This window comes from Streptomyces sp. CA-179760 (assembly GCF_050937045.1).
Taxonomy (GTDB): Bacteria; Actinomycetota; Actinomycetes; order Streptomycetales; family Streptomycetaceae; genus Streptomyces.
The window spans coordinates 6022500-6080170 of the sequence record NZ_JBNJLZ010000001.1 but is presented as its reverse complement, the minus strand read 5'-3'; the positions used below and the strand labels follow the sequence as shown (position 1 = coordinate 6080170).

45 protein-coding genes, 5 pseudogenes and 1 riboswitch (2 of these 51 cut by a window edge) are annotated in these 57671 nt (G+C 70.5%); of the genes and pseudogenes, 30 read left to right on the top strand and 20 right to left on the bottom strand.

Annotated elements, in window-relative coordinates; translation table 11 throughout:
* From ACQEV8_RS27735 to ACQEV8_RS27710, 6 genes are all read left to right on the top strand, one after another.
* On the top strand, nucleotides 1-1209 hold the 3' portion of the coding sequence (locus ACQEV8_RS27735; RefSeq protein WP_432965402.1) for a PLP-dependent aminotransferase family protein. It extends 129 nt beyond the left edge of the window; the window shows 1209 of its 1338 coding nt (coding positions 130-1338); the start codon falls outside the window, past its left edge; it ends in the stop codon at nucleotides 1207-1209.
* The gene (locus tag ACQEV8_RS27730; protein WP_432965399.1) at nucleotides 1206-2471 is read left to right on the top strand and encodes an ATP-grasp domain-containing protein; all 1266 of its coding nucleotides are present in this window, start codon (nucleotides 1206-1208) and stop codon (nucleotides 2469-2471) included. The genes ACQEV8_RS27735 and ACQEV8_RS27730 overlap by 4 nt, the downstream gene beginning before the upstream one ends.
* Nucleotides 2472-2554: 83 nt before the next feature.
* The gene (locus ACQEV8_RS27725) at nucleotides 2555-3664 is read left to right on the top strand and encodes an LLM class flavin-dependent oxidoreductase (protein WP_215119158.1); all 1110 of its coding nucleotides are present in this window, start codon (nucleotides 2555-2557) and stop codon (nucleotides 3662-3664) included.
* A 123-nt stretch (nucleotides 3665-3787) separates the two neighbouring features.
* Nucleotides 3788-4264, top strand: coding sequence for a flavin reductase family protein (locus ACQEV8_RS27720; RefSeq protein WP_432965395.1), 477 nt, complete (start codon nucleotides 3788-3790; stop codon nucleotides 4262-4264).
* Between the two features lie 732 nt (nucleotides 4265-4996).
* A complete protein-coding gene (locus tag ACQEV8_RS27715) occupies nucleotides 4997-5650 on the top strand; it encodes an AfsA-related hotdog domain-containing protein (RefSeq protein WP_432965392.1) in 654 nt (217 codons plus the stop codon).
* Nucleotides 5581-5958, top strand: a complete 378-nt coding sequence (locus ACQEV8_RS27710; protein ID WP_432965389.1) for an AfsA-related hotdog domain-containing protein — start codon at nucleotides 5581-5583, stop codon at nucleotides 5956-5958. Before ACQEV8_RS27715 ends, ACQEV8_RS27710 begins: the two co-directional genes overlap by 70 nt.
* Nucleotides 5959-5974: 16 nt before the next feature.
* On the opposite strand, the gene ACQEV8_RS27705 is transcribed toward ACQEV8_RS27710, so the two are convergent.
* Nucleotides 5975-6520, bottom strand: coding sequence for a hypothetical protein (locus tag ACQEV8_RS27705; protein WP_432965386.1), 546 nt, complete (start codon nucleotides 6518-6520; stop codon nucleotides 5975-5977).
* 208 nt (nucleotides 6521-6728) lie between these two features.
* Entirely contained in the window at nucleotides 6729-7340 is a 612-nt protein-coding gene (locus tag ACQEV8_RS27700; RefSeq protein ID WP_432965383.1) for an RNA polymerase sigma factor, read from the bottom strand.
* A gap of 232 nt (nucleotides 7341-7572) precedes the next feature.
* Here ACQEV8_RS27700 and ACQEV8_RS27695 point away from each other — a divergent pair, with 232 nt between their 5' ends.
* Entirely contained in the window at nucleotides 7573-8832 is a 1260-nt protein-coding gene (locus ACQEV8_RS27695; protein WP_432965380.1) for an N-acetylmuramoyl-L-alanine amidase, read from the top strand.
* Between the two features lie 2 nt (nucleotides 8833-8834).
* On the opposite strand, the gene ACQEV8_RS27690 is transcribed toward ACQEV8_RS27695, so the two are convergent.
* The 4 genes from ACQEV8_RS27690 to ACQEV8_RS27675 all read right to left on the bottom strand — a co-directional run bounded on the left by ACQEV8_RS27690 (nucleotide 8835) and on the right by ACQEV8_RS27675 (nucleotide 12209).
* A complete protein-coding gene (locus tag ACQEV8_RS27690) occupies nucleotides 8835-9230 on the bottom strand; it encodes a hypothetical protein (protein WP_432965377.1) in 396 nt (131 codons plus the stop codon).
* A gap of 148 nt (nucleotides 9231-9378) precedes the next feature.
* Nucleotides 9379-9933, bottom strand: coding sequence for a hypothetical protein (locus tag ACQEV8_RS27685; RefSeq protein WP_432965374.1), 555 nt, complete (start codon nucleotides 9931-9933; stop codon nucleotides 9379-9381).
* 107 nt (nucleotides 9934-10040) lie between these two features.
* On the bottom strand, nucleotides 10041-10547 hold the full coding sequence (locus tag ACQEV8_RS27680; RefSeq protein WP_432965371.1) for a hypothetical protein: 507 nt from the start codon (nucleotides 10545-10547) through the stop codon (nucleotides 10041-10043).
* Nucleotides 10548-10643: 96 nt separating this feature from the next.
* A complete protein-coding gene (locus tag ACQEV8_RS27675) occupies nucleotides 10644-12209 on the bottom strand; it encodes a beta-N-acetylhexosaminidase (protein WP_432973038.1) in 1566 nt (521 codons plus the stop codon).
* 328 nt (nucleotides 12210-12537) lie between these two features.
* Here ACQEV8_RS27675 and ACQEV8_RS27670 point away from each other — a divergent pair, with 328 nt between their 5' ends.
* The 11 genes and pseudogenes from ACQEV8_RS27670 (at nucleotide 12538) to ACQEV8_RS27620 (ending at nucleotide 22303) form a co-directional block, all read left to right on the top strand.
* Nucleotides 12538-12996, top strand: a complete 459-nt coding sequence (locus tag ACQEV8_RS27670) for a 2-oxo-4-hydroxy-4-carboxy-5-ureidoimidazoline decarboxylase (RefSeq protein ID WP_432965368.1) — start codon at nucleotides 12538-12540, stop codon at nucleotides 12994-12996.
* A 263-nt stretch (nucleotides 12997-13259) separates the two neighbouring features.
* Nucleotides 13260-13640, top strand: a complete 381-nt coding sequence (gene sdhC, locus ACQEV8_RS27665) for a succinate dehydrogenase, cytochrome b556 subunit (RefSeq protein ID WP_432965365.1) — start codon at nucleotides 13260-13262, stop codon at nucleotides 13638-13640.
* 5 nt (nucleotides 13641-13645) lie between these two features.
* Nucleotides 13646-14128, top strand: a complete 483-nt coding sequence (locus ACQEV8_RS27660) for a succinate dehydrogenase hydrophobic membrane anchor subunit (RefSeq protein ID WP_432965362.1) — start codon at nucleotides 13646-13648, stop codon at nucleotides 14126-14128.
* 19 nt (nucleotides 14129-14147) lie between these two features.
* Nucleotides 14148-15902, top strand: a complete 1755-nt coding sequence (gene sdhA, locus ACQEV8_RS27655; protein ID WP_432965359.1) for a succinate dehydrogenase flavoprotein subunit — start codon at nucleotides 14148-14150, stop codon at nucleotides 15900-15902.
* Nucleotides 15902-16681, top strand: a complete 780-nt coding sequence (locus ACQEV8_RS27650) for a succinate dehydrogenase iron-sulfur subunit (protein ID WP_432965356.1) — start codon at nucleotides 15902-15904, stop codon at nucleotides 16679-16681. The genes sdhA and ACQEV8_RS27650 overlap by 1 nt, the downstream gene beginning before the upstream one ends.
* 153 nt (nucleotides 16682-16834) lie before the next feature.
* Nucleotides 16835-17445: pseudogene (locus tag ACQEV8_RS27645) on the top strand (Uma2 family endonuclease).
* Between the two features lie 86 nt (nucleotides 17446-17531).
* On the top strand, nucleotides 17532-18305 hold the full coding sequence (locus ACQEV8_RS27640) for a hypothetical protein (protein WP_432965353.1): 774 nt from the start codon (nucleotides 17532-17534) through the stop codon (nucleotides 18303-18305).
* A gap of 172 nt (nucleotides 18306-18477) precedes the next feature.
* Nucleotides 18478-18762, top strand: a pseudogene (locus ACQEV8_RS27635) (tyrosine-type recombinase/integrase); the annotation flags it as partial.
* 610 nt (nucleotides 18763-19372) lie between these two features.
* Nucleotides 19373-20800, top strand: a complete 1428-nt coding sequence (locus tag ACQEV8_RS27630) for a replication initiator (protein WP_432965350.1) — start codon at nucleotides 19373-19375, stop codon at nucleotides 20798-20800.
* Nucleotides 20800-21024 carry a helix-turn-helix domain-containing protein gene (locus tag ACQEV8_RS27625; protein ID WP_432965347.1) on the top strand — a complete coding sequence of 75 codons (225 nt, stop codon included), beginning with the start codon at nucleotides 20800-20802 and terminating at the stop codon, nucleotides 21022-21024. Before ACQEV8_RS27630 ends, ACQEV8_RS27625 begins: the two co-directional genes overlap by 1 nt.
* Nucleotides 21024-22303, top strand: a pseudogene (locus ACQEV8_RS27620) (tyrosine-type recombinase/integrase). The gene ACQEV8_RS27625 and the pseudogene ACQEV8_RS27620 overlap by 1 nt, the downstream one beginning before the upstream one ends.
* Nucleotides 22304-22333: 30 nt before the next feature.
* Here the strand turns inward: ACQEV8_RS27620 and ACQEV8_RS27615 are convergent.
* Complete coding sequence (locus ACQEV8_RS27615; RefSeq protein WP_432965344.1) at nucleotides 22334-22726, bottom strand: hypothetical protein; 393 nt, start codon at nucleotides 22724-22726, stop codon at nucleotides 22334-22336.
* Between the two features lie 113 nt (nucleotides 22727-22839).
* A pseudogene (locus tag ACQEV8_RS27610) lies at nucleotides 22840-30041 on the bottom strand (polymorphic toxin-type HINT domain-containing protein).
* Between the two features lie 542 nt (nucleotides 30042-30583).
* On the opposite strand from ACQEV8_RS27610, the pseudogene ACQEV8_RS27605 reads away from it, so the two are divergent.
* The 4 genes and pseudogenes from ACQEV8_RS27605 to ACQEV8_RS27590 all read left to right on the top strand — a co-directional run bounded on the left by ACQEV8_RS27605 (nucleotide 30584) and on the right by ACQEV8_RS27590 (nucleotide 35903).
* A pseudogene (locus ACQEV8_RS27605) lies at nucleotides 30584-34062 on the top strand (DNRLRE domain-containing protein).
* Nucleotides 34063-34212: 150 nt separating this feature from the next.
* Nucleotides 34213-34620 carry a hypothetical protein gene (locus ACQEV8_RS27600; protein WP_432965341.1) on the top strand — a complete coding sequence of 136 codons (408 nt, stop codon included), beginning with the start codon at nucleotides 34213-34215 and terminating at the stop codon, nucleotides 34618-34620.
* 12 nt (nucleotides 34621-34632) lie between these two features.
* Entirely contained in the window at nucleotides 34633-35127 is a 495-nt protein-coding gene (locus ACQEV8_RS27595; protein WP_432965338.1) for a thiol-disulfide oxidoreductase DCC family protein, read from the top strand.
* Nucleotides 35128-35159: 32 nt separating this feature from the next.
* On the top strand, nucleotides 35160-35903 hold the full coding sequence (locus ACQEV8_RS27590; RefSeq protein ID WP_432965335.1) for a TetR/AcrR family transcriptional regulator: 744 nt from the start codon (nucleotides 35160-35162) through the stop codon (nucleotides 35901-35903).
* 36 nt (nucleotides 35904-35939) lie between these two features.
* On the opposite strand, the gene ACQEV8_RS27585 is transcribed toward ACQEV8_RS27590, so the two are convergent.
* The 3 genes from ACQEV8_RS27585 to ACQEV8_RS27575 form a co-directional block, all read right to left on the bottom strand.
* Nucleotides 35940-37481: an ABC transporter substrate-binding protein gene (locus ACQEV8_RS27585; protein WP_432965332.1), complete on the bottom strand. Its 1542-nt coding sequence runs from the start codon at nucleotides 37479-37481 to the stop codon at nucleotides 35940-35942.
* Nucleotides 37482-37673: 192 nt separating this feature from the next.
* Nucleotides 37674-39122, bottom strand: a complete 1449-nt coding sequence (locus tag ACQEV8_RS27580; protein ID WP_432965329.1) for a metallophosphoesterase — start codon at nucleotides 39120-39122, stop codon at nucleotides 37674-37676.
* Between the two features lie 23 nt (nucleotides 39123-39145).
* A complete protein-coding gene (locus ACQEV8_RS27575) occupies nucleotides 39146-39385 on the bottom strand; it encodes an SCO4848 family membrane protein (protein WP_432965326.1) in 240 nt (79 codons plus the stop codon).
* A gap of 90 nt (nucleotides 39386-39475) precedes the next feature.
* Here ACQEV8_RS27575 and ACQEV8_RS27570 point away from each other — a divergent pair, with 90 nt between their 5' ends.
* A complete protein-coding gene (locus ACQEV8_RS27570) occupies nucleotides 39476-40810 on the top strand; it encodes a D-alanyl-D-alanine carboxypeptidase family protein (protein WP_432965323.1) in 1335 nt (444 codons plus the stop codon).
* 329 nt (nucleotides 40811-41139) lie between these two features.
* On the opposite strand, the gene ACQEV8_RS27565 is transcribed toward ACQEV8_RS27570, so the two are convergent.
* The 4 genes from ACQEV8_RS27565 to ACQEV8_RS27550 all read right to left on the bottom strand — a co-directional run bounded on the left by ACQEV8_RS27565 (nucleotide 41140) and on the right by ACQEV8_RS27550 (nucleotide 44042).
* Nucleotides 41140-42060 (bottom strand): YihY/virulence factor BrkB family protein, encoded by a 921-nt coding sequence (locus tag ACQEV8_RS27565; protein WP_432965320.1) that lies wholly within the window; start codon nucleotides 42058-42060, stop codon nucleotides 41140-41142.
* Nucleotides 42048-42515 carry a GtrA family protein gene (locus ACQEV8_RS27560; RefSeq protein ID WP_432965317.1) on the bottom strand — a complete coding sequence of 156 codons (468 nt, stop codon included), beginning with the start codon at nucleotides 42513-42515 and terminating at the stop codon, nucleotides 42048-42050. The genes ACQEV8_RS27565 and ACQEV8_RS27560 overlap by 13 nt, the downstream gene beginning before the upstream one ends.
* Nucleotides 42512-43456, bottom strand: a complete 945-nt coding sequence (locus ACQEV8_RS27555) for a decaprenyl-phosphate phosphoribosyltransferase (RefSeq protein WP_432973035.1) — start codon at nucleotides 43454-43456, stop codon at nucleotides 42512-42514. The genes ACQEV8_RS27560 and ACQEV8_RS27555 overlap by 4 nt, the downstream gene beginning before the upstream one ends.
* 64 nt (nucleotides 43457-43520) lie before the next feature.
* The gene (locus ACQEV8_RS27550; RefSeq protein ID WP_432965314.1) at nucleotides 43521-44042 is read right to left on the bottom strand and encodes a phosphatase PAP2 family protein; all 522 of its coding nucleotides are present in this window, start codon (nucleotides 44040-44042) and stop codon (nucleotides 43521-43523) included.
* 133 nt (nucleotides 44043-44175) lie between these two features.
* On the opposite strand from ACQEV8_RS27550, the gene ACQEV8_RS27545 reads away from it, so the two are divergent.
* Both ACQEV8_RS27545 and ACQEV8_RS27540 read left to right on the top strand, forming a co-directional pair.
* On the top strand, nucleotides 44176-45558 hold the full coding sequence (locus tag ACQEV8_RS27545) for an FAD-binding protein (protein ID WP_432965311.1): 1383 nt from the start codon (nucleotides 44176-44178) through the stop codon (nucleotides 45556-45558).
* A 16-nt stretch (nucleotides 45559-45574) separates the two neighbouring features.
* Nucleotides 45575-46330, top strand: a complete 756-nt coding sequence (locus ACQEV8_RS27540) for a decaprenylphospho-beta-D-erythro-pentofuranosid-2-ulose 2-reductase (protein ID WP_432965308.1) — start codon at nucleotides 45575-45577, stop codon at nucleotides 46328-46330.
* A 23-nt stretch (nucleotides 46331-46353) separates the two neighbouring features.
* On the opposite strand, the gene ACQEV8_RS27535 is transcribed toward ACQEV8_RS27540, so the two are convergent.
* The 5 genes from ACQEV8_RS27535 to ACQEV8_RS27515 form a co-directional block, all read right to left on the bottom strand.
* The gene (locus ACQEV8_RS27535) at nucleotides 46354-46932 is read right to left on the bottom strand and encodes a 2'-5' RNA ligase family protein (RefSeq protein WP_432965305.1); all 579 of its coding nucleotides are present in this window, start codon (nucleotides 46930-46932) and stop codon (nucleotides 46354-46356) included.
* Nucleotides 46933-47073: 141 nt separating this feature from the next.
* A complete protein-coding gene (gene trpS, locus ACQEV8_RS27530) occupies nucleotides 47074-48087 on the bottom strand; it encodes a tryptophan--tRNA ligase (RefSeq protein ID WP_432965302.1) in 1014 nt (337 codons plus the stop codon).
* A gap of 114 nt (nucleotides 48088-48201) precedes the next feature.
* Nucleotides 48202-49698, bottom strand: coding sequence for a glycine hydroxymethyltransferase (locus tag ACQEV8_RS27525; RefSeq protein WP_432965299.1), 1497 nt, complete (start codon nucleotides 49696-49698; stop codon nucleotides 48202-48204).
* Nucleotides 49680-49765: riboswitch (ZMP/ZTP riboswitch) on the bottom strand. Its footprint overlaps the gene before it by 19 nt.
* A gap of 96 nt (nucleotides 49766-49861) precedes the next feature.
* A complete protein-coding gene (locus ACQEV8_RS27520) occupies nucleotides 49862-51043 on the bottom strand; it encodes a glutathionylspermidine synthase family protein (RefSeq protein ID WP_432965296.1) in 1182 nt (393 codons plus the stop codon).
* A 14-nt stretch (nucleotides 51044-51057) separates the two neighbouring features.
* Nucleotides 51058-51426 carry a hypothetical protein gene (locus ACQEV8_RS27515; protein ID WP_432965293.1) on the bottom strand — a complete coding sequence of 123 codons (369 nt, stop codon included), beginning with the start codon at nucleotides 51424-51426 and terminating at the stop codon, nucleotides 51058-51060.
* A 163-nt stretch (nucleotides 51427-51589) separates the two neighbouring features.
* Between ACQEV8_RS27515 and ACQEV8_RS27510 the strand changes: the two genes are divergently transcribed.
* From ACQEV8_RS27510 to ACQEV8_RS27490, 5 genes are all read left to right on the top strand, one after another.
* Nucleotides 51590-52459 (top strand): DMT family transporter, encoded by an 870-nt coding sequence (locus tag ACQEV8_RS27510; RefSeq protein ID WP_432973032.1) that lies wholly within the window; start codon nucleotides 51590-51592, stop codon nucleotides 52457-52459.
* Between the two features lie 134 nt (nucleotides 52460-52593).
* Entirely contained in the window at nucleotides 52594-53172 is a 579-nt protein-coding gene (locus ACQEV8_RS27505) for an antibiotic biosynthesis monooxygenase (protein WP_382835669.1), read from the top strand.
* A 30-nt stretch (nucleotides 53173-53202) separates the two neighbouring features.
* Nucleotides 53203-55722, top strand: a complete 2520-nt coding sequence (pabB, locus tag ACQEV8_RS27500) for an aminodeoxychorismate synthase component I (protein ID WP_432965290.1) — start codon at nucleotides 53203-53205, stop codon at nucleotides 55720-55722.
* Between the two features lie 101 nt (nucleotides 55723-55823).
* Nucleotides 55824-57353 (top strand): AMP-binding protein, encoded by a 1530-nt coding sequence (locus ACQEV8_RS27495; RefSeq protein WP_432973029.1) that lies wholly within the window; start codon nucleotides 55824-55826, stop codon nucleotides 57351-57353.
* Nucleotides 57354-57376: 23 nt separating this feature from the next.
* On the top strand, nucleotides 57377-57671 hold the 5' portion of the coding sequence (locus ACQEV8_RS27490; RefSeq protein ID WP_432965287.1) for a class I adenylate-forming enzyme family protein. It continues 1277 nt past the right edge of the window; only the first 295 of its 1572 coding nucleotides appear in the window; it begins with the start codon at nucleotides 57377-57379; its stop codon lies off the right edge, out of view.

Below are 57671 nucleotides of genomic sequence, written 5' to 3'. Positions count from 1 at the left end.
TTCTCGTCGGGGGCGCCCCACGACGGTACGCACGACCTCACGAAGCTCTCGTACTACGTCGACCGGTACATCGCGCACCTGCGGGAGCAGGGGGTGCCCGAGCAGCGCGTCACCCGGCTGCACTTCCAGTACGGACCCGTCAACGGGTTCATCCGGGAAGAGGTCGCCCGCATGCTCGCCAAGGACGAGGACATCGATGTCGCGCCCGAGGCCATCATGATCACGCACGGCTTCCAGGAGGCGGCGCTCGTCGCCCTGCGGGGGCTGTTCCGCTCGCCCGACGACGTACTGCTGTCCGTGTCCCCGGCGTACGTCGGGATCCGCGGCGCCGCCCGCATGCTGGACATTCCGGTCAAGGGCATCACCGAGGGGCCCAACGGACTGGAACCGGAGGCCGTGGCCGCCGCCGTGCGCGCCGTGCGCGCCGAGGGCAAGCGGCCCGCCGCGCTCTACCTGGTCCCCGACTTCTCCAACCCGTCCGGCACGGTCGTCCCCCTGGAGGCCCGGCGGCGGCTGCTCGCGCTGGCCGCCGAGGAAGGGTTCACCATCCTGGAGGACAACCCGTACGGGCTCTTCGCGAGCGACGAGGAGAGGCTGCCGACGCTCAAGGCGCTGGACACCCGCGGTGACGTCGTCTACCTCGGCTCCTTCGCCAAGTCCGCGTTCCCGGGCGCCCGCCTCGGCTATCTGGTCGGTGACCGGGAGGTCGTCGGCGAGGACGGCACCCGGCGCACCCTCGCCCAGGAACTCTCCAAGGCCAAGGCGATGTTCACGGTCGGCTCGTCCTCGCTCTCCCAGGCCGCGATCGGCGGCATCCTCGTCGACGCCGGCTACGACCTGCGCTCCGCCACCCGCGATCTGGCCGCCGTCTACCAGGAGCGGCTCGCCGCCACCCTCGACGCTCTCGCCGAGCACTTCCCGCCCGAGCGGTACGCCGAGCACGGCGTGCGCTGGAACCGGCCGCGCGGCGGCTTCTTCCTGGTCGTCGAGGTGCCCTTCGAGGCCGACCTCGTCGCCATGGAACGGTCGGCCCGCGACTACGCGGTCAGCTGGGCGCCGATGAGGATGTTCCACCTCGACGGCAGCGGCGAACGCGCCCTGCGCCTCGGCTTCAGCAACCTCACGCCCGCCGCGATCCGCGAGGGCATCGCCCGCCTGGCCCGCTTCGTCGAGGCCGAGTCCACGTCCGAACCGGAGGCAACCTCATGAGCAGCACGCCCAAGCGCCCCGTGGCGGTGATCGTCGACGGCTACTCCGCCGGCAACTTCTACCCCGCCGCCTTCGCCGCGTACGGCACGGACGTCGTCCACGTCCAGTCCACCCCGGAGCTGATCCCGGCGATGGCACCGCCGGACCTCACCGCCTACCGGGAGAACATCGCCGGCCACGGCGACGAGAGCGCCCTCGTCGAGCGGCTGCGCGCCCTCGACCCCGTGTGCGTGATCGCCGGCCAGGAGTCGTCCGTGCCGCTCGCCGACCGGCTGAGCGAGGCGGTCGGCGTCCCCTCCAACGGCTCGGCGCTGTCACCGGCCCGCCGCGACAAGTACGAGATGATCGAGACGCTGCGCCGCGCCGGGGTGCGCTGCGCGCGGCAGCTCAAGACCGACGACCCGGACGCGGCGGTCGGCTGGGCCGAGGAGCACGGCAGCTACCCGGTGGTCGTCAAACCGCTGAGCTCGGCGGCCTCCGACGGCGTCTTCGTCTGCGACGGCCCCGACGCGGTCCGCGCCGCCGCCCGGAGCGTCCTCGACGCCCCGAACATGTTCGGCCTCGCCAACACCGAGATCCTCGTGCAGTCCTATCTCAAGGGCACCGAGTACATCGTCGACACCGTCAGCCGCGGCGGCGAGCGGTACGTCTGCGGGGTCTGGGAGTACGAGAAGACGCTGCTGCCGTCCGGCAAGAACATCTACAACCGCGACCTCCTCGCCGACCCGTACGACAACCCGGTGGTCGCCGAACTCACCGCGTACGTCGACGAGGTCCTCGCCGCCCTCGGCGTCGCCTGGGGGCCGGCCCACGCCGAGGTCATCGTCACCGACGAGGGCCCCGTCCTGGTCGAGATCGGCACCCGCCTCAACGGCAACATCAACGCCCCCTTCCACGACGTGTGCCTCGGCCACAACCAGGCGGCGCTCACCGCGCAGGCGTACACGCGGCCCGACGAGTTCCGCGCCGAGTACGCCGGCCGGACGTACACGAGGCTTCAGCCCGCCGTCGTCTACAACGCCCCGACCGCACTCGACGGTGTCGTCGACAGCGTCGACGAGACGGCCGTGGCGGAGATCCGCGGCCTGGAGAGCGTCTTCCTCGCGGCGGTCAAGTACGCGCCCGGCGCCCGGATCAAGCCGACGGTCGACCTGCTGACCAGCTCGATGCGGGTGTTCCTCACGGCGCCGGACGAGACGGCCCTGACGGCCGGCTACGAGAAGGTGCGCGCGCTCAAGGACGCCGTGTACCGGGTCGCCTGACCCCCACCCGCTCCCCGTCCCTCCCGCTTCCCTCCCCTTTTGTTCTCTTCCTTCTTCCACGACTTGCTTCCCGGAGGTCTGTCATGCACAGCCGTATCGGTCTCTTCCTGTCCCCCGTCCACGAGACCGGGCAGGACCCGCACCTCGCGATCCGCCGCAACCTGGACCTCGTCGAGTACGTCGACGACCTCAACTTCGACGAGGCCTGGTTCGGCGAGCACCACACGCTGGGCTGGGGCCTGGTCGGGGCGCCCGAGACGCTGATAGCCGCCGCCTCGCAGCGCACCACCCAGATCAAGCTGGCCCACGGCGTCGTACCGCTCTCCGGCCACCACCCCTTCCACGTGGCGAGCCGGGCCGTCCACCTCGACCACCTCACCCGCGGCCGGTACATCCTGGGCGTCGGCCCGGGCGTGCCCTTCGACGCGAAGATGTTCGGCCTGGAGCAGCCGGTGCAGCGGCGCCGCCTGGAGGAGGCCCTGCCGACGGTCCTGGAGCTGGTCAACGGCGACGAGCGGATCACCCAGCAGACGGACTGGTTCGACCTGCGCGACGCCAAGCTCCAGCTGCCGCGCTTCAGCCCGCAGGGCATCGAGGTCGCGGTCGCGACGTCCGGTACCTCGCAGTCCAGCCCGCGCCTGATCGGCCAGTACGGGCTGAGCATGACCTCCTTCGCGCTGCCCTTCGCCCTCCTCACCCCGGGCGCCCCCGCGCACATCAACCTGGCCCACCAGTGGAAGTACGCGGAGGAGGCCGCCGCCGAGCACGGGCAGACCCTGGACCGCGACAAGTGGCGTATCGCGCTGCCGGTGCATGTGGCCGAGACGCGTGAGGAGGCGTTCGCGGACGTCCGCGAGGGCTACGACCGCTGGCTGTTCGAGTACTTCGGCAAGGCGGCCGGCCGTGAGGTCCTCAGCCCCGACGTGCCGCGCGAGAAGGCGCTGGAAGCCCGGGTCGAGGCGGGCGGCGCGCTCGTCGGCTCGGTGGACGACGTGGTCGCCGGCATCGAGCGGCTGCACGAGATCACCGGCGGCTTCGGCACGCTGCTCGTCTACGTGGCCGACTGGACGTCCTGGGAGAAGACCAACCGCAGCATGGAGCTGCTGGCCCGTCATGTCGCCCCCCGCATCAACGGCTCGGCGGCCCGGCCGCAGGAGGCGGTGGACTTCGCGATCGCCAGCCGGAAGAAGTAGCGCGCCGCAGCACCTGGTGCGAGGAATCGTCCTCGCCGAGCCCGCCGTATGTCACGTCACGTCACGCCAGGTCGGGCCGTTCCGTCGGCCCGGCCGTGCGTCCCACCCGATCGGAAAGAACTCATGCTGGAGCAACGCTCGTTCCGCGACATACTCGGCCGGTTCACCACGGGAGTGGTACTGGTCACCGCTGACACGGCCGAAGGCCCCAAGGGCATGGCGGTCAACTCCTTCACCTCCGTCTCCCTCGCCCCGCCGCTGGTCGCCCTGTGCGCCGCGGACACCTCCTCGACCTGGCCGGCGATCCGCGAGGCCGGCTCCTTCGCGGTCACGATCCTCGGCGATCGGCACGCCGAGCTGTGCCGCCTGTTCAGCACCAAGGGCGCCGACCGTTTCGCCGCGGGCGCCTGGACCACGACCCGGGCCGGGCACCCCATCCCCGCCGACGGTCTCGGCTGGCTGGACTGCCGTATCAGCACGGTCCACCCGGCGGGCGACCACGAGCTGGTCATCGCCGAGGCCCTGGAAGGCGCCCTGACGGCCGAGGAGGGCCCCCTGGTCTTCCACGCCGGCCGGTTCACGGCCCTGGCAGCGGCCTGACGGGGCTCCCGCCGACACGGGCCGATGAGCCCCCCCGGGTGCGCCACCGCCTCCGACACCGGCCCGGCACGGGATCCGGATCCCGCACGGGTGCCGAGCCCCGCACGGGCGTCAAGTCCCTCACGGGCACTGGGGCCAGCCGCGGGCAAGGCCCGGGCCGTGGCTACGGTCCGGTTCCAGCACCGGATCCAGCTGGGCACACCCCAACACGGGCACTGCGTCCCAGCCACAGGCGCGACCCTGGCCGTGGCTCCGGCTCCAGTTCCCGCACCGGGCCGGGCCGTTGTACGGGCCAGGCCGCCAGGCAAGACATGGCACCCCGCCGCCCACCACCTGCCACAAGCACCCGCCCCCACCGGCACCGGCACCCGCACCCGCACCCGCACCCGCACCCGCCACCTACCCTCCCGCCCGCCACCCGCCGATCCGAGGCCACCGGCGTCCTCGGCCCGGCGTGGGGCCCGGTCCGGCTGGACGGCCCGCTGAGCCCGGGACCCGGCCTCGCCCCCGGACCCGACTCCGAACTCCGCCCGGCCCGGGACCCGACTCCGCCCGTCAGGGCCCGGCCCGGCTTGCGAGGGCCCGGCCCGGGATCCGGCTCCGTCCTCCCCCTGCCCCGGACCTGGCCCCGCCCGCCCGGCGGACCAGCCCCGGCTCGGAGGGGCCGGCCCTGCCCGGGACCCGCCCCGGGACGCGTTCGTCGCGTCGACGCCCATGAGAAAGGCAACCCGCGTGTCCCACACCGATCCGACACCCAAGACGGTCACCCTCCCGCTGGCGCCGGATGCCGGGCCGGAGGCCGACCTCCGCTTCGTCCGGACCGCCCCGCGTCACCTCGTCGACCGCAGCGCCGTGGCCGAGGTGCTGATCACCGACTGGCGGCAGCTGGGCCCCGACACGTTCCGGCTGGGCGCGCAGTGGCCGCGCGGGCACCACTTCTACGCGCCCATCGCGGGTGCCTGGTACGACCCCCTGCTCACCGCGGAGTCGCTACGGCAGGCCTCCGTCCTGGTCGGGCAGACGTACTACGGGGTCCCGGCGGACCATCACTTCACCATCACCGAACTGGAGTTCGAGGTCGTACCGGGTGTCATCCTGCTCGGCACCCGCCCCGCCGAGATGCGCCTGGAGGCCGCGGCCACGGACGTCCGGGGCGCCGGCCCCCCGACCGCGCTGACCCTGGAGGCCGACCTGCTGCGCGGCGACGACTTCGCCGGCGCGGGACGACTGACCCTGCACGCGTCCGCCCCCGAGACCCCGCCGCAGGGGAGGGCGGCGGGTACCCGTCCCTGCCCGACCCCGTGCCTCCCGCGATCGTGGGGCGCCTCGACGAACGCGACGTCGTCCTCGGCGTCCCCCGCTCCGCCGCCGCACGCCGGGGCCTGAACTGGGACCTGCGCATCGACCCCGGCCACCCGGTGCTCTTCGACCATCCCACCCACGAGATCCCCGGCATGGTGCTCCTGGAGGCCGCCCGCCAGGCCGCACAGGCGGCCTGCGCCCCGTACCGCGTACTCCCCGTGGAACTGCGCAGCGCCTTCCACTTCCCCCTGACCCTGGGCCTCCCCTGCCGCATCTCCGCGACCAGGCTCCCCGCGCAGGACGCGAGCGAGGACGCCGCGCTCCGGGTCACCGCGTGGCAGTCCGGCCGACTGGCCTTCGACAGCCTCGTGGTGGCGAGCCTGTGCGACTGAACCCGGCAGGACACTCCTAGGGCGAGAGGTCGCCGTCGTTCCCGCCCGGCTGCGGCTCGGCCAGCTGTGCCGTGCAGTACGCCACGACGTTCCCCTCACCGCCCGCCGCCGCCACGAGACGCTGCCACACCGTCGCGTTCACGCCCTCGCCGTTTCCGCCGACCTCCTGGTAGTCGCGGCAGTCGTCCTCGGTGGCCGGGGCAGGGGCGGGGCGTTCGCGGCCGTCGTCCGCCGGGAGTCCCGCCGCGCCGATCACGCCCAGGGCGACACCGACCAGCACGAGTCCGGCGAGCAGCACGGAGAGCGTCGTCCGCGGGGACGGCACCGCGGACCGCCGCCCCCGGGGCTCCCAGTCGTCCCGGCGGCGGCCGCGGATCCGGTGGTCCCGGGCGGGCCCGGCGTCCCGGGCGGCCCGGAACGCGGCCACGGCCCGCTGCTCGGCCTCGGCGTCGACACCGTCCCGGACGAGGCAGGCGACGATCAGCGCCTCGACTTCCGCGTCGGGCAGGGCGGGACGGGAACCATGGCCGGGAAGCCCGCCGCCGCTCTGCCGTTCACCCATGTCCGATTCCATTCCTGCCGGTTCATGCTCGGTTCCTGCTCGATCCGCGCGCCCGCGCGCCCGCGCGCCCACTCGCCCGCACTGCCGCACGGCCGCACTGCCGCACTGCCGCCGGGCCACCAGTACGTCCCGCTCGTCCGGCCTGTTCAGGACGGAGCGACCGCGCGGTCCCGTCAGCCCCGCCGGAGAAGCTGAGCTTCGTTCACGTCTACTCCCCCAGCGTCCGGGGAGCCTCATCCGTCACATCCTCCGTGCCCAACTGCCGGGCGAGGCGCCGCAGCCCCCGGTGCGCGGCCGTGCGTACCGCGCCCGGCCGCTTGCCCAGGACGCGCGCGGCGGCCGGGCCGTCGAGGCCGACCACGACGCGCAGCAGCACGGCCTCGGCCTGGTCGCGGGGCAGCCCGCGCACCAGCTCCAGGGCGCGCTCGGTGGACAGGGCCTCCAGCGCCTGGTCGTGCGTGCTGTGCGGCCCGGGCAGGTCCAGCACGTCCTGTTCCAGCACGGCCGGCCGGGGCCGTACCCGCTGCCGGCGCAGATGGTCCAGCGCCCGGTGCCGGGCGATGGTCGCCGTCCAGCCGCGAAAGCCGGCCCCGTCGCCCTGGAACCGCCCCAGATCCCGGGCGATCTCCAGCCAGGCTTCGGACGCCACGTCCTCCGCGTCGTCCCCGACCAGGCCGCGCAGATAGCCGAGCAGGCCGGGCTGCACGAACCGGTAGGCGACCGCGAAGGCCGCCTCGTCTCCCTGCTGGGCCCGCGCGACGGCCGCGCCCAGTTCCCCGTCGTACGCCCGCATGCGCCGGGGTGCCGCTCCCTGACCCACGTACCGTCCCCGTCCGTACCGAGTGCGCGCCCTCCCGTACCACGTCCCCACGGTGATCAGCGCCGGTGCGGACGGAAGTGTCACAGCGCGTCAGACGCCCGGGGACCGACCACCGTTCGGGTCAACCGGACCCGCCGTCCTCGGGAGCGCGGGCCCACGGAGGTTTGGGCCAAGTGACGTACCGGGGAGCTCTGTCACGCGATGCAACCGCCCGACGAAAGGCGAGCGCCGTATGCCGTCTCCCCTCCTGCGCACCGCAGTCGCCACCGCTCTGGCCCTCGGTGCCCTCGGTCTGGCCCAGCCCGCCCGGGCCTCGTCCACGGACGGCGTGTACACCGTCCGGGTGCCGGACGGTGATCCGCACAAGCGGTCCCTCGCCCCGCGCACCACCGAGCCGTTCAGCATGGTCGGTGTCACCTGGGCCGACCCGGACGCCGCCCTGGACGGCACCGCGTATGTGCGCACCCGCTCCCGCGAGAGCGGCGAGTGGAGCGCGTGGCGGGCGCTGGACACCGATGTGCGCACGCCCGAGAGCGGCCCCGACCACGACGACGCCGGGGTGCGTGGCGGCACCCAGCCGCTGTGGACCGGGCCCTCGGACGGCGTCCAGGTGCGCGTCTCGGGCGGACGGCTGCCCCAGGGGCTGCGCGTCGAACTGGTCGACCCCGACGGCGGACCGGACGCCGTGCAGACCTCGGTCGTCGAACCCGGCGTCCCCGAACCCGGGGTACCGGGCGTCGCCGAACCGGCCCCCGGAGCGCCGGCCCTGGCCGGCCGCCCCACCGTGACGTCGCGCTCCGCCTGGGGCGCCGACGAGTCCCTGGTGAAGGACCCGCCCACCTACACCACCGGCACCCAGGCGATGTTCGTCCACCACACGGCGGGCACCAACGACTACACCTGCGCCCAGTCGGCGTCGGTCGTGCGCGGCGTGTTCCTCTACCACGTGCAGAGCAACGGCTGGAACGACATCGGCTACCACTTCCTCGTCGACAAGTGCGGGACCGTCTTCGAGGGCCGTGCGGGCGGCATCGACAAGCCCGTCCTCGGCGCGCACACCTACGGTTTCAACACCGCAACCAGCAGCGTGTCGGTGCTCGGCGACTACTCCACGGCGAGCACCAACGCCGCGGTGCGCGCGTCGGTCGCGAAGGTGGCGGCCTGGAAGCTCGGCCTGTACGGCCTCGACCCGGCCGGGACCGTGGTGCTGACCTCCGGCGCCGACAACGGCAAGTACCAGGCGGGCCAGAAGGTCACGCTCAACCGTATCTCCGGGCACCGCGACGGCTCCCCGACGGAGTGTCCCGGCCAGAACCTCTACAACGACCTGCCCGAGATCCGCGCCCTCGCCGCGAAGGCCGGCACGCTCGTCGCGCCGCAGCCGAATCCGGAACCACAGACGGAGCCACACGCGGAACCGCACACGGAACCCGAGCCGGACTGGGAGCAGGAACTCGCCGAGCTGGGGATCGAGGGCGTGCTCGCCCGCTGACGCTACGGCCGGGGCGCCGTGCCCGCCGCGTCCCGGCAGAGCAGCCGCAGCGATCCATGACCGCCGTAGCAGCGGCGGGCCTCGTCGATCGGGTCCCAGAGGCGCCCGTCGGGGGTGCGTATCCAGTGGTCGCCGCCGGTGGCCCACCACTCGGCCCCGGTCTGCCGTGCCATCACCTCACCGGCATAGGCCCCGAACCCGCGCAGCACCTCCTCCACGGCCGCGTACGGTGCTCCTTCCCGCCGTATCCCCTCGATCATGCGGTCGATGCTCCACAGACTCTGTACCGAGTAGTCGAGGCGCAGTCGCGCTCCCTCGCGCATCGTCGCCACTGTGTCCGCCGCCCACCGCAGCGGCTTCGCAGCCGCCGATGGCCTGGTCTCCTGCTGAGTCGTCACATTCCGAAAAGCGCTGCGGCGCGGCGTCGCATTACGCGAAATCGGCGACTTCCCGGAAGTGGCGCAGGACCGCCCCACCGCGGCCTTACGACAGTCACAGGACTCTTTCAGGAACGGGGTTTAGGACGGTCAGGGCGACCCCGCGGCCTCAGCCCCGCTGCCGGGTCCGGCGGGACACCACCGCGCGCAGCACCCGCCGCCCCTCGATCGACACCTCCAGGGCGCGCCGCAGCCCGGCCACCCCGTGTCCGGCCAGGACCTCCAGGACAACGACCTGACGGCGCAGTTCGGCGGCGACGAGCGGCGACATGCCCTCCGTACGGCCCTGGCGGCGGGGGTCGACCGAGGAGGCGTCGTCCGGGGCGGTGTCGAGGAGGCGGTGGATCTGGAGGGAGGCGACGGAGCAGGCGTCGGCCCACACCCGCACCTCGGCGGCGGACCGCTGAGCGGGAGCGGCCTCGAGCATCCGGTGGGCGAGCGCGACCGCCTCGTCCCCGTCGCCCGCGCCGTCCAGCTTCCCGCGCGCCTGCTCAAGACCGTCACCCCAGTCGCCGGCTCCGGCGTCGTCGGTGAGGCTCGCCCACAGCGGCCGCAGGATCTCGTCGTCACCGCCCAGCAGGGGCACACACCGATCCAAACAAGCCAGCCCGCTCGCGGCCAGCCCGCGTTCGTCGGCCTGTGCGATCAACTCCACCAGGCTCATCCACGCCTCCCTCCGCGGGCCTTCTCGGGGCCCTACCAGGCCGCTACCAGCCCTCACCCCTCACGGAACCCGCACTTCCCCTTACTGCGCGCAATGGCCCCGGAGTGTCACAGGGGGACCACGCCCAGTCTGTCGAGGAAGCGGAACAAAAGGTTTTCGGCCAGGGGATCAGGGTCTGAAGTCAGTACGTCCACCAGCGCGTCGGCGTTCACTTCGTGTCCGGCCTCGGCGGCCCAGCGCACCGCGCGCTCGGCGGCGTCGCGGGGTTCGAGGAAGTAGTCCTCCAGCGTGAGGCCCTCCCGGTCCGCGCCCAGGTAGCCGGCCATCGCGGCCCGCGCGAGACAGGTCGTCCACGCCCCGCTCTCCGGCGCCGCGGCCTCCAGCACCACGCACTCGCTGTTCATGACGTACCCGAAGAGCGCGGGCGCCCCGGTCTCCCGGGCCAGGTCGTTCATGTTCCCGATGTCGCCCTCGCCGCTCGGGTACTCCCACAACTGCCATCCGCCGGGTGCCGAGGTGTGCGGCGTCATACCGTCCTCGGCCCCCGGCAGCGCGGTCAGCTCCGCCAGCGGCCGCTCCGCTCTGCCCACGACGAAGTAACCCCAGTAGCCCATGTTCCGGTTCCCCCCGGCATATTCGATTCGACTCGCGCCAGAAGACCACCACAGCCGTACGGGAGTTCGCAGCCGTATGGGCCAATTCGGGCGGAGTCAGCCGAGCCTGTCCGCCAGCGCCCGGAACTCCGCCCAGGACAGCTCGGGCCTGTCCGGGTCCCACAGCTTCTGGACGGTCGCCCGCAGCGGCATCCGGATCCCGGCCGCCACCTGGTCCTGCGTCTGCGAGTTCGCGAGGTCGCACCAGACGGCGAAGTTCCCGCCGAGGATCTGGCCGTCGTAGCGCTCGGGCACGGCCGTGGTGCCGCGCAGCACCCGTGGTGTCCACTGCTCGTAGATCCGCTGCCCCGTCGGATAGACGAAGGTCTGCGGCTCGCCGAGCACGTAGTACAGGAACTCGTCGTTGTAGTTGATCACCTTGCGGCCCGCCTCCAGGTACTCCAGAGGCTCCCGGGCGCCGATCTCCTTGCCGGTCCAGTAGGCGACCTGGATGTCCTTGTCGGGCTCGACGGACGTGCCGCGGAAGAAGCCGTCGTTCCACGCGCGCGGGGTGCGGTCGTGCTCGCGGACGGTGGCGGCGCGGTCGTTGAGCCAGCCGGTGGTGAGGTCGGCGACCGTGGCACCGGCGCCGTACTTCTCCCGCGCCGCGGCGGCCAGCTGCGGGAACGCCGCCTCCGGGTCGGAGCGGACCAGCGCCTGGTACTCGTCGGCCCCGAGGTGCCAGGGCTTGCCGGGGAAGAGCTCCGCGTACTCGTTCAGCAGTTCGTCGACGATCTCGGCGCTCTCGGGCTTGGAGATGTCGATGGCGCCCTGCACCGCCGACCCCTGCGCGGTGCGCAGCTGGAGGTCGGGGTGGGCGCGCAGGACCGCGCCCAGGTGCCCGGGCGAGTCGATCTCGGGCACGACGGTGATGTGCCGGCTCTCCGCGAGGTCGATGATCTTCCGCACCTGCGCCTTGGTCAGATGCGGCTGGGACACGATCTCCGGCTGCGTGTCGGACTCGATCCGGAAGCCCTGGTCGTCGGAGAAGTGCAGGCCCAGCTGGTTGAACTTCAGATCGCCCAGCTCCCGGACCCGGTCCTCGATCCAGCCGGCCGTGAAGTTCTTGCGCGCGATGTCCAGCATGAACCCGCGCTGCGGCTTGGCCGGCTCGTCCCGCACCACGCCCTCGGGCGCCGTTCCGCCGTCACTCGTCTCCTGCTTGAGCGTGCGGGTGCCGTAGAAGACGCCCGCGTCGGCGGGCCCGGTGATCTCCGTGCGCCCGTCGCGCACGGTCATGACGTACGACTCCGGGTTGGCCTTCTTGTCGCCGCCGAGCGCCAGCCGCAGGTCCCCGGCGCGCCGGTCGTCCTTCTCGCCCGCGTACGTCAGCCCCAGCTCGCCCGCGACCAGGCGTCCCTCGTCGGCCAGCGCCGCGTCGTTCACGACCACGCGGTTGCCGCTCTCGGGCTTCCAGCCCGGGCCGCGCGCCGGCTCGTGGTCGCGTACGGCTGGGATCGTCCGCGGCGCCTTGGACAGGGCGTACGAGCGACTCGGACTCGGCGAGGTGCCCCGCGGGGCGGCCGCGGTCCCGCCCTGGGACGGTCTGGCCTCCGCCCCCGTGGACCCGCCGTCGCCGTCCGAGGCCGCCCAGAGCCCCAGACTCACCCCGGCCACGACCATGACCAACGCGACGGCCATGGCCACGACCAGCACTGGCCGCTGTTTCACCCGCTTCGCCGTATCCCGGCGCCTGTGCTGACTCACACGGCCAACCTAAAACCCGACGGCGCCCGGCGCGCGCCCGGACGCCTCCGGGCGCGTCCACCACACGTTTCGAAACTCTCTCCCGCGGGTGAAATTCGGGCATCCGTCGGACACGTCTCGGTCGCACTCGATAGCGTGACGTCACATCTCTCACACCTTGCCCTGCCGACACACGTGACGCCCATGAGGACCCACGCTGCCCGCGCACCGTCTCCCAGACCTCCCCGGCCGAGCCGCCATACCGGTGGAGCACTTCAACGCAGCCTCCGCGCAGGAACTGGAGCGGACCCTCCTCACCTGCCTGCGCAGCCATCGCTGGTCCCGGCGTGTCGCGGAACACCGTCCCTATCCGGACGTGGCCTCCCTGCTCGCCGCCTCCGACGAGGCGGCGTACGACCTGCCCTGGAGCGACCTCACCGAAGCCCTGGCGGCCGAGCCCCTGCCCGCCCTCCCCCCGGGCGCCTACGCCGCGGCCCACACGGCCCTCAGCGCCGCCTACGCCGCTTACGAGGCCCGCTTCGGCCATGTGTTCGTCATCTGCCTGGACGGCCTCACACCGGCCCAGGTCCTGGACCACCTCCTGGAGGCCATCCGGTCACGATTGACCAACGATCCGGAGGAGGAGCGGGCAGTGGTGGCCGACGAACTCCGGCGCCTCGCAACGGAACGGCTGGTGGACGCCCTCAGGGGCGCGGGGCTGTAGTCGATCTGCGGCTACCGCCGCGTGGGCGCGAGCAACCACTGCCGACCCGCACCCGGCGATTCCGGGCAAACCCCCATCTCCCTGGCCGGCACTAGCCCACCCGTACCCCTTTGCGTGCCAGTTTGATCACACCGAGGGACCCCCGCTCAGCTCAGCGGCAGCGCATCGCTACGATGCTGGGGGCCGGTGGACCGTACCCGGCCGGGCCCGACCGACACACCAAGCCGGCGCGGCCCCAATCCCCGCTCCCGGAGGAAACTTCCGTGCCGGCTGGAACGCTGTACCGCGGCCGGGAAGGAATGTGGTCCTGGGTGGCTCATCGAGTCACCGGCGTCCTCATCTTCTTCTTCCTGTTCGTTCACGTGCTGGACACCGCCCTCGTCCGCGTGTCCCCTGAGGCCTACGACAACGTCGTGGCCACGTACAAGACGCCGATCGTCGCGCTGCTGGAGTACGGCCTCGTCGCCGCCATCCTCTTCCACGCGCTCAACGGCCTGCGTGTCATCGCCGTCGACTTCTGGATCAAGGGCGCTCGCTACCAGAAGCAGATGCTCTGGACCGTCGTAGCCCTGTGGGCCGTGCTCATGCTCGGGGCGATCTACCCCGTCCTCGGCCACGCCGCTCGTGAACTGTTCGGGAGCTGACGCCAATGTCCACGTCTGAGAAGACCGCCGTCGGCGTCGGCCCCGTCGAGGGCGGCGCCGTCTACACCGTCGACAACCCCGCGCCCTTCATCGAGGCCCCGCGCCAGCGCACCAAGAAGACCCCGAAGTCCACGCGGGGCAACTTCGAGATGGCCGCCTGGCTGTTCATGCGCCTGTCCGGCGTGGTGCTGGTCGTGCTGGTCCTCGGCCACCTGCTGATCCAGCTCGTGCTGGACGGCGGCGTGTCGAAGATCGGCTTCGCCTTCGTGGCGGGCCGCTGGGCGAGCCCCTTCTGGCAGGTCTGGGACCTGCTGATGCTGTGGCTCGCGATGCTGCACGGCGCCAACGGCCTGCGCACGGTCATCAACGACTACGCGGAGCGCGCGAACACCCGGCTGTGGCTCAAGGGCCTGCTCTACACGGCCACGGTGTTCACCATCCTGCTGGGCACGCTGGTGATCTTCACCTTCGACCCGAACATCCGCTAGGCACGGGGCTGCGAGAATCATGAAGATCCACAAGTACGACACCGTCATCGTCGGCGCCGGTGGCGCGGGCATGCGCGCCGCCATCGAGTCGACGAAGCGCAGCCGCACCGCGGTCCTGACGAAGCTGTACCCCACCCGCTCCCACACGGGCGCCGCGCAGGGCGGCATGGCCGCCGCGCTGGCCAACGTGGAGGAGGACAACTGGGAGTGGCACACCTTCGACACGGTCAAGGGCGGTGACTACCTGGTCGACCAGGACGCCGCCGAGATCCTGGCGAAGGAGGCCATCGACTCCGTCCTCGACCTGGAGAAGATGGGCCTGCCGTTCAACCGCACGCCGAACGGCACCATCGACCAGCGCCGCTTCGGCGGTCACAGCCGTAACCACGGCGAGGCCCCGGTCCGCCGCTCCTGCTACGCGGCCGACCGCACCGGCCACATGATCCTCCAGACGCTGTACCAGAACTGCGTCAAGGAGGGCGTGGAGTTCTACAACGAGTTCTACGTCCTGGACCAGCTGATCACCGAGGTCGACGGCGTCAAGAAGTCGGCCGGTGTGGTGGCGTACGAGCTGGCCACCGGCGAGATCCACGTCTTCCAGGCGAAGTCCGTGGTCTACGCGTCCGGCGGCTGCGGCAAGTTCTTCAAGGTGACGTCCAACGCGCACACCCTGACCGGCGACGGCCAGGCGGCCGTCTACCGCCGCGGTCTGCCGCTGGAGGACATGGAGTTCTTCCAGTTCCACCCGACCGGCATCTGGCGCATGGGCATCCTGCTGACGGAGGGCGCCCGCGGTGAGGGCGGCATCCTCCGCAACAAGGACGGCGAGCGCTTCATGGAGAAGTACGCGCCGGTCATGAAGGACCTCGCGTCCCGTGACGTCGTGTCCCGCTCCATCTACACGGAGATCCGTGAGGGCCGCGGCTGCGGCCCCGAGGGCGACCACGTCTACCTGGACCTGACGCACCTCCCGCCGGAGCAGCTGGACGCGAAGCTCCCGGACATCACGGAGTTCGCCCGCACCTACCTCGGCATCGAGCCCTACACGGACCCGATCCCGATCCAGCCCACGGCCCACTACGTCATGGGTGGCATCCCGACGAACGTCGAGGGTGAGGTCCTCGCGGACAACACCACCGTCGTCCCCGGCCTGTACGCGGCCGGCGAGGTCGCCTGCGTCTCCGTGCACGGCGCCAACCGCCTCGGCACCAACTCGCTGCTGGACATCAACGTGTTCGGCAAGCGCGCGGGCATCGCCGCCGCGGAGTACGCGCAGACGGCGGAGTTCGTGGAGCTGCCGGAGAACCCGGCGGAGCTCGTGGTCGAGCAGGTGGAGCGCCTGCGTGACGCCACCGGCACCGAGCGCGTGACGGCGATCCGCCGCGAGCTGCAGGACACCATGGACGCCAACGTCATGGTGTTCCGCACCGAGCAGACGATCAAGACGGCGGTCGAGAAGATCGCGGAGCTGCGCGAGCGGTTCAGGAACGTGTCGATCCAGGACAAGGGCAAGCGGTTCAACACGGACCTGCTGGAGGCCATCGAGCTGGGCAACCTGCTGGACCTCGCCGAGGTCATGGCGGTCTCCGCGCTCGCCCGCAAGGAGTCCCGTGGCGGTCACTACCGCGAGGACTACCCGAACCGCGACGACGTCAACTTCATGCGGCACACGATGGCGTACCGCGAGGTCGGCGACGACGGTTCCGAAACCGTCCGTCTCGACTACAAGCCGGTCGTCCAGACCCGCTACCAGCCGATGGAGCGTAAGTACTGATGGCTACCCCTGTTGTGGACAAGGCGGAAGCGGCCGGCCAGCCCGAGCCCGGCTTCGCCGACTCCCCCTACATCACCGTCACCTTCCGGGTCCGCCGCTTCAACCCGGAGGTCGCGGCCGAGGCGAGCTGGGAAGACTTCCAGCTGGAGATCGACCCCAAGGAGCGCGTCCTCGACGCCCTCCACAAGATCAAGTGGGACGTCGACGGCACCCTGACGTTCCGCCGCTCCTGCGCGCACGGCATCTGCGGCTCCGACGCCATGCGGATCAACGGCAAGAACCGCCTCGCGTGCAAGACGCTGATCAAGGACATCAACCCCGAGAAGCCGATCACGGTCGAGGCCATAAAGGGCCTCACGGTCCTGAAGGACCTCGTGGTCGACATGGAGCCGTTCTTCCAGGCGTACCGCGATGTCATGCCCTTCCTCATCACGAAGGACACGAACGAGCCGACGCGTGAGCGTCTCCAGACGGCCGAGGACCGCGAGCGCTTCGACGACACCACGAAGTGCATCCTCTGCGCGGCCTGCACGTCCTCGTGCCCGGTCTTCTGGAACGACGGCCAGTACTTCGGCCCGGCGGCCATCGTCAACGCGCACCGCTTCATCTTCGACTCGCGCGACGAGGCCGGAGAGCAGCGCCTGGAGGTCCTCAACGACCGCGACGGCGTCTGGCGCTGCCGCACGACCTTCAACTGCACGGACGCGTGCCCGCGCGGCATCGAGGTCACGAAGGCGATCGCCGAGGTGAAGCGGGCGCTTATTACGCGCCGCTTCTGATCTTCACTCGCGTTTCGTTCGAGGGCCCTGTTTCCACTGGATACGGGGCCCTCGGGCATATGCCACACCATGGAGTGAACGTGGCTGCGACCGACTCACGGAGGCCGTGCGTCCTACGATGATGGCCTCGACACCAGCCACGGGAGGCGCCTGATGTCCGCTGCAGCCGTCGAGCGGCCTTACGGAGACCGTCCGCTGACCGCGGAGGCCAACCGTCTCAAGGAGCACACCCCTGGCTACCGCGTCGAGATCATCGGAGGCCAGATCCTCGTGTCCCCGCCCCCGACGGCCCGCACGGCGATGCCCTGACCGGCCTCATGCTGCCTTTCGCTGCGGCCGGCCTCCACGGGGCGGAGTCACGGTTGATCCAGGGCATCGGCCTCTGGCTGCCTACGGGTACCGAGGACTACGCGATCCCCGATTTCTCCCTGGTGGACGCCGACTACAGGGACCACTACGTCGAGAACAACTCCTACGCCCCGGTCTGCTTCCGCCTGGTCGTGGAGGTCACCTCCAGCAACTACCGGACCGACCTGCGCACCAAGGTCACCGCGTACGCGGAGGCGAAGGTGCCTGTGTATGTCGTCGTCGACCGCAGACACCAGCGCCTTCACGTCCTTACCGACCCCGCCGGAGACAAGTACGAGAAGCACCGCCCCCACGCCCCCGGTGAGATCGTCGCCCTCCCCGACTCCATCGGCGCCAAGGTCACCCTGGATGTCGCGGAGATCCTGAAGGCAGGCCAGCCGAAACAGGCCGAGTGACCTGATCCGGACAGAAACGGAACCTGATCGGCCACTTGGGGCGCAACTACTGTCACGGCCGTAACTACCGTAGCCAGACTGCCCGCATGGCATACCTCAGAAGGGCCGCCGTAGCGCTCCTGGCCGCGGCCTCCGCGCTGCTCCCGGTATCCCCCACGGCCTCCGCAGCCCCCTCCCCACTCCTCGCGCGGGAGAACTTCGACCGTCTCCCCCTCGGCCCGGTCACCGAAGGCCGGGGCTGGACCTCGGACACGGCCGGCGGCACGCTGACCGTCACCCCCTCGACGTCGGGCCACGGCCGTGAGCTCCGCATCCGCACCGAGGGCAACGGGCGCGCCTTCCTCGTGTTCCCCGATCTCGCCCCGTCCGGTAACAGCTTCTGGGTCCGGCTGCGGATGAGAGTGGACGCCTTCCCGACCGCCCCCGACTGGGCGCACTGGACCCTCGCAGAGGCGTCCGGGACGGGCTCGTCAACGCTGGTCCGGCCGCTCGGCGGGCAGTACGCGCCCACCGAGAAGGGCAACTTCTACGGCGTCGGCTCCGACCTCGGCCCGACCGGCGACTGGACGTCCTGGAAGACCTCGGCCCCGGCGAAGGCTGGTACTTGGCAGTGCGTCGAGTTCCATCTGGACGCCACCGACAATCGCGTCACGGTGTACTTCGACGGCGTGCCCCAGCCCGACCTGACCGTGTCCACGGACCAGCACGGCGGTACGTCGGACCCGTTCGTCTTCCCGACGGTCGACAAGCTGAAGTTGGGGTGGCAGCTGTATCAGGCCGACCCGAGCCCGGCCTCGTACGACGTGCGGATGGATGACATCGCGGTGAGCACGCGGAGGGTTGGGGGGTGCGGGGCCTGAAGCGCCGTAGGCGTTCGACCTGTGCGGGTAGCCGGGGATCACCGATGCGAACTGCTCGGTCTCTGCCGCGGCGGTGTCACTCCCGGCGTCTACGTCCACGTCCAATGCCTAGCCATCAATACCCCGGGCAACGTACCCAGCCGGACCGGCGGCCCCGACAGCCAGCCCTCAGCAGCGCATCCGCTTCCACGACCTCCGCCACTCGACCGCCACCCTCCTCCTGGAACAGGGTGTGGAACTCGTCGTGATCAAGGAGCTGTTGGGCCACGCCCACATCGGCGTCACCGCCACCGTCTACGCCCACGTCCGACTCCGCCTCCAACGCGACGCCATCGACACCCTCGGCCACGCCCTCCGCGGAGAACGCCGGCCACCCCGACGACGGCGACGACCCACCGCTCTGCGCAGTCCCCGTCCACTGACGTTGCCGTCAACTACTGCCGTCAGACCACTCTGAAGCCCCGCCAGGACGTACCTGACGGGGCTTCAGAGTTGCACTTTTGAATACCTCAGGGTTCCGCCCCTGAATTCCTAGCGATCGTCGAAGTGCATGGCCCTCGTCAGCTGCACATCGGCCTCCCAGCCATCAGGGCGAGCAGATGGATTCACCCATTGGAATCCAGACTTCTCCCATTTACCCCTAGCTCGAATTACTCCCATGGGGGTTGAGTCTTCGTATCCGAACTCAACCCCGCAACAATCGCAGATCTCGTAGCTGGGCGTCTCCGCTCCGCCGGCCGTCGCCAAGACGGCGCGGCCCGCTTCCAGCCGGGCCCTGCCTGCCGCCCCGCTGAACGCGGCCCGGCATATCGCGGACACCCACCGCACCGAACACGACGCACCCATCACCGCAGCCCAATTGGGCCAGCGCATGGGCGTCGCCCTGCCGGTCGCCACCGCCGCCCTCGCTCAACTCTGAGCCCCGGCCCCACCGACCGCATCACCTCTCACACAACCTCGCCCACCCCTCGGCCCGGTTCGTCATGCCCCGAGCAGCACCAACACGCCTTCCAACCTGGCGGGTTGCTGCTCGGGGCCACCCACCCGACAGAAGGGACACGCCCCGAATGGTCACCCTGGACCTGCACCACGTGGCAAGCCCCGCCGTACGGGACCTGCTCCACCTGATCAACCAGCCCGACTTCGACCACGCACAGCAGCAGATCGAACGACTCGGCGGGTGCACCGAACCCGTCCGCCTGACCGGCCAGACAACCACCGTCGATACCGCGACCGGTGAGGTACTGCGCTCGTATGCCGCGTCCGAGGAGCCCACGGGAAGCCTGCTCACCGGGTGCGGCAACCGCCGCGCCTCCCGCTGCCCGGCCTGCTCCCGCACCTACGCCGCCGACACCTACCACCTCATCCGCGCCGGCCTCTTCGGCGGCAAGACCGTGCCCGACACCGTCCGCACCCACCCCCGCGTCTTCGCCACCCTCACCGCCCCCTCCTTCGGCCCCGTCCACAACCGTCCCGACGCCCGGCCCTGTCGCTGCGGCACCCGCCACGACCCCACAGACCCGCTACTCGGTACGCCGCTCAATCCGGCGACGTACGACTATGCAGGCGCGGTCTTGTTCAACGCCCACGCCGGAGCCTTGTGGGCCCGCTTCACGATCTACCTGCTCCGGGAGATCGCCACCCGGCTCGGTATGACGCAGAAGGCCGCCCGCGCGGTGTTGCGGGTGTCCTTCGCGAAGGTTGCCGAGTACCAGAAGCGTGGCCTGGTCCACTTCCACGCAGCGATCCGCCTCGACGGACCCGACGGCAGCACACAGCCCCCGCCCCCGTATGCCACCGTCGCCGTGCTCACGGACGCCATCCGCGTTGCCGCGCCGCGCGCCCGCATCTCCGTCGACTCCGCCGCAGTCGGGGAACGCGAACTTGGCTGGGGCCAGCAGCTCGACGTGCGCGAGATCGCCGCCTTCGGCACCGACGCCGAATTCAGCGACCAGGCCGTGGCCGCCTACGTGGCCAAGTACGCCACCAAGTCCGCCGACGCCTCCGGCACCCTCGACCGCTCCCTGTTCTGCCGCACCTGCCAGGGACGCGGCGCCACCCTCCTGCCCCACGGGACCGCGCTCCCGTGCAGCGCGTGCGACGGCACCGGGCAGGCCCGGCCGTTGCCCCGACTCGCCGTCGCCCGGCACGTCCGGCAGATGATCCGAACCTGCTGGGAGCTGGGCCGCCTGCCGGAGTTCGCCGAACTCAAGCTCTGGAAGTGGGCGCACATGCTCGGCTTCCGCGGCCATTTCTCCACCAAGTCTCGCCGCTACTCCACCCTCGGCGCGCTGCGCGACGCCCGCCGCACCTGGCGTACCGAACAGGCCCGCGCCCACGCCGGCCTTCCCGAACCCGATCCGACGACCACTCTCGTCATCGGTCACTGGGACTACAACGGCGCGGGCTACAGCCCCGGCGCGAACCTCCTCGCCGCCGCCGTCTGGCACCGCAGGGAACTGGAACGGCAGTTCACCGCCGAAGGGGGCTGCTGATGGCCTCGCCTCCGCTCGCGGGCCTCCACCCGGAAGCGGTCCCGGTCCTGGATCGGCTCACGGTGCCCCAGGTGATGGCTCGTCTCCAGCTCGGCCGCTCCGCCGTCTACGACCTTCTCCGCACCGGCCAGCTCGCCTCGATCACCCTCGGCCGCGCCCGCCGCATCCCCGCACACGCCCTCACCGACTTCATCCGCACCCGCGTGGAACAGGAAACCGCCTGATGACCACGCCCCGCCCCGCTTCGTCCCGCCGCTCCCGTACCCGTGCGAACGGCGACGGAACCGTCTACCAGCGCAAGGACGGACGATGGGAGGCCGCCGGATACGACCTCGCCCCCGGCAACACCAGCAAGCGCGTCCGCGTCTACGGCACCACCCGCAAAGACACACTCGCCAAGCTCACCGAGAAGATCGCCGCGAGCAACCGCGGCCTCCCCGTCGCGGCAGCCGACAGCACCGTGAGCGCCTATCTCGCATACTGGCTGGAGGGCGTCGCCGTCCACTACCTGCGGGAGAACACCCACACTCGCTACGCGGCCTCCATCCGTCTCCACATCAATCCCGGTCTTGGTGCCAAGAAGGTTGCCCGGCTCACCGTCCGCGACATCCGTATTTTCCTCGACGGGCTCCGCACCACCTGCCAGTGCTGCGCCCAGGAACGGGACTCCGTCCGGCGCTCCTGCTGCGCCATCGGCCAGTGCTGCGGAAAGCGACTCTCGCCGCTGACCGTCACGTACGTCCACGCGGTCCTCAAGTCCGCACTGGAACACGCCGTCCGCGAGGACGAACTTCCCCGCAACGTCGCCCGGAACGTCAAGACGACCACGCCCCGCCCCCGGCGCTTCCAGCCCCTCACCGCCACCGAAGCCCGAGGACTCCTCCACGCGGCCCACGGTGATCGGCTTCACGCCCTGTACGAACTCGCCCTGCGCACCGGACTCCGCAAGGGCGAACTCCTCGGCCTCCACTGGGAAGACCTCGACCTTGACTGCGGCACCGCCAGCATCCACCGTTCACTCCAGCGCACCCGCAGCCAGGGTCTGACCGTCCTGAACACCAAGACCCTGGCCTCCGAGCGCCGCATCGCCCTCCCTGCCGAATGTCTCAGCTCCCTCAAGATCCACCAGGAACGAAGGAAGAGCGCCAGGCGGCCGGAACGAGCTGGACGGACAACAGCCTCGTCTTCACCACCCTGAACGGCCAGCCGCTCGACCCCACCAACCTCACCCGCCGCTTCCGCCGCCTCCTCCACAACGCAGGACTCCGGACCATCCGTTTTCACGACCTCCGGCACTCGACCGCGACCCTGCTGTTGGAACAGGGCGTCGACCTTGTCGTCATCAAGGAACTCCTCGGCCACGCCCACATCGGCGTCACCGCCGGCGTCTACGCCCACGTACGACTCCGCCTCCAGCGCCAGGCCATCGACACCCTGGGCGATGTACTGGCTGAGGGCGGCGACTCCGAAGAGCCGCCGCCCTCAGCGGTGGTCGTCCGCTGACGTTGCCGTCAGCGTTGCCGTCAAACGGCGTTACGCAGGACTTTGGCCGTAGGCTTCCACAGGAATACGGGCCACGGTCACTACGCCAGAGAAAGAACTCTCCACCACGATGCGGCCACCGGGTGAATAGATCCAGAGTTCCGGTACGGATTCCATGATGTCCGGCAGGTAAGAGATAGGGGATTCGAGCCCTATCTCTACACTCGGGACCGCCAGGCTCTCCCAGAAGAAGATTAGACTGCTAGCTTTCGGGGCGAACTGTTGGATTACGGTGCTCAGATCGATGGAACCCGATTCCATCGAGCTGAGCACCAAACCATCAGCCACCGCATCCCACGCAATTGCACCATCAGAGCTACGCGGATAATGACTGAGGCTTTCGCGCTCATACTGGAGATGCTGATCCAGGTTCAGCAACTGCACACCCGGCCGCCCAACCCAAGTTAGCCGTCGATCACCCTGTTGATCTGCACGAACCACTCGAACCATAGATCGGGGCAGGAGGTCCGGCCTGGTTCCGTATACACCGTCGAGTGTCACGAATTACCGCCAAGCATTCTCGCAAAATCGTCTTCTGTGCCATTCCATGGCACTGCCCATTTACGTGCAGAGTCACCCTTACCGACTTCCACGTTAATATGGGGACCCTTCACCGGATCGTAATCCATTCTGAACCTCTTGAATTCGCCGTTCACCCGAGTAGTGAATCCCACTACCTTGCCGTAGGTCGTCGGAGCAGATTCGAGACGGCCGATGTACGGCTGCCGAGTAGCTGGATCAACCTCACCCAGCAGATCGAGCGCCTTGTTGCGAGCTTGCTCGAAACTGCCAGAGCTAGGCAGGGTTAGTTCCTTGCACGCCCCTCCGGAATTGTGAACCAGAACCGGAGTCTGCCCCGCCAGCACATAGTACGTATGCAGGTCGTCAACAGTGAGGTTGTACGTCCTTGCGTGCTTCGTGAACGGCCGGTTGCCAGTGACGATGACGGTGTCACCGTCGTCGGTGAGCAGAGTCATGCCCGGCTTGAGATCGCCGGCGTCGATCCAGTCCTGCTCTGACGGAGACCAGAAGGGGTGCTCGTAGGTAGCTGTGAGTTTGTCTACTCCGTCTTCGGTCGCGATGGACAGCTCGTTGAAGTGCTTGTCGGCCTCGGTCCGGATCAGGCGGGTCACCTTACGAGGGCCTGCCTCCCCCGTTTTCGGATCAGTGGCCTGGACCATGTCACCGACTTCGACATCTTCGATGTCCTTGGTGGTGCCGTCCGCCATGAGGACGTCGGTGCCGGCCAGGAAACACCTACAGCCGGCAGCCGCTCCCTTGCCCGCCCTGCCTCCGGGGATGAAGGCATAAGCGAGGGTTTCCCACCGCTTGCCCCGCTCGTAGGATTCGGCGTCGTCCAGACATCTCTCGAAGTTCTGGACACAGTAGTTGGCGGCTATTCGTTTGGCCTCTGCGACATCGTCGCTCTTCAGTAGAAATTTGTAAGCCAGGCGGCAACCTTCTCGCCCGAAGCACACATTGTTTGTGCCGCTGTCCTCGACGATGGGCGTGTGCCAGTAATTGCCGTCCGGGAATCGGCCGTTCGGTCCGTACTCGTAGAAGAGGTCCCGCAGCCGCTGTGCGTTGTTCGTGACCGGAGTCTGTGTTTTCACCCAACCGGGCTTGGACTTACAGCTGTAGTAACAGCCGCCCGGGCCGGCGCCACCTCTGGGCACACCAGGCCCCTTCGGGTTCAACGGCCCCGTGGGACCACCGTCACGACGCGGCTCGCTGTGGCCCGTTCCGTCATCGATCCACAACCCCGTGGGGTCGGAATGCGAAATCGGGCTGTTGTTGGCGTAGGCGTACCCATTCATCTGCAGCGGGTCCGCGAGGTCGATGATCGGGTCTGCCGAGAGGAAGCGGCCGGAGGTGTGGTCGTATTCGCGGGCGCCTATGTGGGTGAGGCCCGTGGTCGTGTCGTCGATGCCCACGCCCAAGTAGCCGCGCTTGTTGGGCCAGGTGGACGGCTTTGTGCCGCGTGTCTCGCCGTACGGCTTGAAGGCGCGGCGGGTGACCGACTGGCCGGTCGTGAGATCGACGGAGGTGTTCGCCGTTCCCAGATGGTCGGTGATCAGCGTGCTGACCTTGTGGCCCGTGGTCGAGCCCTTGGCCGTCGTGCGGACCACCGTGGGGGCGCCCGGCTGGGCGTAGGAGCGGGAGGCGCGCACCATCGCGCCTGCGCCGTCCGTCGTCAGTTCGGTTTCGCCCAGGTAGAGCGTCGAGCCCGACGGCGAGTTCTCCAGCAGGCGGTTGCCGTCGGCGTCGTAGACGTACGTCGTCTTCTTGCCGTCGTCGGTGATGGAGTCGAGCTTGTTGTCCGGCGCCCAGGTCAGGTTCTGCGTGGTGTTGTACAGGTCCCGGACCGTGGTGTTGCCCGAGGCGTCGTAGGTGTAGCCGCTGTCCTTGCCGGACGGCGTGGAGCTGGTCCACGTCATGGTGTGCGGCTGGGACTTGTACGACGTGGTGCCGCTGCCTGCGACCGTCTTGCCGTAGCCGTACGAGTACGTGAGGTCCTTCGTGGTGTCCGCCGGGTCGTGCTCCGTGAGCGTGGCGCGGTTGCCGAGCCAGTCGAAGGTGAACGACTGGTGGTAGGCCGTCGTGCCCGTGGCCACCGTGTCTGGGGACGGTGCCGCCGCGGCGAGCGTCGAAGCGAGGGAGGCGTCGGGGGTCGTCGCGTCCGAGACCGCGTCGGGGGCGTCGGCGACCGGGCCTGAAGAGGACGCGTAGGTGGTCCGGGGGCCCCATGCCGCGCCGTTCGCCGCCTTGCAGCCGGTGCCGGCGCCGGTCGGTTCGGTCTTCGACGTCCAGGCGTGTGCCAGTTCGCCCATCACGTCGTAGGTGAAGCACTGGGTGTCCCAGGTGCTGCCCGTCGCCTCGCTGAGCTTGCGCGCGTGGGAGGTGATGGTGCCGGTCGCGTCGTAGGAGTAGTAGCTGTCCGTGATGCGGTGCGGGCCCGCCGTCTCCCGGTCGGCCACCGTGCGCTGGAGCCGGCCGGTGTGCGGATCCACGAAGTTGGTCGTCCAGACGCGGTTCGGCTGGGCGCCCGAGACCGTGCGCAGCACCTCGCCGTAGGGCGAGTAGGTCGCGTCGGCCGTGTACCAGGTCAGGCCCGAGGTCGAGTCGGGCAGACCGTCACCGTCGTAACGCGTGACGACCTTCTCCTTCGCCAGGCCTCCCGCGGCCGGCAGGGTGACCGACTGGGGCTTTCCGGTCGGGGTGTAGGTGTATGCGTAGGCGTAGGTGCCGGAGAGGCCCGTCGTCGTCGGGTTGGCCGGGATGACGGTCTCGCTGCCGGTGGGGTGGTAGTCGGCGTCGTAGCCGGTGACGCGGTTGATGTAGTCGCCGCTACCGGTGTGCCGCTTGGACGATGTCGGCCGGCCGATGCCTCCGGGTGCCTCGTCGTAGACGTGTTCCTTGACGGGGGTGGCGGTCGCGGAACCCTGCCTGACGTATCTGGGCCGTCCGAGGACGTCGTACTCGGTGAAGGTCTCCTGCCCGCGCGCGTTGCGGACGCGGTTCGGGCGGTCGGCCGCGTCGTACCAGGTGTCCGTGGTTCCCGTGTCGGGGTCGGTGGCCGAGGTCACCCGGCCGCGGGCGTCATAGGTGTACGACCAGACGTTGCCGGCCGGGTCGGTGACCTTGGCGCGGTTGCCGCGGGCGTCATAGCCGTACGTGGTGGTGCGGCCCGCCGTCGCGTCGGAGGCGTCCTGGGTGAAGTGCCTGACGGATGTCGTCCGGCCGAGGGCGTCGAAGTAGGTGCGGGTCCTCGGGCCGTGGAGCCGGGCGGGTTCACCGTCTTGCTGACCGCGTCGTACCAGGTGAAGGTCGCGTACTTGTATCCGCCGCCCTGGTACACGGAGGCCCGGGCCTCGCGCTCCAGACCGTCGTAGCGGAACTGGGTCCAGGACGGAATCAGCGAGAGGGACCGAGGCTTGAAGAGTTCCGTGTCCGGTTCGCCCTTGGCCAGGTACGCGCCGGTCTTCTCGGTGACCAGGCCGTGGTCGTTGTACTTGGTGTCCACGACGATCCGGCCGGGTCCGTGGGCCTCGGTCTGCTTCTGGACCTCGCGCGACAATCCGTCGTAGAGGGTCACGTCGCGGGCGTAGGAACCGTCGTCCTTGAGCGTGTCCACCGATACCGCGGCAGGCTTGTTCGCACTGGTGGTAGCGGTGGCGGGCTGGTAGTCGACGACTACGTTCGGTGACTTGCCGCCGGAGGAACGGGAAGGGGACCAGCCCTTCACGAGACGGCCGAGGGCGTCGTACTCGGTGCGCGTCACGCGGCCGTTGGCGTCGGTGACCGTGAGCGGCAGGCCGCGGCCCGGGTCGTAGGTCGTGGTGACGGTGTGGCCCTTGGCGTTGACCGTCCTAGTGGTGGTGACCGGGCCGCCGGTCTCGGGTGTGTAGCGCGTCTCCGAGGTGCCGGCGCCCGGCTTGGTGACGGTACGGACGCGGCCGAGGTCGTCGTACGTGGTTCCCGTGACGACGGAGTACGAGGTGCCCGTGCCGTCGTTCTCGGCCACCGAGGTGAGCATGCCCTTGGTCGGCATCGCGCCATGGGCCAGCTTGTCGTAGGTGTACTGCCGCGCCGATTTCAGCTCGGTCGCGGGATCGGCCGTCGCGTAGCCGGCGCAGGACGTGCCCGTGATGCGCTGTTCCTTGGGCACGCCGATGAGCCATGCGGTGGTGTTGTGCAGGTAGGACGTCTTGGCGCAGGTCTGGTCCGAGAGGGTCTCGGAGGACCCGCTCGGTTTGACCACGGCTGTCTCCACCTGGAGGGGAAGGCCATAGGTGTCATCGGGGGTCGTGAGGGTGCGGACGGCACGCCAGCTCGTACCGACTTCCTGGACCTCGTCCGATCGCTTGGTGCCCGTGCGATGTGCGAGCAGCGGATCCGCGGCCGTGGCGTCCTCGTTCTCACGGGAGCGGGAGGCGGTCTCCTTGGACCAGGGAAAGTTCAGGGACCGCTTGAGGACTTCGCCGCCCGAGTTGACGTAGGTGATGACCTCGGCGGTCGTACCGGCGTACTGGGGCGCGTCCTCCGCCAGCAGCGTGTAGGTGTTCTTGGAGTCCTTGACCACGCCGCCGGTGCCCCGGAAGTAGCGGGTCACCGACTTGGACTGGGACTGGGGCACGCCCGCCTCGGAGCTGGTCTTGCTGCCCTTGACGACCTCGACCTGCCGGTGCCCCCGCCAGTCGCTGTACGTCCGCAGAGCAGGACGCATGAACTCGTCGTCGCTCTTGGCCCACGCCGCGTCCGAGTACGTGTACATCGTGACGGTCGGCTTGCTGTGCGACGTGACCTTGTCGGACTCGGTCACGGACGCGACGACGTACTTGTTGAACCAGGACTTGGCCGGAGTCTTCTCGTCACCGTCGGGTGACCAGCGCACCGGGTAGCAGGTGCCGTTGTTCTTGCCCTTGTCCTCGGCGGGTTCGCTCGCGCACCCTCCGGTGTACTCGACCTCGATGTCACCACCGGCCTCGGTGGAAACCGTGCCGATGCGGGGGCGGGTGAAGCCGGGGCGCTGGTCGTTCTTGCCGTCGAGGACCAGGTTGGGCAGTTGGCGGTCCTTGAGCCGGGACCGCAGCGGCGACGAGGAGCCCACGGTGTAGTGGGCGAAGCTGATGCCGTCCTTCGACTGCGGGGTGCCGGTGGTGTCGCCCGGGCCGTAGCCGGTGCGGGTGACCGAGTTGAGCCAGAGGCCCGGTGAGGTGTCGTACCAGTCCTCCGGGAAGGACTGGTGCAGGGTGTACGTATCCACCTTGCCGAGGCCCGTCTGCCCCGGGCGAGCGGCCTTCGTGGTCACCGTGTCCAGGCGCAGCTGCGTCCAGAAGGACGGGAAGGGCGTGCACAGTTTGGAGGAGGACTTGCAGTTGAGGTTGCCGGGAGTGTCCCACCAGGGGCGGTAGGCGCCGGGATCGTCGGTCTTCGCGAAGTTGGCCGCATCGCAGGCCGACTCGGATCTCAGGCAGCGCTGCTTCACGCCGAAGGTGACGGTGGCCGACGGTGTGGTCAGGGTGTCCGGGCGCAGGCCGTACTCGATGGAGGCGGGGTAGGCGTAGCGGTCGTACTGCTCGGGTGACTTGAACTTCTTGCGGACGGCGTAGTGATTCGTCTCCTGTTTCCAGTTGACGATCATCGTGTTGCCGTTGACGTCGACGACCTTGTCGAGGCCCCAGCGCCAGGCCTGCTGCTTTCCGGCGCCGCAGCGCGAGTCGGCGAAGGCGTCGGCGTGGCACGGTTCTCCGGGGTGGTTGCCGAAGACCGGCACCGTGGAGACCGAGGCGGTGTCGGTGTGACCGCCGCCGACGCTGTTCAGGCCGTAGTGGTACTTCGTGCCGTCGGTCGTGGTGACGACCCAGTACTCGCCGTTGTTGTCGTCGTTGGTGCCGCCGACGCGGTGCTCGACCCGGGTGCCGTCGTCCTGTTGGAGACGGTAGATCTCCGTGTCCTTCTCCGGATTGCTTCCGGATGCCGCGTCCCGGACCAGTTCGGTGGTCTTGCCGCCGAGCGACATCACCGCGTTGTACGACGCCCAGCACAGGTCGGACGTCTTGTCCTTCTTGGCGGTGTTGTTGGGAGTGCCGGCCTTCAGCGCCTTGCGGTCGTCCTGGCAGGAGCGGTAGCGGCGCTCGATGTGTCCGGGGTCGTAGGACCAGCCCTCACCGATCCAGGAGGCCTGCGGTGAGGAGACCGCCGTACGCCCGTCCACGGTCTGGGAGCTGTAGTTGAAGGAGATCTGAGGCGCGGGACCAGCCGGTGAGCTCGGTACGGCCAGCGGGTAGGACCAGGTGAATGCGCCGGAGGAGCCGCCTGCCTCCCATTTTCCGTCAGAGGCGAGAGGCGTCGCCTTGAAGGTGCCGCCGCCGCTGTTGCCGGAGTCGACGACGCCGACGACCGCCGTGCTTCCCGCGGCGGCCACGGGCGTCGCTGTGGAGGACCGCCGATAGGAAGCCTGCGTCACGCCCGAGGAGCGGGCCTTGGACGCAGAGGTGGCAGCAGGCGTGACCGTGTCGTCGGCCGCCGGGTCCACGGTGGCCTTGAGGGACTCGGCTGCCGTGTCGTTGGCGGTCTCCAGTTCCTCGTACGTCTGGCAGGCCTCGTCGTCCGGCGTCGTCCAGTAGCAGTCGGGGAACATGACGAAGCGCAGACGGGAGGCCCAGTCGGCTCCGTAGAGGTTCTTGAACTTGCCGTAGTCGAGCTCGACCGAGACGGGTACCGAGCCGCTGTCGGGGCCCTGGACCAGCAGCAGCGAACCCTCCACGCCCTGGGCTGCCGAGGAGGACCGGTCCGGGATGGTGACTTGCCAGGTGCCGGTGGGTGTCGGTTGGTCGGGTGCTTGGCCGAGGCTGACGGGCAGCGCTCCGACCGGCTTCGGAGCCGCCGGTGCGGCTGCGGCGGCCACCGTTCGGGCCGAGGCCGTCGTCGCGGTCGAGCCGAAGGTGACCGAGCCGGTCTGGTTGGAGGGAGGATTGATCGTGCCCGTCGGGGCGGCGAGCAGGTCCTCGGGGATTTCGGCCTTCAGCGTGCTGTGGCTCCGGCTGAACGCCTTGCCGGGAACCGGCTCGTCACGGTCGAGTTTCTCCAGCGTCAGCGATTCGCGCCCGACTTCCTCCTTCGCCGGATCCGGGGGCAAGGCCGGCGCCGGCGTGGGCAGCAGCCCCACCAACAGCAGGGCAGCCGTGACCGGCACGGCGGTACGCGCCAGACGAGGTTTGCGGGCATGCGGAAGTCGACCGAACACGGCGAGGTCCCCCCGGACCACTGGAGCGGGACCGGCGACGGACCACGCGTGATGACGTATCAGACAGCGGAGATTCTGTGATCAGCTTGTGAAGGAAAGCCAGTGGTGACGCTGCGCTGTGATCATTATCACGGAACGTAATGGGCCGTTGTGCGGTGAAGGCTGAGGAAGCGCGGAAAGCGCTTCATGGGGACTCCTGCACCCTTTACAGATCTTTGGCATGAACAAGTCATTATCGACCAAAGAACCATGAGGAAACGTCAGCTTGCCGCGCTTTGTGCGGCTTTGCGGACAGCCAACCGCGCCACGCTCATCGCACCGGAGGCCGCCCCTTCCTCCTGTACGGAGCGCTGGGTCACATCTCTCATCCCGTGCCCTCGAAATCTCCACAGGGTGACGACAGATCCCTCATAGGTCATCATCGGCTGGCCCGGTCGCGCCCTGTCACGCGCCGGCTCCGAGGGGAACTAGGGGGAAGGGGAACCCGCCCGATGACGCGCAACTGGCGCCGCAGGCCCGGCCGTCGAGGCGGTGTGGCGCTGCTCGCCACCGCAGTCGCCATCACCGGCATCGTCTACGCCGGACTACGGCTGGACGGCGGTCCTACGCAGGACGGCCGCGACCGCGAGCCGGGCACGAGCACCGTCACCGAAGCCACCGCGTTCAAGCAGGCGGCACGGACCGGAAAGCCCGTCGAAGTGACCGCCGCGCGCACCGCCCGTTCCACGACGTGGGCCCGCCCGGACGGCCAGATGGCGACACGGCTCCACTCCTCGCCCGTCCGCGCCAAGGTGGACGGCGACTGGAAGAAGATCGATCCGAGTCTGCGGCGCACTGGGATCGGGTGGGAGCCGAAGGCCGTCAACACCCGCATGGTGTTCTCGCCGGGCTCGCAAGGCCAGCGAGCCTCCCGCTCCACAGCGCGGCGCGTGTCCCCGGTGCAGCGGACCGCAGCGGATGCCACCGAGAATCCGCTGGTCACCCTGTATGTCGGAGCGGGCAGCGAGTACAAGATCCAGCTCACCTGGCCCGGGCCGGTCCCGGCTCCGATCATCGACGGGAACCGGGCGCTGTACCCGGAGATCTTCCCCGGCGGGGACCTGGTGCTCACCGCCGACGACGACGGCTTCGGCCAGCTCGTGGTCCTGAAAAACCGTCAGGCGGCATCCGATCCTCACGTAAGGCGGTTGGTGTACGGCCTTCACTCCGCCCAGCTGACCTTCCGCCTCGACCCGGTGACCGGAATCGTCAGCGCCGAGAACGCCGACGACGAGGAGGTCGCGATGTCGCCCACCCCTCTGATGTGGGACAGCAGCGGGCAGCCGGCCGTGACCGACGGCGGCGTAGGCGCGACGGCTCAACCGACCGAACCCGAATCACCCGGCCCGACGGATTCCGGCGCCTTTCCCGACGACAGTGCGGCCCCCACCGCCGAAGACGAAGCCGCCGAGTCCGACGAGCAGAGCGACACCGACGTGGAGGTGCTGCCCTCGGCGAGCGACGGCTCCGCCCCGGAACCGCCCGAGTCACCTCTGCCCTCCGCGCCTGCGGAGCCGACCCCGGCGCCATCGCAGTCCGGTCCCGCCGCAACGCTCGGCCTGGCCCCACTGGAAGGCCCTTCTCCCGACTCACGGGGTGAACTCGTCGAGGCCGACCTGTCCACCGGGCAGTGGACGCTCACCCCGGATCAAAACTTCCTCGAGGACCCTGCCACCACGTACCCGGTGTTCATCGACCCATCCGTCAAGAAGCACACCCAGAACTGGACCACCGCCTACGACCGCCACCCCAGGGCCACCTTCTACAACGGCAAGGGTTTCAACAAGGGCGGCACCCACGAGGCCCGTGTCGGCTTCGAGTCCGACACCTGGGGGACGTCCCGGTCGTTCTTCAACATCTCCTTCGACAAGAATCTGAAGGGCACGAAGATCACCCGGGCCAAGCTGCGCCTGCTGGAGACCTACTCCTGGTCGTGCAGCGCCCGTTCGATGAGCGTGCACCTCACCGGCGAGATCGACTCCCACACCAACTGGAAGAACGCCCCCAGGCTCCACGACGGCAACAAACTGGCGACCAAGAGCTTCGCGCACGGCTACAAGTCCGGATGCCGGGACGCCTTCGAGACCTTCGACGTGAAGAAGGGCGCACAGAGGGCTGCGGACAAGGGAGAGGACACCATCACCTTCGGCCTGCGCGCCCGCGACGAAGACTCCCGGTACGCGTGGAAGAAGTTCCGGGCCAACGGCGACTACGCTCCCGTGCTCGAGCTGGTCTACAACCGCAGGCCCTCGATCGTCTCGAACTCGCTGGACCTCGGCCCGGACGGCAAGTGCACCACGACCAAGCCGTACGTCCGCATGGGCTCCGGTGATCTCACTTTCACCGCCAAAGCCACGGACAAGGACAAGAACCTCGACTCCTTCGACTTCGACCTGTGGCCGACCGGGAAGTGGGACTCGGCCGGTGACCTGCTCGACTCGACCGGCAAGGTCTCCGCCGGCGGTGACACCGGCACGGCTCTGAGGACGACAAAGGGCTTCCCCACGAGCAAGCTCAAGAACGGCACCACGTACTCCTGGCGGGTGCGGGCCATCGACGACGCCGGTACGACGTCGCCGTACTACCCGGTCAAGACACCCTGCCGGTTCGTCCTGGACACGTCGGCGCCCCGGCCGCCGGTGGTCAGCTCCACCGACTTCCCCAACGCCGACGGCAACCAGAACGGCTTCGGCAACGACGCCGAAGACGCCAACTGGTCGGCCAAGAAGTTCGGCACGCCCGGGTCTTTCACCGTGCGTGCCCTGAACAGCGACGTCGTGCGCTACGAGTACGGCTTCAACTCGGCCACCTACACCGGCAGTATCGGGCGGGCGAACGGCACGGCGACGAGCGTGAGTGCCTCCCTCTCCGGAGCCAAGCCTCCGACAGCCGGGCCCAACGTGCTCTACGTCCGCGCCGTGGACAGTGCGGGCAACCCCTCGGATCCCACCAAGTACTTCTTCTACGTCACCCCACGGGACCAGGCCGACAGCCCGGGGACTTCACCGGCGACAAGCTGCCCGACCTCATGGTCGTCACCGAGGGCGGCAACCTGGCCATGTACCCCTCCCAGGCCGACAAGGACGACCTGGCCAAGGGCACCGGCGATCTGGACTACTCAATGGCCGGCGCCTACCGGACCAACCCCGACAAGGACCCCAACGGGGACGACCTGCCCCCGTACGTCCCCGCCCCGTCAGGGCACTTCAGGGGAGCCCTGATCACGCACAACGGTGACATCTACGGCGGCGACGGCCTTCAGGACCTCGTCGTCCGCCTCGGCGGCAAGCTCTGGGTCTACCCCGGAGACGGTTACGGCGCCGTCAACATCGACAAGCGCCAGGAGATCCTCCTGCCCGAAGGGGCGCCGAGTCCGGCCGAATTCACTCAGATCCTCAGCGCGGGCGACGCCACCGGAGACGGCCGCGCCGACTTCTTCGCCACGGTGAGGAACTCCGCCGGGACCGACGACGAACTGTGGGCCCTCACCGGCTATCACGGCGCGACGGTCGACCAGGCCGTCCGTCTGAACGCCTCCGCCTGGAAGGAGCGCGACCTCGTCGTCGCCCAGGACGTATCGGGCGACGGTGTGACCGACATGGTCTACCGGTCCGACGTCTCCGGGAAACTCTGGCTGCGCAAGGGCATCGCCGCTTCCGGTGACGGGGTCGACCTCGGCTCACTGGCGACCGCGGCGAACTCCTCGGGCGGGGCGGACAACGAGTACGGCTCCTCGGGCTGGTCGAGCGGCGACATGCCTCATCTGATGGGCACGCCGAGCGCCGACGGCGGTGCGGTCCCTGACATCTGGGCCGTCCGCGCCGATGGATCGGTTCGCTTCCACGCGGGCGGCAAGACCGTCCTCACCGGCTCCGGCACCGAGATCATCGGCCGCGCCGACTACTGGAAGACCCGCATCGCCATCGGGTGACACGCTGACTTGTGGGGCCGGGGCCGTCTTCGTCGAAGACGGCCCCGGCCCTTTTGTCTCTCGCCCCGGGACCACGTCTTGAACGTGTTCAAAAATAGGTCTACAGTCTCCCTCGACAGCGTTTTGAACGTGTTCAAGAAGGGTGGGGCAATGGACCGCACGGTCATCGCCTATGTCATCTACCTGCTGGTCAGCGTCGCATTGACCATCTGGGTGGCCCGCACGCTCAGCCGGAACGGGAAGGTGTTCCTGGCCGATGTGCTGCACGGCAACGAGAAGCTCACCGATGCCGTCAACCACCTTCTGGTGGTCGGCTTCTATCTCGTCAACCTCGGGTTCGTCGCGCTGTATCTGAGCGGGGACGAGACCATCACCGACACGCGTGGTGTCTTCGAGGCTCTGTCGACGAAGCTCGGTGTGGTGCTGCTGGTGCTCGGCGTGATGCACCTGGCCAACGTCTATGTGCTGAACCGGATCCGGCGGCGGGGTGTGATGGAGCGGGAGCAGGTGCCGCCCGTGCCGCCGCAGGGCTGGGTGGCCCCGCAGGCGCGGGCCTGAACGGAGACCGGCATGAACGCCACCGCACCGGTCCGCCGGCTCACCGTCCTGTACGACGCCGAGTGCTCCCTGTGCGCGTTCCTGCGCGACTGGCTCCTGCGGCAGCCGCAGCTGGTGCCGCTGGAGCTGGTCCCGGCCGCCTCCGAGGAGGCCCGGCGGCGCTTTCCCGGACTCGACCACGGCGCCACCCTCGACGAGATCACCGTCGTCGGCGACGCCGGGCAGGTCTACCTGGGGCCCGCCGCCTGGGTCGTCACCCTGTGGGCGCTGCGCGAGCACCGGCCGCTCGCCCACCGGCTGAGCACCCCGTCCGGTGCTCTGCTCGCCAAGGGCGCGGTGATCGCCGCCGCCAAGTGGCGCGGGGCGCAGTGGCACCGGGGGCCGCGGGGCGGGGCCCAGTGGGGCGGCCGGGGGTACCGGCGCGCGGACGGGTGGGCGTACCACCCGGACACCGGCTGGACCTACACCGCGCCGGGCTGCGCCGACGGCGCCTGCGCCCCTCGGTAGCCGCACCGGTGCTGACGTTAGGCTCTCTTACCGTGTCCGCGAAGAACGACGGCCCCGACGACGGCGCCACCCCCACGAAGTCCGAGCAGACCCGCGCCCTGATCCTGGAGACGGCCATGCGGCTGTTCCAGGAGCGCGGCTACGACAAGACGACGATGCGGGCCATCGCCAAGGAGGCCGGGGTCTCCGTCGGCAACGCGTACTACTACTTCGCGGGCAAGGAGCACCTGATCCAGGGCTTCTACGATCGGATCGCCGCCGAGCACCAGGTGGCGGTCCGGGCGATCCTGGACCGGGAGACCGACCTGGAGGCCCGGCTCGCGGGTGTCCTGCGGACCTGGCTGGACATCGCCGCGCCCTACCACGAGTTCGCGGTGCAGTTCTTCAAGAACGCCGCCGACCCGGACAGCCCGCTCAGCCCCTTCTCCCCCGAGTCGGAGCACGCGCGCGAGGAGGCCATCAGCGTCCACAAGGAGGTGCTGGCCGGGGCGACGAAGACGAAGGTGCCCGAGGAACTGCGGGACATCCTGCCCGAGTTGATGTGGCTGTCCCAGATGGGGCTCGTCCTGTACTGGATCTTCGACCGTACGGAGGGTCGGGAGCGCAGCTACCGGCTCGCCGAGCGCGGTGCCCGGCTCACCTCACGGGGCGTCGCCCTGGCCCGCTTCCGGGTGCTGCGGCCCCTGGTCCGGGAGGTGCACGAGCTGTTCACGGACTTCCTGCCGGGGATGACCCGGGCGATCCCGGACCCGGCGGCACGCCGCAATGAGTCATAGGGCCGCACCGAGTCCTAGGGCCGCGCAGGGCACCCCTCAGAGCCTTGTGAGGCTCCAGATGCGGAAGACGCCCGTGCCGTCCGAGAGGTACTGGCCGCCGCCGATGTCCTCGGTGGTGACGACGTACTCCTTCGCCTGCCACAGCGGGAGCACCGGCACGTCCTGCGCCACGGTCTGCTGAACCTCGCGGAAGTCCCGGTCGGCCTCTCCGCGGTCGGCGTAGCGCCGGCTGTCCTTGATGAGCCGGTCCACGGTCTTGCTGCTGTAACCGGTGTTCATGGCGCTGCCGGTGCCGACGAGCGCGGCGCCGAAGGTGTCCGGGTCGGGGAAGTCGGCCACCCAGCCGACGGCGTACGCGTCGAGCTTGCCGGTCGCCCACCGCTTCTGGAAGTCGGTCCACTCGTAGCCCTGGAGAGTGACCTTGAACAGTCCGCTCGCCTCCAGCTCCCGTTTGATCTCGGCGCCCTCCTGTGCACCGGCGCCGCGGCCCTTGGCGTAGCCGTAGGTGAGGCGGACCGGCAGGCTCACGCCGGCTTTGGTGAGCAACTGCCGTGCCTTCTTGGCGTCCTGCGCGGGATAGTCGTCGAAGAACGAGGCGGTGTGGCCGGTGATGCCCGCCGGAATCAGGGAGTACAGGGGGTCGACGGTGCCGTCGTAGACGGTGGCGGCCAGTCGCTCGCGGTCGATCAGCCAGGCCATGGCCCGGCGGACCTCGGGCTTGTGCAGGGGCTTGCCGGCGCGGGTGTTGAAGTACAGGTTGCGGGTCTCGGAGCCGTCCGCCTCGTAGACGCGCTGGGCCGGGTCGCTCGGGTTGAGGCTTGCGAGGACCTGGGGCGGCAGCTGGCGGGTCGCGACCTCGACCTGTCTGTCCTTCCAGGCGGTGTCGAGGGCGTCGGGCGTGTCGTAGTAGCGCAGCTCGACGGAGCGGTCCGCGCCGCCCTTGACGGCACCCTGGTAGCCGGCGTTGGGCGTGAGGACCGCCCTGTCGTTCTTCGTGTAGGTGGTGAGGGTGTACGGGCCGGTGCCGTCGACAGCGTTGCCGGTGCGCAGCTTGCCGGCCGGGTACGCGGTGTGGTCGACGATGGAGCCGGCGCCGGTGGCCACCTTGAAGGGAAACGTCGCGTCGGGCGAGGACAGGTGGAAGGTGACGGTCAGCCGGTCGGCGTCCACGGAACGCAGGGTGCCGAGCAGGGGCGCCGGACCGACGGGCGACTTGATCCTGAGGATCCGGTCGAAGGAGTACTTCACGTCCTCGGCGGTCATCGTCCGGCCGCTCGGGAAGGTGAGGCCGGAGCGCAGTTCGCAGCGGTACGTCGTCAGGTCGCCGCCGGCGAACGCACAGCTCTTGGCCGCGTCCGGTACGGGTGCGGTGCCGCCCGGCGTGAAGGTGAGCAGCGACTGGAAGACACTGCTGAACAGCGCCCAGGAGCCGGCGTCGTAGGCGCCGGCCGGGTCGAGCGAGGTGACGGCGTCCGTCGTGCCCACCGTGATGGTCCCGCCGTCGCTCCTCGACGGCAGGAACTGCCAGGCGCCCACGCCCGCGGCCGCCAGGACGAGCAGCCCCGCGAGTATCCGCATGCGAACCGATCGCATCGGTCTTGCCCTCCCCAGGCCCCTTTGGACCCTTGTGCCGGTGCCACACCCTTCGTGGCGGCCTCACACAATCACAGGCTTTTGACCTCGGGGAAGGGAGATCTGCCGACTTGGGAAAGAACTTACCGATGGGCGATTGGATCCGGTTTCACAGCGGTCTCACAGGGTGACGGGCGGTCAGGCCTGCTTCGACGCCAGCTCGATCAGCGTGATGTCCGACGGTGCGCCGACCCGGGTGGGCGGGCCCCAGGCGCCCGCGCCGCGCGAGACGTAGAGCTGGGTGTCGCCGTAGCGCTCCAGGCCCGCGACGGTCGGGTTGGCGGCGGAGGCGATGAGGTTGCCGGGCCAGAGCTGGCCGCCGTGGGTGTGGCCGGAGAGCTGGAGGTCCACGGCGTGCTCGACGGCGTCGTGGATCTGCACGGGCTGGTGGGCGAGCAGGACGCACGCGCGTGCGGTGTCCCGGTCGCCGAGTGCCCGGGCGAAGTCGGGGCCCTGGCCCTCCGCCTCGCCCGCGACGTCGTTGACGCCGGCCAGGTCGAAGAACGGGAGCTCCCTGCGGGCGTTCTCCAGGGGGTTGATGCCGAGGCGCCGGACCTCCTCGACCCACTGTTCGGCGCCGGAGAAGTACTCGTGGTTGCCGGTGACGAAGTAGGACCCGTGACGGGCCTTCAGCCGGGCCAGCGGGGCCGCGGCGGGGCCGAGGTCCTTGACGCTGCCGTCGACGAGGTCGCCGACGACCGCGATCAGGTCGGGCTGGGTCGCGTTGATCGTGTCGACGACCGTCTGCGCGAAGCCGCGGCCCAGGACCGGGCCGAGGTGGACGTCGCTGACCACCGCGATCCGGAACCCGTGCGCCGCGCGCGGCAGCTTGGCCAGGGGCACGGTGACCCGCTTGACCTTCGGCCCGCGCAGTACCCCGTATGTGCCGTACCCGACCGTCCCGACGGCAGCGGCCGCGGCGGCCCCGGCGACGATCCTGGAGACGAAGAGACGGCGGGAGGGGCCGGTGGGAGTGGAGGCGTCGGTGGTGCCGGTGGGGGTGAGCGGCTGTGGGGTGGCTTCCGACGCGTCGGGGGCGGGGTCCGTCAGGGAGCCGGGCTCGGTGGCGGAGGCGGTCGCTCCGCCACGGGAGCCGGCGTGTGCGGCGGCTGCCGCCGCTACGCCGGGTGCGGCGGCGCCGACGCCCGTCTGCGGGGGAGCGGTCGCTTCGTCGGGTGCGGCAGGGGCGTGCGGGGTCTTCTCGGTGTTCAGGGGCGCCGCAGTCGGCGCCGCCGGGTCCGACCCGGGTTCGTTCCCCGATCTGTCCCGGCGTTCCAGGAACCGGCGCAGCAGGGGACGTATGAGCTCGCCCGCCACCACCGCCAGCAGCAGGTATATCGACAGGGCCAGCCACAGGAAGCCCGGCCAGGCGAGGGTCTGCTGGAGCCAGAAGGGGGCGCCTGCGCGTTCGGCGACCAGGGCCGCGATCGCCAGGGCCCAGCCGCCCGCGATCAGGACCGCGCCCGCGCGGCGGGTGAGGCCCGGGCCGCGGGTCGTGTCGCGGAACAGGCGGCGCCACACGTACCAGTTGGCCGTCACGATGACGGCCAGGACCAGCAGTGCGACGAGTACGAAGACGATGGCCACGGTGTCGTGTCTCCCGATTGCTGTTATGACGTCCGGCGCAATGCGCGCAGACCACGCAACCCGATGGTCCCGACGACCGTCCCCAATACGAAGGACACGACGGCGAGCAGCAGGTGCACCCAGAAGTACGCCGTGGGACGACCGTCGTCGAAGGCGGGCCCGCTGCCGTCCTTGACAAGGTTTTTGACGAAAGTGATCCAGATGACCCAGCTCCACACCCCGAAGGCGAGCAGGAACCAGGAGACGGGGCGGCTGAGCTTCATGAGTCCAGTATCGCCAGAGCGTGTCCTGTTCCGTTCGCGGGGTGGGGTGGAGGCGGGACTTCCCTGCGTACGGCATGTACGTTTCCGACCGTGCCCGCACCGAAGAAGACCGCCAGGCGATCCCTGCTGGTCACCACCGCCGTCCTGTCGTCCCTCGCCCTGGCCGCACCCGCCGCCGTCGCGGCCCCGAAGCCCTCGGGCAGCCCGTCGGCGAGCCCCTCCGGGAGCCCTTCGGCCACTCCCCCGGCATCGATGTCGACCGTGGGCGGCGCCCGGCTCGGGCGGCCGGGGACGCAGGTGAACCTGGCGAGCGGTGTGCCGGTGCTGCCGAAGGACGTGAGCGCCCGCTCCTGGATCGTCTCCGACGCCGAGACCGGTGACGTGCTCGCCGCGCACAACGCGCACTGGCGGCTGGCCCCGGCGAGCACGCTGAAGATGCTGTTCGCGGACACGCTGCTGCCGAAGTTCCCCAGCACGACCGAGCACAAGGTCATCCCCTCCGACCTGGCCGGCATCGGCTCGGGTTCCAGCATGGTCGGGATAAAGGAGGACGAGACCTACACCGTCCACGACCTGTGGCTCGGCGTCTTCCTGCGCTCCGGCAACGACGCGGTGCATGTGCTGTCCGCGATGAACAAGGGCGTCGAGAACACCGTCAAGGAGATGAACGCGCACGCCGAGGAGCTGCAGGCCCTCGACACGCATGTCGTCAGCCCGGACGGCTACGACGCTCAGGGCCAGGTGTCGTCGGCGTACGACCTGACGCTGATCGCCCGCTCGGGGCTGCAGAAGAAGGACTTCCGCGAGTACGCCTCGACGGTCAGCGCGAAGTTCCCCGGTGAGACGACGAAGGACAAGAAGGGCAAGACCGTCCGCAAGCCCTTCGAGATCCAGAACACGAACCGGCTGCTGAGCGGCGACGCGGACGTGCCCGTCTACCAGGGCATCGCGGGCGTGAAGAACGGCAACACCACCAACGCGGGTGCCACGTTCACCGGCGTCGCCGAGCGGAACGGCAAGGTGTTGCTGGTCACGGTGATGAACCCGGAGAAGGACGAGCACAACGAGGTCTACAAGGAGACCGCCCGGCTGTTCGACTGGGGGTTCAAGGCGGCCGGGAAGGTGCAGCCGGTGGGTGAGCTGGTGCCGCCGAAGAGCGCCGCACAGGGCGCCGACCGGCCCGGCTCGAACCCCTCCGGCGAGGCCGGTGGCTCCGGCGACGGCGACGGCAGCGGCAAGGCCGGAACCGGCTCCAAGCCGGTGGCCAGCGCCTCGGCCGCGGACGGCTCCAGCGGCATCGGAACGGCGCTCGGCATCACCGGCGGCGTCCTGGTACTGCTGGCGGCCGGTGCCTTCCTGATCAACCGCCGCTGGCCCTTGCCGGACCTGGTACGCCGCAGGGCCCGTTCGGGCGACGACAGCTGACGCCCGGGGGCGGGCACCACGCCCGGGCATCACCGCACGACCACCCGAGCCGGTCGGGCGGCGCCTTCCAGGCCAACCGCCCCCGGCCACCGGGCCTGGCACCCCGCCGAGCCCGCCCCGGTGACGACGTCTGCCCCCGGAGTCCACCACCACGCTCAAGCGTCACCGCACCCCGACCAGAGCCGGTCCCGCGGCACCTTCCACGCCAACCGCGCCGGCCACCACCGGACCTCGCACGCCGTCGGCAACCACCGGACTCGGCCCTGGCAGGCCGCCCGATCGGCCCCGGAGACGTCTGAGCGCCTGGAACCCGCACCACCTCTGCCCCGTCAACCGCCCCCCGCCACCGCCGCCCCGCCCGAGCCCTCCGGGCGACCACGGCCCGCGGCCGGGAGTTCGTCCTGCTTGCTCTGGGTTGCCGTCCAGGACGCGCAGAACAGCACCAGCTTCGAGGTGAAGTTGATCCACAGCAGCAGGGCGACGGGGACGCCGAACGCGCCGTACATGCTCTTCGCGGCGACGCCCTGGAGGTAGCCGCTGAGGAGGAGCTTCAGGAGTTCGAAGCCGACCGCGCCCGTCAGCGCGGCGACGACCAGGCGGTGGCGGGTCGGCTCGACGCCGGGCAGCAGGGTCAGGACGTAGAGCAGGAGCAGGAAGTCGGCGAGGACCGCGACCAGGAACGCGGCGATCCGGAGCAGGACCCCGCCCCAGCCGCCCTCGTCGATGCCGAGCCGCCCGATGATCCAGCCGACCATCGCGGAGGCGACGGCGGAGGCGGCGAGGGTGACGAGGATCGCGCCGCCGAGGCCGATCAGGACACCCGCGTCCTTGGCGTAGCGCAGGACCGGGTTCTCCTCCTCCTCGGGCAGCTCCCACACCGCGCGCAGACACTCCCGCATGGAGCCGGCCCAGCTGACGCCGGTGAAGAACAGCAGCGCGCCCGCGATGAGGCCGATGGCGCCGGCGTTGTCCACCAGGCCGGAGATGTCCAGCTGGTCGGAGATGCCGGGCACCTGCTCGGCGATCTTGTCCTGCAGCTTGTCCTGCTGGCCCTTGCCGAGCGTGGCGGCGGCGATCGCGGCGGCCACCGTCAGCAGCGGGAACAGCGCGACGAAGCTCGTGAAGGTCATCGCGGCGGCCAGCCGCGTCCACGCGACGCGGTCCAGCCGCTCGTACGACCGCCACGCGTGCGTGACCATCAGCCGGGTCGCCCACGGCCCGACGACCGGAAGCTTTTTCAGCCAGTCCATGATCCGCTTCTGCCCTCCGCCCGGAACACCCATGTACGGGTACCCCAGAACCGCAGAATCGTGGCCAGGACCATGCCGACGCCCGCCCCGGAGACCGTGTCCGCACGCTGGGAGGTGAGCCCGAGGCCGTAGTGGCTGACGGTGAGGCAGAGCAGTTGGACGGCGGCCCCGGCGAGGTTCACCGCGCAGAAGACGGCGTACGGCCGCCAGCCCCGGCCCCGCGTGGTCCGGTAGGGGCCGAGGGCGTTGCCCGCATAGGCCACCGAGCAGGCGGCCACGAAGGACAGGGACTTGGCGGTGAGCGGATCGACTCCGGCGGGGCCGCGCAGGCAGGTGAACAGGGCCAGGTCGACGGCGTAGGCGATCAAGCCGACGGCGGCGAAGCCGGTCAGTTCCCGGCGCGAGGGGAGCCGCGAGGGGAGGGCCGGCCGGCTGGGCCACGCGCGCGTGGTCACCAATTGGCCACCGCCAGGCCGTACATCGCCATCCACACCAGTCCGATGAGGGCGAGCGCCCGGTCGCGCAGGACGACGTCCTCGGGTTCGCCGGCCGTGCCGCGGTCGGCGAAGACGGCGTATCTGAGGACGGCGAGGATGAAGGCGACCATGGACAGCTGCCGCCAGGGCAGCACGCTCGCGTGCGGGACGCCGCCCTCCTCCATGGCCCACAGGCAGTAGCCGAGGACGGCGACCCCGGCCGCGAGCTGCCAGACGAAGCGGAGGTAGTCGGCGGTGTACTCGGTGAGCAACGCGCGCGTGGCACCCGCCTTTCCGGCCATCTGCACGGCTTCGGAGTAGCGCTTGGCCGACACCATGAACAGCGCGCCGAAGCCGGTGGTGATCAGGAACCAGCGCGACAGCGGGATGCCGAGGGCGAGTCCGCCGATCATCGCCCGCATCAGGAAGCCGGTCGTGACGACGGCGAGGTCGACGACGAGGACGTGCTTGAGGCTGATGCAGTAGGCCAGTTGCATGCCGAGGTAGGCGGCCAGCAGGGCGGCGACGGCCGGGGTGCACAGCCGGGCCGCGACGGCGGGCGCGAGGACGGCGAGGACGCCGCCGACGGCGTAGGCGACGGGTACGGGGACCTGCCCGGCCGCGACGGGGCGGTGCCGCTTGGTGGGATGGGCACGGTCGGCTTCGGCGTCGCGGGCGTCGTTGATGAGGTAGACGGCGGCGGCGCAGGCGGTGAAGAGGACGAGGACCAGGGCGAGTTGCACGACAGCGTGCCGGGAGAAGAGCTCGCCGGCGGCGGCCGGGGCGGCGACCACGAGGATGTTCTTGATCCACTGCCGGGGGCGCGCGGTCCTGAGGAGACCGGCCAGGAGACTGCTCCCGCGGGGTGGCGCGGGCCGCTTCTCGCCGGCGCGCTGCCGCAGGACGGCCGTCTCGGCCATGGCGGGCGCCTCGGCCATGGTGGACGCCTCAGTCACGGCGGGCGCCTCAGTCATGTCGGGCGCCTCAGTCATGGCGGGTTCCTCCCTTCACCCAGCGGGCGCCGAGCCGGGCGGTGAGCGCTCCGAGGGCGGCGCCGGCCGCGACGTCCGAGGGATAGTGGACGCCGGCCACCAGCCGGGAGACGCACACGGCGGCGGCCAGCGGCGGGACCGCGCGCGCTCCCAGGGCGCCGAAGGCGACGGCGGCGGCCGTGGCGGAGGCGGCGTGCGAGCTGGGGAAGGAGTGCCGGCCGGCGGTGCGGACCAAGGGCTCGACATGCGCGGGGCGCGGTCGGCGCACGACCCGTTTCACGCCCATGCTGACGAGATGCGCCCCGGCGGTCAGCGCCGTACCGCGCAGCCAGGCGCCGCGCCGCCCTCGGTCCACGGCTGCTCCTGCGAGCCCCGCCGCCAGCCACAGCGCCGCGTGCTCCCCCGCCCAGGACAGAGCGCGCGCGGCGCATGCCACGCGCGGGTCGGTGCCGCACGCCCTGAGCGCCGAAACGATCCGGTGGTCCATGTCGTGCAGGTCGTCGAGGTCGTCCATGTGGACTCACTGTTCACGCCCGCGCGGCCCGAACTCCGGCAATATTGAGCGACATCCCATTAATCACCCATTTCGGGGAGAGATGCCATGTTCCCTAACTAGTCGCCCACAAGAGGGCGATACGGTCACGGACATGTCTGCCGACACCGATTCCGACCCGGACGTCATGGGCCTGGACCACACCACCGTCACCGGCTGGGGCCGCACCGCTCCCACCGCGGGCCGGCTGATCCGCCCGAGGACGTACGAGGAGGCCGCGGCGGCGGTCCGGGAGTGCGGGGCCCGGGGCGGGATTCCCCGGGGCCTGGGACGGGCGTACGGGGACGCGGCGCAGAACGCGGGCGGGTCCGTGCTCGACATGACGGGCCTGGACCGCGTCCACGCGATCGACGCCGCGGGCGGCACCGTGCTGTGTGACGCGGGCGTCTCCCTGCACCGGCTGATGCAGGTGCTGCTGCCGCTCGGCTGGTTCGTGCCGGTCAGCCCCGGCACGCGCTACGTCACCGTCGGCGGGGCGATCGGCGCCGACATCCACGGCAAGAACCACCATGTCTCGGGCTCGTTCTCGCGGCACGTGCTGTCCTTCGAACTGCTCACCGCCGACGGCGAGATCCGCACGGTGATCCCCGGCACGCCCCTGTTCGACGCCACCGCGGGCGGCATGGGGCTGACCGGCGTGATCCTCACCGCGACGCTCCGGCTCCAGCCGGTCGAGACCTCGCTGATGTCGGTCGACACCGAACGGGCGGCGGACCTCGACGACCTGATGGCCCGGCTGGCGGCGACCGACCACCGCTACCGCTACTCGGTCGCCTGGATCGACCTGCTGGCCCGCGGCGCCGCCACCGGCCGGGCGGTGCTCACTCGCGGCGACCACGCGCCCCTGGACGCGCTGCCCGCCCGGCTGCGCACGGACCCGCTGGCCTTCCGCACCACCCGCCTCCCGGCCGCCCCGGCCGTCGTCCCCGAGGGCCTGCTCAGCCGGACGACCGTGGGCCTCTTCAACGAACTCTGGTACCGCAAGGCCCCGCGCGCGCAGGTCGGCCGGCTGCAGCGGATCTCCGCCTTCTTCCACCCCCTGGACGGTGTGCCCCACTGGAACCGGGTCTACGGCCGCGGCGGCTTCGTGCAGTACCAGTTCGTCGTCGGCCACGGCCGGGAGGACGCCCTGCGCGGCATCGTCCGCCGTATCTCAGAGCGCCGCTGCCCGTCCTTCCTGGCCGTCCTCAAACGCTTCGGGGAGTCCGACCCGGGCTGGCTGTCGTTCCCCGTGCCGGGCTGGACGCTGGCGCTGGACATCCCGGCAGGACTGCCCGGCCTCGGGGCGTTCCTCGACGAACTCGACGAGGAGGTCGCCGCCGCGGGCGGGCGCGTCTACCTCGCGAAGGACGCCCGGCTGCGTCCGGAGCTGCTCGCGGCCATGTACCCGCGCCTCGACGACTTCCGCGCACTGCGCGCCGAACTGGACCCGCACGGGGTGTTCGTGTCCGACCTGGCCCGCCGCCTCCACCTCTAGGCACCTAGGAGCTTTCATGAAGGACGCCTTCGGTCTCCCCCAGTCCCTGCTCGTCCTCGGTGGTTCGTCGGAGATCGCGCTGGCGACCGCCCGCCGGCTGATCGCCCGCCGCACCCGCACGGTCTGGCTGGCGGGCCGCCCCTCGGCCGCCCTGGAGGAGGCCGCCGGGCGGCTGCGCGGGCTCGGGGCCGATGTGCACACCATCGCCTTCGACGCGCTCGACCCCGGCTCCCACGAGGCCGTACTCGGCAAGGTCTTCGCCGAGGGCGACATCGACATGGTGCTGCTCGCCTTCGGCCTGCTCGGCGACCAGGCCCGTGACGAGCGGGAGCCGGAGGCGGCGGTGCGGGTCGCGCAGACCAACTACACCGGCGCGGTCTCGGCGAGCCTGGTGTGCGCCCGCGCGCTCCAGTCCCAGGGGCACGGCTCCCTGGTCGTCATGTCCTCCGTGGCGGGCGAGCGGGCCCGCCGCGCGAACTTCATCTACGGCTCCAGCAAGGCCGGCCTCGACGCCTTCGCGCAGGGCCTGGGCGACGCGCTGCACGGCACGGGCGTGCACGTCATGGTCGTACGCCCCGGCTTCGTCCGTACGCGGATGACCGCCGGTCTGCCCGACGCTCCCCTGGCGACCACGCCCGAGGCGGTCGCGACGGCCGTGGAGCTGGGTCTGCGCCGCCGCTCGGAGACGGTGTGGGTACCGGGCGCCCTGCGCATGGTGATGGCGGCACTGCGCCATCTGCCGCGCGGGGTGTTCCGGCGGCTGCCGGTCTGACGCGGCGCCGATCTGACGCCGGTTCAGCGCGTGGGGACCGAGCCGCGTTCCGCGGGGCCGGCCTGGGACGGGACGACCGCGCCGCCGAAGGGGAACTCGCGGAGCTTGCGCCAGACGCCGTCGGCGCCCTGTTCGTAGAGGGCGAAGCCGGTGCAGGGCCACTCGGCCTCGTAGCCGGAGAGTTCCTCGAAGGCGCGGTCCATCGCCGCCTCGTCGATGCCGTGCGCCACCGTGACGTGCGGGTGATACGGGAACTGCAGTTCGCGCGGGACCGGCCCGGAGGGGTCGCGGACCTGCTGCTGGAGCCCTGAGCAGGACTCCGCTCCCGAGACGACCTGGACGAACACGACCGGCGACACGGGCCGGAACGTGCCCGTGCCGGACAGCCGCATGGGGAACGGCCGGCCGGCCGCGGCGACCTCGGTCAGATGCGCCTCGACGGCCGCCAGGGCGTCCTCGTCGATCTCCGTCGGCGGCAGCAGGGTGACGTGCGTGGGGATGCCGTGAGCCGAGGCGTCGCCGAAGCCCGCGCGCAGCTGCTGGAGCTCGCTGCCGTAAGGCTCCGGGACCGCGATCGAGACACCGATCGTTACGGTCCCCACGTCGTCTCCTGTCGTTCAGTTGGCGGGTCGCTGATACGACCACCCGGTTATCGACTGTACGGCCACGACCGGGTTACGGGCAGGCGCAACCAGAGTGATGTACAGCGCTGCCGGGTGGTACGGCTGTGCGCTGGGGCGGGTTCAGTGCTTGGCGGGCAGGAAACCGACCCTGTCGTACGCCTGGGAAAGGGTCTCCGCGGCGACCGCGCGTGCCTTCTCGGCGCCCTTGGCGAGGATCGAGTCGAGCGTCTCGGGGTCGTCCAGGTACTGCTGGGTGCGCTCCCGGAACGGCGTCACGAAATCGACCATGACCTCCGCGAGGTCCGTCTTGAGCGCGCCGTAGCCCTTGCCCTCGTACTTCTGCTCCAGCTCCGCGACGGTCTCGCCGGTGAGGGTCGAGTAGATGCCGAGGAGGTTGCTGATGCCGGGCTTCTGAGCCGCGTCGTAGCGGATGACGGTGTCGGTGTCCGTGACCGCGCTCTTGACCTTCTTCGCGGTGGCCTTCGGCTCGTCGAGCAGGTTGATGAGGCCCTTCGGCGTGGACGCCGACTTGCTCATCTTGATCGACGGGTCCTGAAGGTCGTAGATCTTCGCCGTCTCCTTGAGGATGTACGGCTTCGGGACGGTGAAGGTCGGGCCGAAACGGCCGTTGAAGCGCTCGGCGAGGTCGCGGGTGAGCTCGATGTGCTGGCGCTGGTCCTCGCCGACCGGGACCTCGTGGGCCTGGTAGAGCAGGATGTCCGCGACCTGGAGGATCGGGTACGTGAACAGGCCGACGGACGCGCGCTCGGCACCCTGCTTGGCGGACTTGTCCTTGAACTGGGTCATCCGTCCGGCCTCGCCGAAGCCGGTGAGGCAGTTCATGATCCAGGCGAGCTGGGCGTGCTCGGGGACGTGGCTCTGGACGAAGAGCGTGCAGCGGTCCGGGTCGAGACCGGCCGCGAGGAGCTGGGCCGCGGCCAGGCGCGTGTTCGCGCGCAGGTCCTTCGGATCCTGCGGGATGGTGATCGCGTGCAGGTCGACGACCATATAGAACGCGTCGTGGGTCTCCTGGAGGGCTACCCACTGGCGGACGGCGCCGAGGTAGTTGCCGAGGTGGAACGAGCCGGCGGTGGGCTGGATACCGGAGAGCACACGGGGACGGTCAGAGGCCATGTTTCTTATTGTCTCAGAGAGCTCGGGGCGTTCGGTTCGCGGGGAACTGCGGGCCGGTGGGGCTCGTTCGCGCAGTTCCCCGCGCCCCTGAGGACGCTGCCCTGACGGCGTTCGTCAGCCGAGGTCGATCTCCGGGTACAGCGGGAAGCCCGCTACCAGGTCCGTCGCCCTGTGGGAGATCTCGTCGGCGATCTTGGCGTCCAGGACGTGCTGCGCCTTGGAGGGGGCGCCCGACTTGGTCGTGCCCGCTTCGGTGGTGGTGAGGACGCGGTCGATCAGGCCCGCGACCTCGTCCATCTCCGCCGTGCCGAGGCCACGCGTGGTGAGCGCGGGCGTGCCGATGCGGATGCCGGAGGTGTACCAGGCGCCGTTCGGGTCGGCGGGGATCGCGTTGCGGTTGGTGACGATGCCCGAGTCGAGCAGGGCGGCCTCGGCCTGGCGGCCGGTGAGGCCGTAGGAGGAGGCGACGTCGATCAGGTTGAGGTGGTTGTCCGTGCCGCCCGTCACCAGCGTCGCGCCGCGCCGCATCAGGCCCTCGGCGAGGGCGCGGGAGTTGTCGACGATGCGCTGGGCGTAGTCACGGAAGGACTCCTGGCGGGCCTCCGCGAGGGCGACCGCCTTTGCGGCCATCACGTGCGGGAGCGGGCCGCCGAGGACCATCGGGCAGCCGCGGTCGACCTGGTCCTTCAGGGAGTCGTCGCACAGCACCATGCCGCCGCGGGGGCCGCGCAGCGACTTGTGGGTGGTCGTCGTCACGATCTGGGCGTGCGGGACCGGGTCGAAGTCGCCGGTCAGGACCTTGCCCGCGACCAGGCCGGCGAAGTGCGCCATGTCGACCATCAGCGTGGCGCCGACCTCGTCGGCGATCTCGCGCATGATCCGGAAGTTCACCAGGCGGGGGTAGGCCGAGTAGCCCGCGACGATGATCAGCGGCTTGAACTCGCGGGCGGTGGCGCGCACGGCCTCGTAGTCCAGGAGGCCCGTGGCCGGATCCGTGCCGTAGGCGCGCTGGTCGAACATCTTGCCGGAGATGTTCGGGCGGAAGCCGTGGGTGAGGTGGCCGCCGGCGTCCAGGGACATGCCGATCATGCGCTGGTTGCCGAAGGCCTGGCGCAGCTCGGACCAGTCGGCGTCCGTGAGGTCGTTGATCTGGCGGACGCCGGTCTTCTCCAGGAAGGGCACCTCGACGCGGGCGCCGAGGACGGCCCAGAAGGCGACGAGATTGGCGTCGATGCCGGAGTGCGGCTGGACGTAGGCGTGGCGGGCGCCGAAGAGCTCCTTGGCGTGCTCGGCGGCCAGCGACTCGACGGTGTCGACGTTGCGGCAGCCGGCGTAGAAACGGCGGCCGACGGTGCCCTCGGCGTACTTGTCGCTGAACCAGTTGCCCATGGTCAGGAGCGTGGCCGGGGAGGCGTAGTTCTCGGAGGCGATCAGCTTGAGCATCTCGCGCTGGTCGGCGACCTCCTGGCCGATGGCGTCCGCCACGCGGGGTTCCACGGCGCGGATGACGTCCAGCGCGGCGCGGTAGGCGGTGGAAGCTGGGGAGAGCTGCTCGGGCATGGGGGACCTCCGGACGTTGCGTTCAGCGTTCACGGTACGGCCCAGGCGCACGGCTCTTGTCGTTCGGGCCGCTCCCCGATGGTTTGTCCATCCCAGCGCGCCAGTCACGACCCTCGGTCAGCCTACCGGGTTGCTCGTCGTTGCCGGGTGCGGGTGCGTCGTGGTTGATCGCGCAGTTCCCCGCGCCCCTGAAGGCGACAGCCCCACACCCCGTTCACAGGATCACGTGGGGCAGGAAGCGGGCGTATTCGTCCGTGATCAGGCCCGACGACTCTCGGATACCCAGGCCCGCCGACTCGTTCTCCACCACCCATGCGCCGAGGACCACCCTGTTGCCGTCGAAGTCGGGCAGGGGGGCCAGTTGCTGGTAGACGCAGGGTTCGTCGCGGAGGGTGGGGGTGGAGCCCGGGGCGTGGATCGTGACGCCGGCGCCCTCTCGGCCGAGGAGGGGCTTGGCCACCCAGCCCTGGGCGGGCAAATCGCGGGGGCCGTCCAGGTGGGCAGGGAGGAGGTTCGGGTGGTCGGGGTAGAGCTCCCAGAGGATGGCGAGCAGCGCCTTGTTGCTGAGGAGCATCTTCCAGGCCGGTTCGATCCACAGGGTGGAGCCCGTGCCGCCGCCGTTGTCCAGGGTGTCCAGGACGTGGCCGGCGAAGCGGTCGGTGGTGAGCCACTCCCAGGGGTAGAGCTTGAAGGCGCTGCGGATGAAGCGGAGGCGCTGGTCGACGAAGCGGCCGGAGAGGCGGTCCCAGCCGATCTCCTCCATGGAGATCCAGTCGGTCTCCAGGCCCGCCTGCTCGGCCGTCTCCTTGAGGTAGGCGACGGTCATCATGTCCTCGCCGAGTTCGTCGGCGGAGGAGTACGCGAAGTACAGGGGGCTGCCCGGCGGGAGGAGGGCGGCCTGCTTCTTCCAGGCGTCGATGAGGCGTTCATGGAGGGAATTCCACTGGTCGGCGCCGGGGAAGCGCTCCTCCATCCAGAACCACTGGGGTGACGCGGCCTCGACCAGTGAGGTGGGGGTGTCGGCGTTGTACTCCAGGAGCTTGGCCGGCCCGGTGCCGTCGTAGCGGAGGTCGAAACGGCCGTAGAGGGAGGGGAGTTCGGCGCGGCGGCGCCAGGACTCGGTGACCGCCTCGGCCACGCGGGGGTCGGTGATGCCCAGGTCCGCGAAACGGTCCTCGGCGACGATGTGGGCGGCCGCCGCGAGGCACATGCGGTGGAGTTCCTCGACGACCTCCTCCAGGGCCTCGATCTCCGGCAGGGTGAAGACGTAGTACGCGCTCTCGTCCCAGTAGGGGCGCAGGGAGTCGTCGGGGTAGCGGGTCAGGGGGTAGATCAGACCCTGTTCCTCGACGGTCTGCTGCCAGCCGGGGCGGGGCTCCGTGGTGCGGCGTTCCATCTGCGCGGGCCCGGTCAGCCGCCGCCGCTGCCGGAGCCCGAGCAGCCGAAGCCGCCCCGGTCCACGGCCTCGCTGCGGCTGAAGGTGCCGTAGTCGGCGTAGCCGCCGCTGACGTCGGCGTCGTAGTACCAGTCGGCGTTCGTGGTCCCGCTCTTGCCGGTCTTCTTGCCGCCCTTGCCCTTGCCGTAGGAGGAGCCGGACGAGGAGGACGAGTTGCAGTTCTTGTCGGCGACGATCTTGTAGCCGTTGATGTAGTCGTGGCTGTCCCGGTCCACACAGCGGCGGTCCGGGTCGGATCCGCATGCCGACAGGGCCGCCGCGAGGACACCCATGCCGCCCAGCACCACCGTGCTGGAGCGCAGTCGCCGCCGTGTTTCGGCCATGTTCGTCTCTCCCCCGTGTTCCTCGTGTCGTGTACGGCGTCGGGTACCGCTTCGTGTACCGCGCCGCGTACTGCCGAGCGGTCAGCCTAGAGAGGGGTGAGAGCGGGCGTGCATGCCCCCCTGCCCGCACCCCCTCCCCTACTGTCGTTTTGTGATCTTTGGAATGGTGTGCGCCCTTGGTGCGGCCGTCTGCTTCGGTACGGCGACGGTGTTGCAGGCGATGGCCGCGCGCTCGGCCGCGGCGACCGGCCCGGTCGGGGACGTGGCACTGCTGTGGCGGGCGCTGCGGCAGTGGCGGTATCTGGTGGGGCTCGCACTGGACGGGCTCGGATTCCTGCTCCAGATCATCGCGCTGCGGTCGGTGCCGATCTATGCCGTGGGGGCGGCGCTGGCCGCGAGCCTCGCGGTGACGGCCGTGGTCGCGGCACGGCTGCTCAAGGTGCGGCTGAGCCGCGTGGAGTGGGCGGCGGTAGGGGTGGTGTGCGCCGGGCTCGCGCTGCTGGGACTGGCGGCCGGGGCGGAGGGGGACGAGGAGGGGCCGGCCTGGCTGAAGTGGGCGATGCTCGGCGCGGCGGGCGGGGTGCTGCTGCTCGGGGCGGTGGGCGGGCGGCTGCCGGAGCGGGGGCGGGCGCTCACGCTCGGTCTGGGGGCCGGCTGCGGGTTCGGGGTGGTGGAGGTGGCGGTCCGGCTCATCGACGGGCTGTCGCCCGGGGAGCTCTTCACCAATCCGGCGGCGTACGCGCTGGTGCTCGGGGGCGGGGCCGCGTTCCTGCTGCTGACCTCGGCCCTGCAGCGCGGTTCTGTGACCACGGCGACCGCGGGGCTGGTGCTCGGGGAGACGGTCGCGCCCGCGCTGATCGGCGTGATCTGGCTCGGGGACCGCACGCGGGAGGGACTGGGCTGGCTGGCGGTGCTCGGTTTCGCGGTGGCGGTGGCCGGGGCGCTGGCGCTGTCGCGGTTCGGGGAGGCGCCGGTGGAGTCCGGGGCCGGGTCGCCCGGCCAGGCCGGGGAGGACGCCGTCACGCCGAAGTGAGCTGGGCTTTTACGCAGGGAACGGACCTGCCGTAAGGCTTCACGATACGGACATGTTCCGGGCGACTTCCGGGCGGCCGGAAAATTGTTTGTTGAAACTTGAACGCGCGGGAACCGCTTTCCGTACGGTACGGCGTGACCAGTAATCCCGTCACGGTCACCGTGGCCTATCGCGTGACGCCGGGCCGTGCGGCCGACTTCCACTCCTGGGGGTGGGCCATGCTGGGCGCGACCGCGCGACAGCCGGGTTTTCTGGGGGGTGGGGTACTTGTCGACGGAGGGGCGGAGTGGCATGTCGTCTATCGCTTCGCCAGCGAGGGGTCGGCCCTGGCCTGGGAGCAATCGCTCTCCCGGACACAGTGGGACGCCCGGCTGGAGGGGGTCGCCCGGGAGGCGGAGCGCCGGAGGGTGCCGGGCGCCCGGGCCTGGTTCGAAGCGCAGACTCTGACACCCGCGCCACCGGCACCGCCGAAGAAATGGAAACTGTGGTTCGTGAATATGAGCGCGGTTTTCCCGCCGGTACTCCTGTTCAATCTGACGGTTCTCCCCTATCTCGGTGACCTTAACGCACTAATTCGCACGCTGTTGTTATGCCTGTGTGTGACCGCCCTTGTCACCTGGATTCTCATGCCGCGCCTACAGCGTTTCTTCAAGAAATGGCTGTACCCATCGCTCCAGGCGCTTCGTGGGCGGCACAAACGCCGGGCCACGTAGGTCCGCGAACGAACAGAGGGAGGTGGGCGGGTGAAGACCCTGCTCATCGACAATTACGACTCGTACACGTACAACCTGTTCCAGCTGATCGCCGAGGTCAATGGCGAGGAGCCGGTGGTGGTGCGTAACGACGCGCCCGTCGACGGGGTTCCGGATCTCCGGGGGTTCGACAATCTGGTGGTGTCCCCGGGCCCCGGGCACCCGGGCGACGCGCGTGACTTCGGCATCGGGACCAGGCTGCTCGCGACCTCCCCGGTTCCCGTGCTCGGCGTGTGTCTCGGCCATCAGGGCATCGCGCTCGGGGAGCGGGGTCTGGTGGAGCCGGCTCCCCAACCGCGGCACGGGCACCTCTCCACGATCCGGCACGACGAACGGGATCTGTTCCAGGGCCTGCCGCAGCATTTCACCGCCGTCCGCTATCACTCGCTGGCCGTGCGCGAGCCGTTGCCTCCGGCGCTGGAGGCGACGGCCTGGTCCGAGGACGGCGTCCTGATGGGGCTTCGGCACCGCGGCCGGCCGCTGTGGGGCGTGCAGTTCCACCCGGAGTCCGTCCTCACGGAGTACGGCCACCGCATGCTCGTGAACTTCCGCAACCTGACCGCCGAGCGGGCCGGCAAGCTGCGTACGAAGAACACGGCGGTCCCCTCCCCCGAGGCACCGGCCCGACGCCGGGCATTGGTGCCGGAGTGCGACGCGGGTGTCCGACAACCGGCGGGGGCTCTGATGGCTACGGCAGGGGCTCAGGCGGCGGTCGGAGGGGATTCCCGGCCTGCGGCCGTTGCCGGGGCCGGGGCGAGCGGTGGGACGGCGGATGTCTTCGGGGCCGGGACCGGCGATCAGCCCGGGCCCGCGAAGCCGCCGCGGAGCGGGGTTCCTCGGCCTGCGGCCGTTTTTCCCGTCTCGGCGATGTCCAAGGGGGCGGCGAACCCGGCTGACGGGGCTCTGGCGGCCGGAGACACCGTTCCGGTCGGCAGGGCCGCCGCGGGCGCCGACGTCCCTCTGCCACCCACGCCACCCACCGTCGCCATTCCCCGCCCCCGTCGCCCCGGCCGCGTCGGCTACCGGCTGCACACCCGTCGGGTCAGCGGTGCCGTCGACACCGAGGCGGTCTTCACCCGCATGTTCGCCGGGTCCCCCCGCTCGTTCTGGCTGGACAGCTCCCTGGTCGAGCCCGGGCGGTCGCGGTTCTCGTTCCTGGGGGACGACAGTGGGCCGCTCGCCGAGTTCGTGCGGTACGACGTCACCGCCGGGCGCTGTGAGATCGAGCGGGCCGGGCGGCCGGTGCGGAAGGTCACGGCGAGTGTCTTCGACTATCTGAAGCGGCAGTTGACGAATCGGTGGGTGGACGCGACCGGGCTGCCGTTCGACTTCACCGGGGGCTATGTCGGCTACCTCGGCTACGAGGTGAAGGCCGACTGCGGCTCGCCCAACCGGCACAGCTCCCCCGCCCCGGACGCCGCCTGGCTGTTCGCCGACCGGGTGATCGCGGTGGACCACCAGGAGGGCTTCACCTACGCCGTGTGCCTGGCGGAGGACACCCCGCAGGCGGCGCGGGAGGCCGCCGACTGGCTGGAGAGCGCGCTGGCGGACCTCAGCTGCGTGGCGCCGGAGGCGGCGCCGCTGCCCGTCTCGTCGGCCCCGGCCGATCCCGGCGCGGCCGAACCGTGGCTCGTACGCGACCGGGAGAGGTATCTCGCGGACATCGAGGCGTGCCAACGGGAGTTGCGGGCCGGCACCAGCTACGAGGTCTGCCTGACGAACGCGGCCCGCTTGCCCGCTCCGTCCGACGCGCTCGAGTTCTACCGGACGCTGCGCCGCGACAACCCGGCCCCCTACGCGGCGTTCCTGAGGTTCGGGGAGCTGGAGGTGGCCGGTTCCTCGCCCGAGCGGTTTCTGAAGATCGGCCGGGACGGTACCGCCGAGGCCAGGCCCATCAAGGGAACCGCGCCCCGGGGCGACGGACCGGAGGAGGACGCCCGGCTGCGGGACGCGCTCGCTTCGGACGACAAGACCCGGGCCGAGAACCTGATGATCGTCGATCTGCTCCGCAACGACCTGGGGCAGGTCTGCCGGACGGGGTCGGTGCGGGTGTCGAAGCTCATGGCCACGGAGACGTACGCCACGGTGCATCAGCTCGTCTCGACCGTGGTGGGACGGCTGCGGCCGGGCACGGACGCGGTGGACTGTGTCCGGGCCTGCTTCCCCGGCGGGTCGATGACCGGCGCGCCGAAGCTGCGCACGCTGGAGATCATCGACTCGCTGGAGACCGAGGCCCGCGGCGTGTACTCCGGCGCCCTCGGCTACTTCGGGTGCGGCGGCGGCGCGGACCTCAGCATCGTCATCCGTACCGCCGTGTTCGCCGACGGCCAGATGCATCTGGGCGCGGGCGGCGCGATCGTGCTCGGCTCCGATCCGGAGGCGGAGTACGACGAGATGCTGCTGAAGACCGCCGCCCCGATGCGGGCCCTGCACCAGCACACGGCCGACCGGATACGGCGTCAGGCCCCACCGGGAGACAGAGCCGGGGCGGGCGGGGAGGCCAGGCGATGACCAGTCCTCAAGCCGAGATGACCAGTCCCCAAGCCGAGATACCCGGCCCTCAGGCAGGGATGACCAGTCCTCAGACCGAGATACCCGGCCCTCAGGCCGAGATGACCAGTCCTCAGGGCGAGCCGCACCCGGTCGAGGCCGAGGCCGAGGCGCCCGGGAACATGGCGGCCCAGCTCGCGGAGCTCGCCGAGCGGCGCGGGTGGAACGGGCGGACCGCGTTTCACCAGGGCCACCGGGCCTGGACCCACGGGGAGGTGCACGACCTCGCGGCCCGGGCGGCCACCGTTCTCACCGAGTACGGTGTGCGCCCCGGGGACCGTGTGCTGCTGGCGCTTCCCGACTCGATCGCCTGGGTGACGGCCTTCCTCGCCACCGCCCGGCTCGGCGCCGTCGCGGTCCTGGTCAACCCCGAACTCCCCGCGGCCGACCATGTGTTCCTGACCGAGGACACCGGGGCCCTGCTGTGCGTGACGGGGCCCGGTCTGGAGGAGCGGTTCGCCCGCCCGGCCTGCCTCGGGGCGGATCAGCTGATGGCACTCGCCCCGGCCGCGGAGCCCGCGCCCGCCCACCAGGTCGACGCGCGCGCCCCGCTGTACGTCCAGTACACCTCGGGAACGACGGGCCGCCCCAAGGGTGTCGTGCACACACACGGCGATCCGCGGACGTACCACGACCTGGTCGGCCGGCGGGTACTGCGGATCACCGCGGACGACGTCACGCTGTCGGTGTCGAAGCTGTACTTCGCCTACGGCTTCGGCAACGCCTTCGTCTTCCCGCTGTTCTCCGGGTCGTCCGCGGTGCTGGTGGACCGGCGTCCGACCCCGGCCGGCATCGACGAGCTGGTCGCCCGGCACCGCGTGACGCTGCTCTACTCGGTGCCGTCCGCGTACGCCGCGCTGGTCGCCGAGCGGGGCCACGGGCACGAGGGCTGTTTCGCCTCGGTGCGGGCCGCGGTGTCGGCCGGCGAGGGGCTGCCGGACGGGCTCGCACGGCAGGTGACCGCGCTGCTCGGGGCACCGGTGCTGGAGCAGATCGGCTCCACCGAGGCCGGTCACGCGTTCTGCGCCAACGGCTTCGCCCACGACCACCCGGGCACCGTCGGCCGGCCCGTGCCCGGCTTCGAGGTGGAGTTGCGGGACCGTGACGGGCGCCCGGTGCCGGACGGCGAGGAGGGCGAGATGTGGGTGCGCGGGCCGACGGTCACCCCGGGCTATCTGAACCGGCCCGAGGAGACCGCCCGGACCCTGGTCGGTGGCTGGCTGGCCACCCGCGACCGGGCGTGCCGCGAACCGGACGGCTCCTACCGGCATCTGGGCCGCGCCGACGACATGGAGATGGTCGGCGGCATCACCGTCTCCCCGCTGGAGGTGGAGGCCGTGCTGCGCGGCCATCCGGCGGTTCGGGAGGTAGCCGTCGCGGCGGTCTCGGACGGGCGGGGCGCGAGCCGGCTGCGGGCCTTCGTGGTGCCGGTCGCGTCCGCGCGCGACGGTCTGTCGGACGAGCTGGTCGGCCTGGCGCGGGAGAGCCTCGCCGCCTTCAAGGTTCCCCGCAGCGTCAGCTTCGTCCCGTCGCTGCCGCGCACCTCGACCGGGAAGCTCCGCCGCCATCTGGTGCGCCGGGGTGCCTGGTGAACACCTCGGAAAGGAACGGCCTCATGCGACAGTCCGAGCCCCGGCCTCTGCTCGCCGATCGCGGCTTCTATCTGGGACCGGTCTTCCGGCGGGCCGCCGACCGGCACGGGGCCGTCTTCGTCACCCTGGACCGGCCGCTGGACGTCAGCCCCTCCCTCGGGGTCGACCTGAGCTACACCGTGCTCGCCGACGTGGTCGAGGAACTGTCCGGCCGGCTGTGGGAGGCCGGAGTGCGGCCCTCGGAGCAGGTCGTCGTGCACAAGGCCGACAACGTCGACATCATGCTGCTGACCTGCGCGGCCTCCAGGATCGGCGCCG

Excerpts from the sequence above, each read along its gene's own strand:
- ACQEV8_RS27730 (WP_432965399.1), top strand. The coding sequence starts at position 1,206 with ATGAGCAGCACGCCCAAGCGCCCCGTGGCGGTGATCGTCGACGGCTAC.
- ACQEV8_RS27725 (WP_215119158.1), top strand. The coding sequence starts at position 2,555 with ATGCACAGCCGTATCGGTCTCTTCCTGTCCCCCGTCCACGAGACCGGG.
- ACQEV8_RS27720 (WP_432965395.1), top strand. The coding sequence starts at position 3,788 with ATGCTGGAGCAACGCTCGTTCCGCGACATACTCGGCCGGTTCACCACG.
- ACQEV8_RS27705 (WP_432965386.1), bottom strand. The coding sequence starts at position 6,520 with ATGGGTGAACGGCAGAGCGGCGGCGGGCTTCCCGGCCATGGTTCCCGT.
- ACQEV8_RS27695 (WP_432965380.1), top strand. The coding sequence starts at position 7,573 with ATGCCGTCTCCCCTCCTGCGCACCGCAGTCGCCACCGCTCTGGCCCTC.
- ACQEV8_RS27685 (WP_432965374.1), bottom strand. The coding sequence starts at position 9,933 with ATGAGCCTGGTGGAGTTGATCGCACAGGCCGACGAACGCGGGCTGGCC.
- ACQEV8_RS27680 (WP_432965371.1), bottom strand. The coding sequence starts at position 10,547 with ATGGGCTACTGGGGTTACTTCGTCGTGGGCAGAGCGGAGCGGCCGCTG.
- ACQEV8_RS27675 (WP_432973038.1), bottom strand. The coding sequence starts at position 12,209 with ATGGTCGTGGCCGGGGTGAGTCTGGGGCTCTGGGCGGCCTCGGACGGC.
- ACQEV8_RS27660 (WP_432965362.1), top strand. The coding sequence starts at position 13,646 with ATGTCCACGTCTGAGAAGACCGCCGTCGGCGTCGGCCCCGTCGAGGGC.
- sdhA (WP_432965359.1), top strand. The coding sequence starts at position 14,148 with ATGAAGATCCACAAGTACGACACCGTCATCGTCGGCGCCGGTGGCGCG.
- ACQEV8_RS27650 (WP_432965356.1), top strand. The coding sequence starts at position 15,902 with ATGGCTACCCCTGTTGTGGACAAGGCGGAAGCGGCCGGCCAGCCCGAG.
- ACQEV8_RS27640 (WP_432965353.1), top strand. The coding sequence starts at position 17,532 with ATGGCATACCTCAGAAGGGCCGCCGTAGCGCTCCTGGCCGCGGCCTCC.
- ACQEV8_RS27630 (WP_432965350.1), top strand. The coding sequence starts at position 19,373 with ATGGTCACCCTGGACCTGCACCACGTGGCAAGCCCCGCCGTACGGGAC.
- ACQEV8_RS27625 (WP_432965347.1), top strand. The coding sequence starts at position 20,800 with ATGGCCTCGCCTCCGCTCGCGGGCCTCCACCCGGAAGCGGTCCCGGTC.
- ACQEV8_RS27600 (WP_432965341.1), top strand. The coding sequence starts at position 34,213 with ATGGACCGCACGGTCATCGCCTATGTCATCTACCTGCTGGTCAGCGTC.
- ACQEV8_RS27595 (WP_432965338.1), top strand. The coding sequence starts at position 34,633 with ATGAACGCCACCGCACCGGTCCGCCGGCTCACCGTCCTGTACGACGCC.
- ACQEV8_RS27585 (WP_432965332.1), bottom strand. The coding sequence starts at position 37,481 with ATGCGGATACTCGCGGGGCTGCTCGTCCTGGCGGCCGCGGGCGTGGGC.
- ACQEV8_RS27575 (WP_432965326.1), bottom strand. The coding sequence starts at position 39,385 with ATGAAGCTCAGCCGCCCCGTCTCCTGGTTCCTGCTCGCCTTCGGGGTG.
- ACQEV8_RS27565 (WP_432965320.1), bottom strand. The coding sequence starts at position 42,060 with ATGGACTGGCTGAAAAAGCTTCCGGTCGTCGGGCCGTGGGCGACCCGG.
- ACQEV8_RS27555 (WP_432973035.1), bottom strand. The coding sequence starts at position 43,456 with ATGGCCGAGACGGCCGTCCTGCGGCAGCGCGCCGGCGAGAAGCGGCCC.
- ACQEV8_RS27550 (WP_432965314.1), bottom strand. The coding sequence starts at position 44,042 with ATGGACGACCTCGACGACCTGCACGACATGGACCACCGGATCGTTTCG.
- ACQEV8_RS27545 (WP_432965311.1), top strand. The coding sequence starts at position 44,176 with ATGTCTGCCGACACCGATTCCGACCCGGACGTCATGGGCCTGGACCAC.
- ACQEV8_RS27540 (WP_432965308.1), top strand. The coding sequence starts at position 45,575 with ATGAAGGACGCCTTCGGTCTCCCCCAGTCCCTGCTCGTCCTCGGTGGT.
- trpS (WP_432965302.1), bottom strand. The coding sequence starts at position 48,087 with ATGGCCTCTGACCGTCCCCGTGTGCTCTCCGGTATCCAGCCCACCGCC.
- ACQEV8_RS27520 (WP_432965296.1), bottom strand. The coding sequence starts at position 51,043 with ATGGAACGCCGCACCACGGAGCCCCGCCCCGGCTGGCAGCAGACCGTC.
- ACQEV8_RS27515 (WP_432965293.1), bottom strand. The coding sequence starts at position 51,426 with ATGGCCGAAACACGGCGGCGACTGCGCTCCAGCACGGTGGTGCTGGGC.
- ACQEV8_RS27510 (WP_432973032.1), top strand. The coding sequence starts at position 51,590 with ATGGTGTGCGCCCTTGGTGCGGCCGTCTGCTTCGGTACGGCGACGGTG.
- ACQEV8_RS27495 (WP_432973029.1), top strand. The coding sequence starts at position 55,824 with ATGACCAGTCCTCAGGGCGAGCCGCACCCGGTCGAGGCCGAGGCCGAG.